The organism is Lactococcus formosensis (genome assembly GCF_037892375.1).
Lineage (GTDB): Bacteria > Bacillota > Bacilli > Lactobacillales > Streptococcaceae > Lactococcus > Lactococcus formosensis.
Genome location: NZ_CP141721.1, coordinates 1,557,128 through 1,614,798 on the forward strand (window position 1 = coordinate 1,557,128; position 57,671 = coordinate 1,614,798).

49 protein-coding genes (2 of these 49 running past the window's edge) are annotated in these 57,671 nt (G+C 38.9%); 40 read left to right on the forward strand and 9 right to left on the reverse strand.

Annotation, left to right across the window (positions count from 1 at the left end; translation table 11 throughout):
• The 10 genes from VNN39_RS07605 to VNN39_RS07650 form a co-directional block, all read left to right on the forward strand.
• On the forward strand, positions 1 to 16 hold the 3' portion of the coding sequence (locus VNN39_RS07605; RefSeq protein ID WP_339007007.1) for a sugar transferase. It extends 1,013 nt beyond the left edge of the window; the window shows 16 of its 1,029 coding nt (coding positions 1,014–1,029); the start codon falls outside the window, past its left edge; the stop codon is at positions 14 to 16.
• Positions 3 to 1,505: an accessory Sec system glycosyltransferase GtfA gene (gtfA, locus tag VNN39_RS07610; RefSeq protein ID WP_339007008.1), complete on the forward strand. Its 1,503-nt coding sequence runs from the start codon at positions 3 to 5 to the stop codon at positions 1,503 to 1,505. Before VNN39_RS07605 ends, gtfA begins: the two co-directional genes overlap by 14 nt.
• A complete protein-coding gene (gtfB, locus tag VNN39_RS07615) occupies positions 1,498 to 2,844 on the forward strand; it encodes an accessory Sec system glycosylation chaperone GtfB (protein WP_338997302.1) in 1,347 nt (448 codons plus the stop codon). Before gtfA ends, gtfB begins: the two co-directional genes overlap by 8 nt.
• Entirely contained in the window at positions 2,841 to 3,020 is a 180-nt protein-coding gene (locus tag VNN39_RS07620) for a hypothetical protein (protein ID WP_017370017.1), read from the forward strand. Before gtfB ends, VNN39_RS07620 begins: the two co-directional genes overlap by 4 nt.
• A 28-nt stretch (positions 3,021 to 3,048) precedes the next feature.
• Positions 3,049 to 4,296 carry an accessory Sec system protein translocase subunit SecY2 gene (gene secY2, locus VNN39_RS07625; protein WP_338997303.1) on the forward strand — a complete coding sequence of 416 codons (1,248 nt, stop codon included), beginning with the start codon at positions 3,049 to 3,051 and terminating at the stop codon, positions 4,294 to 4,296.
• Between the two features lie 21 nt (positions 4,297 to 4,317).
• Positions 4,318 to 5,892 (forward strand): accessory Sec system protein Asp1, encoded by a 1,575-nt coding sequence (gene asp1, locus VNN39_RS07630; protein ID WP_338997304.1) that lies wholly within the window; start codon positions 4,318 to 4,320, stop codon positions 5,890 to 5,892.
• Positions 5,885 to 7,438 (forward strand): accessory Sec system protein Asp2, encoded by a 1,554-nt coding sequence (gene asp2 / locus VNN39_RS07635; RefSeq protein ID WP_338997305.1) that lies wholly within the window; start codon positions 5,885 to 5,887, stop codon positions 7,436 to 7,438. Before asp1 ends, asp2 begins: the two co-directional genes overlap by 8 nt.
• Entirely contained in the window at positions 7,428 to 7,871 is a 444-nt protein-coding gene (asp3, locus tag VNN39_RS07640) for an accessory Sec system protein Asp3 (RefSeq protein ID WP_338997306.1), read from the forward strand. Before asp2 ends, asp3 begins: the two co-directional genes overlap by 11 nt.
• Positions 7,872 to 7,905: 34 nt before the next feature.
• The gene (locus tag VNN39_RS07645) at positions 7,906 to 17,985 is read left to right on the forward strand and encodes a KxYKxGKxW signal peptide domain-containing protein (RefSeq protein WP_338997307.1); all 10,080 of its coding nucleotides are present in this window, start codon (positions 7,906 to 7,908) and stop codon (positions 17,983 to 17,985) included.
• 179 nt (positions 17,986 to 18,164) lie between these two features.
• Complete coding sequence (locus VNN39_RS07650) at positions 18,165 to 18,644, forward strand: VTT domain-containing protein (protein ID WP_017370299.1); 480 nt, start codon at positions 18,165 to 18,167, stop codon at positions 18,642 to 18,644.
• A 74-nt stretch (positions 18,645 to 18,718) separates the two neighbouring features.
• On the opposite strand, the gene VNN39_RS07655 is transcribed toward VNN39_RS07650, so the two are convergent.
• The 3 genes from VNN39_RS07655 to VNN39_RS07665 all read right to left on the reverse strand — a co-directional run bounded on the left by VNN39_RS07655 (position 18,719) and on the right by VNN39_RS07665 (position 20,875).
• Positions 18,719 to 19,315: a lipoprotein BA_5634 family protein gene (locus VNN39_RS07655; protein ID WP_017370298.1), complete on the reverse strand. Its 597-nt coding sequence runs from the start codon at positions 19,313 to 19,315 to the stop codon at positions 18,719 to 18,721.
• Positions 19,316 to 19,429: 114 nt separating this feature from the next.
• A complete protein-coding gene (locus tag VNN39_RS07660; protein ID WP_339007010.1) occupies positions 19,430 to 20,233 on the reverse strand; it encodes a pyruvate, water dikinase regulatory protein in 804 nt (267 codons plus the stop codon).
• A gap of 9 nt (positions 20,234 to 20,242) precedes the next feature.
• A complete protein-coding gene (locus VNN39_RS07665; RefSeq protein WP_165712925.1) occupies positions 20,243 to 20,875 on the reverse strand; it encodes a helix-turn-helix transcriptional regulator in 633 nt (210 codons plus the stop codon).
• A gap of 199 nt (positions 20,876 to 21,074) precedes the next feature.
• Here VNN39_RS07665 and ppdK point away from each other — a divergent pair, with 199 nt between their 5' ends.
• Positions 21,075 to 23,693, forward strand: coding sequence for a pyruvate, phosphate dikinase (gene ppdK, locus VNN39_RS07670; protein WP_339007012.1), 2,619 nt, complete (start codon positions 21,075 to 21,077; stop codon positions 23,691 to 23,693).
• A gap of 42 nt (positions 23,694 to 23,735) precedes the next feature.
• Here the strand turns inward: ppdK and VNN39_RS07675 are convergent, their stop codons facing one another.
• The gene (locus tag VNN39_RS07675) at positions 23,736 to 24,134 is read right to left on the reverse strand and encodes a phosphate-starvation-inducible PsiE family protein (RefSeq protein ID WP_017370294.1); all 399 of its coding nucleotides are present in this window, start codon (positions 24,132 to 24,134) and stop codon (positions 23,736 to 23,738) included.
• Positions 24,135 to 24,430: 296 nt separating this feature from the next.
• Between VNN39_RS07675 and VNN39_RS07680 the strand changes: the two genes are divergently transcribed.
• Complete coding sequence (locus VNN39_RS07680) at positions 24,431 to 24,811, forward strand: VOC family protein (RefSeq protein WP_096368178.1); 381 nt, start codon at positions 24,431 to 24,433, stop codon at positions 24,809 to 24,811.
• Between the two features lie 69 nt (positions 24,812 to 24,880).
• On the opposite strand, the gene VNN39_RS07685 is transcribed toward VNN39_RS07680, so the two are convergent.
• Both VNN39_RS07685 and VNN39_RS07690 read right to left on the reverse strand, forming a co-directional pair.
• The gene (locus tag VNN39_RS07685; protein ID WP_338997309.1) at positions 24,881 to 25,714 is read right to left on the reverse strand and encodes an alpha/beta hydrolase; all 834 of its coding nucleotides are present in this window, start codon (positions 25,712 to 25,714) and stop codon (positions 24,881 to 24,883) included.
• Entirely contained in the window at positions 25,711 to 27,354 is a 1,644-nt protein-coding gene (locus tag VNN39_RS07690; protein ID WP_338997310.1) for a PucR family transcriptional regulator, read from the reverse strand. The genes VNN39_RS07685 and VNN39_RS07690 overlap by 4 nt, the downstream gene beginning before the upstream one ends.
• Before the next feature lie 126 nt (positions 27,355 to 27,480).
• Between VNN39_RS07690 and VNN39_RS07695 the strand changes: the two genes are divergently transcribed.
• From VNN39_RS07695 to arcC, 7 genes are read left to right on the forward strand one after another with little or no spacing between them, the layout of a single operon-like run.
• The gene (locus VNN39_RS07695) at positions 27,481 to 28,353 is read left to right on the forward strand and encodes a DUF2877 domain-containing protein (RefSeq protein ID WP_338997311.1); all 873 of its coding nucleotides are present in this window, start codon (positions 27,481 to 27,483) and stop codon (positions 28,351 to 28,353) included.
• A 1-nt stretch (position 28,354) separates the two neighbouring features.
• Positions 28,355 to 29,896: an acyl-CoA synthetase FdrA gene (fdrA, locus tag VNN39_RS07700; protein WP_338997312.1), complete on the forward strand. Its 1,542-nt coding sequence runs from the start codon at positions 28,355 to 28,357 to the stop codon at positions 29,894 to 29,896.
• A gap of 4 nt (positions 29,897 to 29,900) precedes the next feature.
• Complete coding sequence (locus tag VNN39_RS07705; protein ID WP_338997313.1) at positions 29,901 to 31,322, forward strand: DUF1116 domain-containing protein; 1,422 nt, start codon at positions 29,901 to 29,903, stop codon at positions 31,320 to 31,322.
• Positions 31,323 to 31,378: 56 nt separating this feature from the next.
• Positions 31,379 to 32,500, forward strand: a complete 1,122-nt coding sequence (locus VNN39_RS07710) for an ankyrin repeat domain-containing protein (protein ID WP_338997314.1) — start codon at positions 31,379 to 31,381, stop codon at positions 32,498 to 32,500.
• Positions 32,501 to 32,522: 22 nt separating this feature from the next.
• On the forward strand, positions 32,523 to 33,971 hold the full coding sequence (locus VNN39_RS07715; RefSeq protein WP_338997315.1) for a cytosine permease: 1,449 nt from the start codon (positions 32,523 to 32,525) through the stop codon (positions 33,969 to 33,971).
• 56 nt (positions 33,972 to 34,027) lie between these two features.
• The gene (locus tag VNN39_RS07720) at positions 34,028 to 34,426 is read left to right on the forward strand and encodes a nucleoside deaminase (protein ID WP_338997316.1); all 399 of its coding nucleotides are present in this window, start codon (positions 34,028 to 34,030) and stop codon (positions 34,424 to 34,426) included.
• A gap of 15 nt (positions 34,427 to 34,441) precedes the next feature.
• Entirely contained in the window at positions 34,442 to 35,371 is a 930-nt protein-coding gene (gene arcC / locus VNN39_RS07725) for a carbamate kinase (RefSeq protein ID WP_338997317.1), read from the forward strand.
• A gap of 76 nt (positions 35,372 to 35,447) precedes the next feature.
• Here arcC and VNN39_RS07730 read toward each other — a convergent pair whose 3' ends face one another.
• On the reverse strand, positions 35,448 to 35,624 hold the full coding sequence (locus tag VNN39_RS07730) for a hypothetical protein (protein ID WP_213433091.1): 177 nt from the start codon (positions 35,622 to 35,624) through the stop codon (positions 35,448 to 35,450).
• Complete coding sequence (locus tag VNN39_RS07735; RefSeq protein ID WP_338997318.1) at positions 35,614 to 37,065, reverse strand: Y-family DNA polymerase; 1,452 nt, start codon at positions 37,063 to 37,065, stop codon at positions 35,614 to 35,616. The genes VNN39_RS07730 and VNN39_RS07735 overlap by 11 nt, the downstream gene beginning before the upstream one ends.
• Positions 37,066 to 37,525: 460 nt before the next feature.
• Here VNN39_RS07735 and VNN39_RS07740 point away from each other — a divergent pair, with 460 nt between their 5' ends.
• Positions 37,526 to 38,665: an ArgE/DapE family deacylase gene (locus VNN39_RS07740; RefSeq protein WP_338997319.1), complete on the forward strand. Its 1,140-nt coding sequence runs from the start codon at positions 37,526 to 37,528 to the stop codon at positions 38,663 to 38,665.
• 106 nt (positions 38,666 to 38,771) lie between these two features.
• Here VNN39_RS07740 and VNN39_RS07745 read toward each other — a convergent pair whose 3' ends face one another.
• Positions 38,772 to 39,428, reverse strand: a complete 657-nt coding sequence (locus VNN39_RS07745; RefSeq protein ID WP_338997320.1) for an FMN-dependent NADH-azoreductase — start codon at positions 39,426 to 39,428, stop codon at positions 38,772 to 38,774.
• Positions 39,429 to 39,513: 85 nt separating this feature from the next.
• Between VNN39_RS07745 and VNN39_RS07750 the strand changes: the two genes are divergently transcribed.
• From VNN39_RS07750 to VNN39_RS07845, 20 genes are all read left to right on the forward strand, one after another.
• Positions 39,514 to 40,449: a helix-turn-helix transcriptional regulator gene (locus VNN39_RS07750; RefSeq protein ID WP_338997321.1), complete on the forward strand. Its 936-nt coding sequence runs from the start codon at positions 39,514 to 39,516 to the stop codon at positions 40,447 to 40,449.
• A gap of 244 nt (positions 40,450 to 40,693) precedes the next feature.
• Positions 40,694 to 40,996, forward strand: a complete 303-nt coding sequence (locus tag VNN39_RS07755; protein WP_338997322.1) for a hypothetical protein — start codon at positions 40,694 to 40,696, stop codon at positions 40,994 to 40,996.
• 367 nt (positions 40,997 to 41,363) lie between these two features.
• Positions 41,364 to 41,924: a hypothetical protein gene (locus VNN39_RS07760; protein WP_338997323.1), complete on the forward strand. Its 561-nt coding sequence runs from the start codon at positions 41,364 to 41,366 to the stop codon at positions 41,922 to 41,924.
• Between the two features lie 315 nt (positions 41,925 to 42,239).
• Positions 42,240 to 42,755 (forward strand): DinB family protein, encoded by a 516-nt coding sequence (locus VNN39_RS07765; RefSeq protein WP_338997324.1) that lies wholly within the window; start codon positions 42,240 to 42,242, stop codon positions 42,753 to 42,755.
• Positions 42,756 to 43,429: 674 nt separating this feature from the next.
• On the forward strand, positions 43,430 to 43,780 hold the full coding sequence (locus tag VNN39_RS07770) for a hypothetical protein (protein ID WP_338997325.1): 351 nt from the start codon (positions 43,430 to 43,432) through the stop codon (positions 43,778 to 43,780).
• 233 nt (positions 43,781 to 44,013) lie between these two features.
• On the forward strand, positions 44,014 to 44,139 hold the full coding sequence (locus VNN39_RS07775) for an adenine methyltransferase (RefSeq protein WP_165716378.1): 126 nt from the start codon (positions 44,014 to 44,016) through the stop codon (positions 44,137 to 44,139).
• A gap of 91 nt (positions 44,140 to 44,230) precedes the next feature.
• The gene (locus tag VNN39_RS07780) at positions 44,231 to 45,838 is read left to right on the forward strand and encodes a DUF6273 domain-containing protein (RefSeq protein WP_338997326.1); all 1,608 of its coding nucleotides are present in this window, start codon (positions 44,231 to 44,233) and stop codon (positions 45,836 to 45,838) included.
• 784 nt (positions 45,839 to 46,622) lie between these two features.
• Complete coding sequence (locus VNN39_RS07785; protein WP_017369276.1) at positions 46,623 to 47,051, forward strand: four helix bundle protein; 429 nt, start codon at positions 46,623 to 46,625, stop codon at positions 47,049 to 47,051.
• Positions 47,044 to 47,643 carry an HRDC domain-containing protein gene (locus VNN39_RS07790; RefSeq protein ID WP_165712743.1) on the forward strand — a complete coding sequence of 200 codons (600 nt, stop codon included), beginning with the start codon at positions 47,044 to 47,046 and terminating at the stop codon, positions 47,641 to 47,643. The genes VNN39_RS07785 and VNN39_RS07790 overlap by 8 nt, the downstream gene beginning before the upstream one ends.
• Positions 47,612 to 48,250 carry an RQC domain-containing protein gene (locus tag VNN39_RS07795; RefSeq protein WP_338997327.1) on the forward strand — a complete coding sequence of 213 codons (639 nt, stop codon included), beginning with the start codon at positions 47,612 to 47,614 and terminating at the stop codon, positions 48,248 to 48,250. Before VNN39_RS07790 ends, VNN39_RS07795 begins: the two co-directional genes overlap by 32 nt.
• Positions 48,210 to 49,310 carry an RNA-directed DNA polymerase gene (locus VNN39_RS07800; RefSeq protein WP_338997328.1) on the forward strand — a complete coding sequence of 367 codons (1,101 nt, stop codon included), beginning with the start codon at positions 48,210 to 48,212 and terminating at the stop codon, positions 49,308 to 49,310. Before VNN39_RS07795 ends, VNN39_RS07800 begins: the two co-directional genes overlap by 41 nt.
• A gap of 49 nt (positions 49,311 to 49,359) precedes the next feature.
• Entirely contained in the window at positions 49,360 to 50,064 is a 705-nt protein-coding gene (locus VNN39_RS07805; RefSeq protein ID WP_338997329.1) for a 16S rRNA pseudouridine(516) synthase, read from the forward strand.
• A gap of 75 nt (positions 50,065 to 50,139) precedes the next feature.
• Positions 50,140 to 50,628 (forward strand): glutathione peroxidase, encoded by a 489-nt coding sequence (locus tag VNN39_RS07810; RefSeq protein WP_017369281.1) that lies wholly within the window; start codon positions 50,140 to 50,142, stop codon positions 50,626 to 50,628.
• An 81-nt stretch (positions 50,629 to 50,709) separates the two neighbouring features.
• Positions 50,710 to 51,561 (forward strand): MurR/RpiR family transcriptional regulator, encoded by an 852-nt coding sequence (locus tag VNN39_RS07815; protein ID WP_017369282.1) that lies wholly within the window; start codon positions 50,710 to 50,712, stop codon positions 51,559 to 51,561.
• 104 nt (positions 51,562 to 51,665) lie between these two features.
• Positions 51,666 to 53,570, forward strand: a complete 1,905-nt coding sequence (gene abc-f, locus VNN39_RS07820) for a ribosomal protection-like ABC-F family protein (protein WP_339007014.1) — start codon at positions 51,666 to 51,668, stop codon at positions 53,568 to 53,570.
• Between the two features lie 223 nt (positions 53,571 to 53,793).
• A complete protein-coding gene (gene pyrE, locus VNN39_RS07825) occupies positions 53,794 to 54,423 on the forward strand; it encodes an orotate phosphoribosyltransferase (RefSeq protein WP_213496238.1) in 630 nt (209 codons plus the stop codon).
• Between the two features lie 38 nt (positions 54,424 to 54,461).
• Positions 54,462 to 55,727 (forward strand): dihydroorotase, encoded by a 1,266-nt coding sequence (locus VNN39_RS07830; RefSeq protein WP_213496240.1) that lies wholly within the window; start codon positions 54,462 to 54,464, stop codon positions 55,725 to 55,727.
• An 83-nt stretch (positions 55,728 to 55,810) separates the two neighbouring features.
• Complete coding sequence (locus VNN39_RS07835) at positions 55,811 to 56,236, forward strand: DUF3284 domain-containing protein (RefSeq protein WP_165714036.1); 426 nt, start codon at positions 55,811 to 55,813, stop codon at positions 56,234 to 56,236.
• A gap of 4 nt (positions 56,237 to 56,240) precedes the next feature.
• Positions 56,241 to 57,248, forward strand: coding sequence for a GNAT family N-acetyltransferase (locus VNN39_RS07840; protein WP_338997331.1), 1,008 nt, complete (start codon positions 56,241 to 56,243; stop codon positions 57,246 to 57,248).
• Positions 57,249 to 57,539: 291 nt separating this feature from the next.
• Positions 57,540 to 57,671, forward strand: partial view of a PTS sugar transporter subunit IIB gene (locus VNN39_RS07845; RefSeq protein WP_096368192.1) — the 5' portion only. 192 nt of this gene lie beyond the right edge of the window; the window shows 132 of its 324 coding nt (coding positions 1–132); the start codon lies at positions 57,540 to 57,542; its stop codon lies off the right edge, out of view.

A 57,671-nucleotide genomic window follows, 5' to 3' on the forward strand; every position in this document is an offset into this window, starting at 1 on the left:
AAATGACCATTTATAATTTTAATCTTGGTATTGGTTGGGCCAGTTCAGGTGTGGAGTATGCGCAAGCTTACCGCTCAAATATTTTTAAGAAGAATAAACAAGAGGCAAAATTTATTTTTACAGATATTTTCCATGAAAACTTGGAACCAATGACTAAAAATATTGGTTTTGAAGACCATGAAGTTATTTGGCTCTATCAATACTTCACAAATATTAAAATTAGCCCGACAACTTTTACACTTAAGCAGCTTGAAGAGAGCTTTGCAGACAAACCAGAACATGTAGAGAGAAATGAAAATTTAGTTTCATATACTTGGAAGAGTACACGGCTCACAGCTTTTATAGACAAAACAGGAGCAAGTGGGGCAGTTTATAAAACAGAAACAATCATCAATGGGAATTTAATCCAGAGGGATTATTATAACTATGTCAAAATATTTTCTGAATATTTTAAACCTGTCAACAATCAAGCGAATCTCTATCAACGCCGTTTCTTCAATGAAGATGGTTCCACGGCCTACGATGAGCTTCTTAATGGTAAACAAAGTTTGTATATTTTTGAGGACAGGACTATTTATTCTAAAGAAAATCTTTTGATTCATTTTGTTGAAAGTCTAGATTTAACCAAGAAAGATATTCTGATTATTGATCGTTCGACAGGAATGGGTCCAGAAATCATTAAAGCTAAGGGTGAAGCTAAAGTTGGTGTCGTTATTCATGCAGAACATTATAATGCGCCGTTAACGACAGAGAAGAAGATTCTTTGGAACAATTATTACGACTATCAGTTTGAGAATGCACGAAGTATTGACTTTTTCGTTACTGCCACAGAAATTCAGAAGCAAGTTTTGGAACAACAGTTTTTAAAATATGGAAAAGGTCCAATCACTGTTTACGCAATACCAGTAGGTAGCATTGATAAGCTTATGGTCAATAAAAAAAGGAAAGCCAATACCCTAATCACTGCTTCACGCTTAGCCAGCGAGAAACATTTGGACTGGCTTATACGGGCAACGGTGCAAGCACGGAAACAGATAAAAAATCTTAGCCTTGACATTTATGGACGCGGTGGTGATGAACCGATTTTAAGAAAGTTGATCGAGGAACTCGAAGCGAGTGATTATATACATTTAATGGGACAGCATAATTTAAAAAATATATATAAAAACTATACGACTTATGTTTCGACATCAACGAGTGAGGGTTTTGGACTTACATTATTAGAAGCAGTTGGTTCAGGTTTAGGAATGATTGGCTATGACGTTCCTTATGGCAATCAAACTTTTATTCAATCTGAAGTAAATGGCTTATTAGTGTCTTATAGTAAAAATGAAACACCTAAAAATATTTCAGCAATTGCAGAAGCAATTGTGAAACATCAAAAGCAAAGCCAGACAGCACTTGAAAAAGTTCGCGAGGCATCTTATCACATTGCTCAACCATTTCTAACCTCTCACATTCAAAAGAAATGGGCACAACTTGAAGCGGAGGTCACACATGCTTAATTTATTTGAAAACTATCGTGAGGAAGAGAAAGATTTAGAAAGTTCTCTTAAACAGGCTGGATATAAACATCAAACAATTGTTTTGAATGAAGATGGCTATCTTCCAGAGCATGTCACTTCACCTATCAGTTTTTTTACCGGAATGAAAGAAGATCATTCCTCCAAAAATGATTCACCTAAATTTTTTAATGAAATTTCCCTCCCTAATTATTGGGAAATCAAAGGGGATGGGCAAAAAGCAGAGATTTTTGAAGGTTATAAAAAAAGAGGGCACATCAATTATAGTCAAAGAAAAACGGACTATCGTGCGGTGAAGTCTGTAGAATGGCTGAACGACTCAGGAAGAGTTCGAGCGATTGATCTTTACAATCAATACGGAACATTATTTGCTAGAGAAAGTCACAGTGATGGGCAGCGGACTCTAACGACTTATTTTGATAAAAAACAAGCAGAAGTGATTTTGATAAACCATATCACTCAAACCATTCAACTCAATTATAAAAAGAAACAATATATTTTTGAAACTTATACTGACTTCATTATCTTTTATTTGGAAGAATCCAAAAGCAATACGCGTGAAATATTTTATAATTCACTCGGGCGTCCCTTTTTCATTACAGAAGCTTTAAAGTCTAAGAAACCAAATAAGGCATATAACCATACTTTGTTTTGGCAAGAAGAATCAGCTGAAATACCAGGAAATATGCGGATGATATTATCCGATAAAGCTACACCAACGAAACGTATTGTGATTCAAAACCGTGAAGAATACATTCGAATTCAGCAACAAATTAACGAGCAAACAAGTGTACAAATTGAGTATCTCGGCTATCTCTACAATTTGAGAGCACGTAAATCCATAAATAAATCTATTCTAATTCTTACCAACTCTGACCAAATTGCACAACTCAACCAGCTTCTAGATACTTTACCAAATTATCAGTTTAATATCGCAGCGAGAACGACAATGTCTCAGAAATTACATGCTTTTGAAAATTATTCAAATGTGCAATTGTATCCAACAGTGGATGACTCAGAGCTAGAAAAACTTATTTCAAAAAGTAGTTTTTACTTAGATATTAACCACGGAAATGAAGTTGAGCACATTATTCGTACAGCTTTTGAGAATAATCAACTTATCTTGGGATTCAATGAAACAATTCACAACAAACGCTATACAAGTGCAGAGAATATTTTCCACCAAAACGACTGGATGAATCTCGTCCAAAGAATCCGTGAAGTAAATAAGAATTTTAAAGCATATCGTAAAGCGTTGGGAAGTCAATTGTGGTCATCTGGGCAGTCGACAATTGATGATTATAAGGAAGTACTTAGATGAAAAATCAAGATCCCGTTTTAATAAAAATCCAAGAGAAACAAGCCAAAATCGAAGAGGAATCACGCTTAAGACCAAAACATCAGATAAAAAATCGAATTGTGATTGCGACCTCAATCCTTTTGTTATCTGGCATCCTCATTGGACTTCTGAGAATAATTCTCACACTTGTAAAATGATTATTTTAAAAAAAGGAAAACATAAAAGATGAGTTTAACAATTTATAAGCAAAAGGCCATTAAACGCCTTCTCTTTTCACTCATGATCGTGCTCATCTATATATTGGGGAGCAATATACTTATTCCTGGAATAGATGCTCAAGCTCTATCAGAACTTTCGCGTAAAACAGCTGGTCTATCTTTTGCAATGAGTATGACCGGACTTTCTATTGATCGACTGTCATTATTTTCATTAGGGCTAGGGCCGTGGATGTCAGCAATGATTTTTTGGAGAGTACTCACGGTCAGTAAAGTCTTTCATATTGAAAGCTTTACTCCCCAGCAAAATTATCGCATGAAATATATTTTTAGTATTTTGCTAGGTTTGGTTCAGAGTTTTAGTATTATAACGCAGGTTCGAATTTTGGGGGATGTCTATAAACCTATTGGTAATCTTTCTTTAGCTTTGATTCTCGTAGCTGGTTTAGCTGTCCTTATCTGGGTAGGCAATCTTAATACAGATTATGGTATAGGCGGACCCACTATCATTATTTTAGTAAGCATGCTTCGAAATTGGCCTGCCCGCTTTCTGGAGCCTTTCGTGAAGAATTATCACGGCATATTCACTCTTTTGGGTTGGCTTTTAGCTTCTATCCTTCTCTTACTGGTATCTTTCATGATTTTTAGATTTTATCAAGGAGAACGCCGATTGCCTTTGATGCATGTGATGTTGGATGATCGTTTTTCTGCACAATCTTACCTTCCTATTCCCACAAATCCAGCGGGAGGAATGCCTTTTATGTATGCTTTCAGTGTAGTCTTATTTCCGCAGTATATTCTATTCATGCTCAAAAGTTGGTATAAAAATAATCAGTTCCTAAATTTTCTTTACGAACAGGTGCAGTTGGACCATGTTTTAGGTGTTATTCTCCTTCTGATTAGTTTGGTCTTACTCACTTACGGTTTTGCCTATGTCAATATTGATTATAAAGAAATTGCAGACAATTTGAAAAAAAGTGGAGATTATTTTAATAACGTCTATCCAGGAAAAAATACAGAGCGCTATCTTTTTCATAACGTCTCTCGCATGGCAGGGATTTCAGCCGCACTAAACTGTCTGATAATCGGTTTACCAATGTTTGCTGCTCTTTATTGGCCTCATATCAGTGTTTGGGCTTATTTTGTTCCTACTTGGCTCATACTTATGATTTTGATGCGAGAAATAACAGTTCAGTTTTCAAGATACTACCATCGAAATGATTATGGTGCTTTTATACCGGAAGTTGAAGGATTATAAAAATAGAAGGAGAAAAAAACGATGATTTATTTTGTACCAGCCTGGAATAAAAAAATACAGTCAGGTATGTCTACAGATGATCTGATGGGACAGATACAGTCTTTCATGTCTTCTGATGTTGACTATAAAATTCTTATTAGTGATTATATGCCTGAACTCCGTTACTTTCTTCACCGCTATGATTTGTTAGAAAGCAATTATGTAAGCATTTTTGATGAGTTACAAACAATTGAAGATGTACAACAAAAAAAATTAGCATTAAAGGATTTAAATTTTCCTGACACGGTCACTTTTTCTTATACGCCGTTTAATATTTTAGCTTATCAGCAAGAAGCGCTTATTGGTCAGATTACTTTGGGAGAAGCTTCTTATATTTCTGAGGTAGAGTATATCAGCGGAGGAGAGAGAACTTTAATTGAAATCTATGATGACCGTGGGTTTATTTCTAGTCGAGATATTTATAAAAATGGAGACTTTCACTATAAGGAATATTTAAATCAACAAGGCCATTGGATTATTCGCACATACAAAGATAAAACATGTGAGATAAATGAAGAATATTCAGGCAGACTGAAGCAAAGATACTATAAAAACTTAGAAGAAATAAAACTTGAGAAATTAGAGAGTTACTATGAACACCTCGATGCAGAAGACTCAATCGTTGTGTCATTGACAGAAAAAAACTTACACTATCTTCAAAAAAGTAAAAATCTGCAGAACATGACACTTTCACTATTTGGCAATCGTTTAAGTAGCACGTCGAGCAATCTAGAAGAATTAGGAAAAATAGCTGCACAGTGCTTTACTGTGATTGTGGATTCGAATCAGAATATGCAGAAATTAAAAGTATTTACTGAAGAAAGCAAAATCCATCGCATTAGTCCTTACGACACGCGATTCGAATTAAGCAGAAGTCATGAGTTGAAAGAAGAAGTTATTTATTTTGATAGCCGAGACATGACAGAAGAAGCAATCGGACAGTCCATAGAGATACTTTTTTCTTATTTAGTTGATGTCTTTGATAATTGCGAAGTTGAAAGAAGTTTTCGAATCATTATACGTATGGCATCGTATCCCTTAATTTCGGCTTTTTCAGCAAAAATACGTTCTCTTTTTATTGAAAAATTTCCCGAAGAAATGCCGCTTGTAGAAGAACTGCTCCCTATGTTAACAGGAGAAAATTCTATCGATGCAACACTTTTGAAAAAGACCAACCCTGAAGTAAAAGGGGTAATGCAATTATGGAAAAGTTTTGACCTTAAGATAATAAACAGTGATTATGAGCTTTTTAAAATTATCAGTGAAACACGTTTAATTATTGACTTAAGAGAAGAGCCTGATCTTTTTACTCAGATTGCAGGTATAAGTGCAGGTATTCCTCAGATAAATCAAGTGGAAACAGAGTATGTGCAAGCTTATAAAAATGGTTTAGTGCTTGCGGACTGGACGGAGCTTTACCAAGGTCTAAGTTATTATCTAGATCAATTAAAACACTGGCAAGAAGCACGTATGTTTGCCGTCCAACAAATAAAAAAATATTCAGGAGTTGCTCTTAGAGAGAAAATAAGCCAAATTTTAGGAGGAATAAATGAATAAAAAGATACACGTTTTACAAATCGGTCAAAAAAACTGGCAAGAGTACATATCCTTGCAGGACAGAGAAAAACTAGAGTGGTCCTATTTTGATATGTGGGCAGGAACAGATGATGAGGTTCTTGCAATCATGAAAAAGAGGAAGGGACGAACATTTGATGCTGTGATATGTACAGACGAAATAAACTGGCCACAAGTAGCAAAGTTTTCAAAAGTTATTGAAGCTTATAGTCTGATTATTAATCAAGATTATGAAGAAGAGATTCCCCATGATTTAGCCTTAAAAAAATGTCCTTTATTTATGAATACAGAAGATAAAAAAGAAGAAGTGATAACAACTGTCTCCCAAAATTTCTTTTCCGGACAAATGGGTTCGAAACTTCATGTGAACACTCTAATAGTAAACGATGGTTTTAGAGGAGAGATTGAAATATATGGGCAGGATTACTTACAATTGTCAGGAGACTTTTCTCCCTTTTCTCAAAATGCCTTAGTAACATGGCAGCACAATATTGGTATGTATGGCCGTTCTAAAAAAATATGGTTGGAATTTGAATGCCAAGGCAGTACAGAGATTTCCTTCACGCTCCTTAAAATACTTGAGGGAAGCAGCCAAGTCATTGAAAGACGAGTTTACACACAAGAAGAGATAAAAAGAGGAATAGAAGTTCCCTATGAGAGAAATATCGGTTATTTAAGTTTATCGCTAACAGCTACAGGATCTGGTACTTTAAAAGTTGGACCTTTACACTTTAGAGATTCTCGCCAACACTATGGAGAGTACATTCTTGGTGGTAGAAAAATTGTGGATGAAAGAAACCAAGAACTTTTTTACTACTTTCATCCAGGTGATTTAAAACCACCACTTAATATCTACTTCTCAGGCTATCGATCGGCTGAAGGTTTCGAAGGTTTCTTTATGATGAAGAAGCTAGGGACACCGTTTTTGCTGATTACTGATCCACGGTTGGAAGGTGGAAGTTTTTATATGGGAAGTATGGAACTTGAAAGGCAGCTGATTGAGATTATCCAGAGGTATTTACAAGAACTTCATTTTACAAGTGATCAACTCATCTTATCAGGACTTTCAATGGGGACTTACGGGGCTCTTTATTATGCAAGTGAACTGTCGCCTGGTTATGTTATCGTGGGTAAACCTTTAGTGAATATTGGTGACATAGCTTCTAATGAAGAGCTTGTCAGACCAGGAGGATTTCCCACTTCTTTAGATATTTTACGCTCGTTGTCAGGGAGTCTCTCAGAGGAGGGTGTTGAGATTTTGAATCAACGCTTTTGGGCTTCCTTTGAGAAATCAGATTTTTCAAATACACGTTTTATCATTTCCTATATGAAAAATGATGACTACGATAAAAATGCGTACCCCAATATTATCACAGCCTTATCTGACAAGGATTCAGCAGTCATAGGTAAAGGGATACCAGGACGCCATAATGACAATTCACAGGCGATTAATCAGTGGTTTATTAATCAATACAATCGAATTTTAGTGGAAACTTACGGTCGAGAGAGGAAACAAGATGGATTTTGATATAAACTGGGAAACTTCGCAAATAAATTTTTATAAACATGGTGCAAAAATTGCATACCGCTCTGACCGTACAGTTTACTTTACGAATAATTTTTTTCCTTCGGGGGCAACTATTGTGAAGTGGACATCCAATTCTCTCTACCAAGGGGAGCGCACGTTGCTACAACTTCCCCTTTTAAAGCGTGGAAAGCACTATGAATTAATAACTGACTTTACTTGTGAACCTCAAGACTCAGTTTTAATAAAAATGGAATTCTACGAGCGCTCAGGAAAATTAATGGAGACATGTGTTTTTGAAGGTAAAGGAGGTGATGTTACATATCCAATGGGTGCATATTTTTACTCTATTTCTCTTATTAATATGGGGATGCGTGAGCTTGTTTTTAAAAAAATAAAGATAATTCATGCAAGTAAAGGTACAGAAACAGTATAAAAGTATTGACAAATTAAAAGAAAGAAAAAGGTTAATGAATAAGAAAAAGGGACTTATAAAACAAGTAACACGTTTTAAAATGCATAAGTCGGGAAAATTTTGGGTAATCTCCAGTTTAACGCACTTTAGCTGGTTAAATTTATCCAAAAAATCCGCACAGCAAGTTAAAGCAGAAATTAAAGAAACTTCTTACCAACTATTATACGGTGAAGAAGATGAAGCAACACATAAAACAAGATTTGGTTCGGGCCTAAAGGCTTTAACTGGACTTGTAGCAGGTCTTGGATTAGGTGCAGGGATTTCACAAGGGCAAACCTATGCTGAAACGACACAACCATCAGTGGAGAAGCAGAGCGGAAAAGAAACATTAGCTCAAAAAGATAGTGTCGCAATTAAGTTAGAAACGAGTGAATCTGAAACGAATGCTATCTCTGCATCAGAGTCACAGTCACAATCACATTCACTCTCAACATCTGAATCAAATTCTGAACTTGCATCGGAAGCACAAGTACTACAAAATCCAGTTCAAAGAGCTGCTTATGATGACGGACAAGTCACTGAAAACCAGATTTATGACGTTAATTATAAAGGTTATTACTATCAGTCTAGTAAGGGGACTGATCCTTCAAAATATGACGGTTTGATGAAGGTTCAGATGAATAAAGATAATGTGACTGTACAATTTGATCCCAACAAACCACTTCCGAAAAGTGTTGCGGTTAAATTAAAATCTGAAGCTGATCCTTCTGTTCCACAACAAAATGTATTGAATTTAACTCTCGGAAAAACGGTAAGGGATTATACGACTCAAATTTCTTATGATGGAGATTTGAGCACTTATTGGACGAACTATATTAAGAAACACCCAGAGTGGGCAGATACAAATCCGGCCATTCAAATTGTGGTAAATGATGGACACTGGATTGCGAATGAAAATGGATGGACGACAGTTAGCCGCTATGAAATTCCTGTAATCAGTGACTCAGCTTCTACATCAGAGAGCGTGAGTGGTTCTGAATCTATCTCCCAATCAGAAATTGTGAGTGACTCAGATTCAAAGAGTGATTCAAAAAGTTTATCCGATTCTAGCTTTGAATCACAATCTGATTCGGAATCAAATTCAAAATCGGAATCAGTATCTGAATCTTTATCAGAAACCCTTTCTGAGTCAAGCTCAGAATCAATTTCTGACTCACAGTCGATTTCTAGTTCAGAATCTTTATCAGAAACCCTTTCTGAGTCAAGCTCAGAATCAATTTCTGACTCACAGTCGATTTCTAGTTCAGAATCTTTATCAGAAACTCTTTCTGAGTCAAGCTCAGAATCAACATCAGACTCACAGTCAATTTCTAGTTCCGAATCAATTTCTGAATCAGAAGTTATAAGTGAATCGGAGAGTGTTTCAAACTCTTTGAGTGATTCTCTTTCAGCATCGATGAGTGAGTCAGAAAGTCTTTCAAATTCATTAAGCGGCTCTCAATCTGTATCCATAAGTGAGTCTAATCGAAATTCAAACAGCGAATCTGTTTCTGTCTCTTTAAGTGGCTCAGTAGAAGATTCGGAGAGTGATTCTGCGAGTCATTCACTATCAGTAAGTGAATCTAATCGAAATTCCATCAGTGATTCTGCAAGTGTTTCGAGTTCCGCAAGCGACTCAAGCCGCATCTCTAATTCGGAATCTTCTTCACTTTCAACGTCTATGAGTGATTCTCTATCAGAATCAACATCAATTTCCGATTCTCAAAGTGTTTCCTTATCTGATTCGATTCGTGATTCAAATTCAAATTCAAGCAGTAGCTCAGAATCCCTCTCAGACTCGATTCGAGATTCTTTATCAGATTCTGTTTCAGCTTCAGGCTCAGTAAGTGATTCAGCTTCAGTTTCAACTTCTATATCTACATCACAAAGCACATCACTTTCGGATTCAAAACGTGAGTCAATATCAGAATCTGCATCAGATTCATTGGCATCAAATTCAGAGACGAATTCGGCTAGTGAGTCAGCATCAGAGTCTGGTTCAACTTCAGCGTCACAGTCAATTTCTGATTCTATTTCCTCGTCAGAGTCGGGCAAAGGTTCAATTTCTGATTCAGTTTCAGAAAGTCTTTCTGTAAGCGAATCTATTTCAACATCAGATTCAGATCGTGCCTCTGAAAGTGAGTCAGTATCAGATTCTCACTCACTTTCAGTTTCAGAATCAATATCTGATTCTGTATCTTCATCAGAATCAGGACAAGGTTCAATATCTGATTCAGCTTCAGAAAGTACATCGGTAAGTGAATCACTCTCAAATTCTGAGTCAGAACGTCAGTCTTCATCAGAGTCAAGTTCTGAATCAAACTCGACATCCGTGTCCAACTCAGTAAGTGATTCAGAATCGATTTCAAGCTCTCTTTCACATTCAGAACCTATTGTGTCTGGATCAGAATCTGATTCTTCGAGCCAGTCAACTTCAAGCTCAGAATCGACTCGCGATTCACAGAGCGAATCTTCAAGTCTTTCTGATTCAATTAGTGCATCATTATCAGACTCAATCAGTGAATCTGCTTCGAATTCATCCTCACATTCAGAATCAACGCGAGACTCAAACTCCGATTCAGTGAGCGAATCTGTCTCTACGTCTGATTCTAATCGTGAGTCAGCCAGTGAGTCAAGCTCAGAATCAGGCTCTATTAGTCTATCGATTTCAGAATCAAGTTCAGAGTCTACTTCAATAAGTAGCTCAACTTCCGAATCAACGCGTGAGTCCGAATCAGAATCTTCAAGCACGTCACATTCACTTTCGGTTTCAGAGCGTGAATCAAGCTCCGATTCAGCAAGTGACTCAAGTAAAAATTCAAGTAGCGATTCATCTTCTGATAGTAGCTCGTTCTCAGAGTCAAGTCGTGAGTCAAGTTCAGAATCCAGCAGTCTCTCAACTTCGCTCTCAGATTCAAATCGTGAATCACTCTCCGATTCAGTATCTGATTCTCGGTCACTTAGTGAATCGACTTCCGTCTCAGACTCAGCATCTAATTCTCATAAAGATTCGCAGTCAGATTCAAATCGTGAATCAACATCTGACTCAAACAGTCATTCGGCATCAGTTTCAGATTCAAATCGTGAGTCAAGCTCCGAATCAAGTTCAGAATCACAGTCACAAAGTGAAGAAGTATCACAGTCAGAATCATTGTCAGCTTCAGTTAGCGAATCACTTTCTGACTCCAACCGTAATTCTATATCGGACTCAATAAGCGAATCAGCTTCAATTTCAGCTTCGGAACGTCCATCAATTTCTGAGTCTGTATCAGAATCGCTTTCGACAAGTACCTCAACAAGTGATTCAATTTCAACTTCGGTATCAGTTTCAAGCTCTGAAAGTACATCACTTTCAGAGTCAAGTCGTGATTCCTCTTCTGATTCAGCCTCAGACTCACTTAATTCTAATTCGAATACAAATTCGGCATCAGAATCAAGCTCCGAATCAGCTTCAATTTCGACGTCTACCTCAGTATCTGATTCTGTTTCGTCTTCAGAATCTGGACGGAATTCAAGTTCCGACTCAAGCTCAGAGAGCAGCTCAATTTCAGATTCTGCCTCAATATCTGATTCAGGGAGAAATTCACAAAGTGATTCTGAGTCGGTCTCAAGTTCTACCTCAGAATCTGTTTCAGCTTCGATTTCTGACTCAAGCTCAGATTCAGGACGCAATTCACACTCCGAGTCAAGCTCCGAAAGCAGTTCAGTCTCAGAATCAATTTCTCAATCAGATTCAGAACGTGCTTCAACAAGTGATTCTAGCTCTGACTCAAGCTCCAATTCGACTTCAGTTTCAGCTTCCGAGTCACTCTCGGCTTCTGAATCGGGGCGTGAGTCAAGCTCGACTTCAGCTTCAGAAAGTATTTCATCAAGCGACTCATCCTCACTTTCAGAATCAGGCAATAATTCATCTTCTGAATCTAACTCTGTATCTGGATCAACTTCAACGTCACAATCAGTAAGCGAATCTGAATCAGCTTCAAGTTCAAACTCTAATTCTGACTCTTTAGAATCAGGTTCTGAGTCGGATTCTCTCAGTGCTTCAAGTTCACTGTCTGATTCAAACCGTGAATCTATCAGTGAATCTGCATCACATTCATCCTCGATAAGCGAATCACACTCAATCTCTGTCAGTGAGTCACTCAGTGATTCCCTTTCAACTTCAGAATCAACAGAAGAATCAGTCTCTGACTCTACATCAAACTCCGTTTCACTCTCAGGTTCGGAAAAAGAATCCACAAGTGATTCAGCTAGCCTTTCAACATCTACAAGCGAGTCTGTATCACAATCAATAAGTGAATCAAGTTCGATTTCATCTTCATTATCAGAGTCGAGTCGTGATTCTCGTTCAGAAAGCCAATCTGCCTCTGATTCACAATCAGTATCAAGTCGTGAATCAACAAGCGATTCAAGCAGTGACTCTCTTTCAACAAGTGATTCCCTTTCAACCTCAGTAAGCACATCTGTTTCGGAATCAATTTCTCATTCAACTTCAAGTCGAGAATCAAGTTCAGAATCAGCTAGTCTTTCAACTTCACTGTCTGCTTCGGAACGTGACTCTTCAAGTGATTCAGCGAGTGAGTCAAGCAAAGTTTCAAGTTCAGAATCCGCTTCGGAAAGTCATTCACTGTCAGAATCTGGACGCCATTCAAACTCAGAATCTGCTTCAGTTTCTAGCTCTATGAGTGACTCTGCTTCATTATCTGACTCAGTTTCCGTTTCAATCAGTGCTTCAACGTCAAACTCAAGTAGAGAATCAAATAGTGACTCCGCCTCAGCTTCCGTTTCATCATCTGAGTCAAGTCGTGAATCACTTTCAGATTCGAACTCATCTTCAACATCTGTAAGCGGCTCTATATCTGATTCATCGTCAGTTTCTGGTTCAACTTCAGATTCTCTTTCAACTTCTGAATGGGTGTCTATGAGTGATTCAAACTCAGTTTCTAGCTCTTTGTCTGAGTCGAGTCGTGAATCACTTTCAGAATCAAGTTCTCTCTCAACTTCAGTGAGTGACTCTATATCTGAATCAAGTAAAAACTCAGCTTCAGAAAGTACTTCACGTTCAGAATCAACGAGGGACTCTTTATCAGAGTCTGCATCAAACTCACTTGATTCTAATTCTGATCAAAACTCAGCGAGCGAGTCAAGTTCCGCTTCAGGTTCTCTTTCAGCTTCCGTTTCAAGCTCAGAGTCAAGCTCAAGTTCAGAATCAAGTAAAGGTTCAAGTTCAGAATCAGTTTCAGAAAGTCTTTCAAATAGCGTTTCAGAATCACTTTCAAACTCAGCACAAGAGTCAAGCAGTGAATCAGTTTCAGAGTCACTTTCCGTTTCAGAATCACTTTCAGGCTCTGTTTCTAACTCTGTTTCAAATTCAAACCTTAATTCTGACTCAGAGTCGGCTTCAAACAGTACTTCATTGAGTGAATCAAGTTCAAGCTCAGAATCTGAGCTGGTTTCTACCAGTGATTCCGCGTCAGGATCAACCTCTATATCAGAATCACAGTCAGTTTCAAACTCAAGCTCAAGTTCAGAATCAAGTAAAGCTTCAAGTTCAGACTCTGCTTCAGAAAGTAACTCTGTCAGCACCTCGCTTTCTGTTTCAGATTCAGAACGTAATTCTGATTCAGAGTCAATTTCAGATTCGGTTTCAAGCTCTATATCTCAATCTGAGAGCCAGTCTGTCTCTGTATCAACTTCAGATTCAAACTCTGAGCCTATTGAATCTGGTTCAGACTCCGATTCGCTTAGTGCTTCAAGCTCGCTTTCAGAATCAAGTCGCGATTCCTCAAGTGAATCTTCAAGCCTTTCAGCATCGTTGAGTACATCACTTTCGACATCAGGAAGCCTTTCAGATTCAACCTCTGCCTCAAGTTCAGATTCGAGTCGTGAGTCATTGTCAGAATCTTCAAGTCTTTCAGTTTCGACTTCAGAATCAAGTCGTAATTCAGAAAGTGACTCAGCATCCCTATCTACTTCAACAAGTAGTTCACTTTCGACATCAATGAGTGATTCAAACTCAATCTCAGATTCGTTGTCGGGTTCAATAAGTCTATCTCTATCAGTATCGGACTCCTCAAGTCACTCAATCTCAGACTCTCTGTCAGATTCTACTCGTGATTCAATAAGCGAGTCCGTGAGTGGCTCGACATCAGTAAGCAACTCTACTTCGAATTCTTTGAGTGACTCAATCTCAGAATCTGTTTCCGCTTCCAACTCAAGCCGTGATTCAATTTCAGATTCTGCTAGTCTTTCAACATCTGTCTCAGCCTCAACGCGTGACTCGGTAAGTGATTCGGCAAGTGAGTCAAGTAAACTCTCAAGTAGCGAATCGGCTTCTGAGAGTACCTCGCTTTCTGTCTCAGGTCGTGATTCGGTGTCAGAATCTATTTCTGAAAGTAACTCTCTCTCAGAATCGACTCGTGATTCTCAATCTCTGTCAAATTCAACATCAAGCTCGATGAGTGCTTCACAATCCGAGTCAAGAAGTAGTTCTAGTTCTGAGAGCAGTTCCCTTTCAGAATCAAGTCGTGATTCAATCAGTGATTCAGTATCTGTTTCACAGTCATTGTCTAATTCATCACGTGAATCCCATTCAGAGAGTCTTTCAACATCAAGCTCTATCAGTGAATCGCTTTCTGATTCGCGTAATGATTCAAGCTCAGAAAGCACTTCAAGCTCTGACTCAACACGTGATTCAATCTCAGACTCAAGTTCAGATTCTCTGACCTCTAACTCTGATACAAACTCTATGAGTGAATCCAGCTCAACCTCAGGTTCTCACTCAACTTCAATTTCGAGCTCAGAGTCTAGCTCAAGCTCAGAGTCTGGAAAAACTTCAAGTTCAGAATCGGTATCTGAAAGCAGTTCAAATAGTCACTCAGACTCACAGTCTGTATCTAGCCGTGATTCAGAAAGTGAGTCAAGCTCGGTTTCTGCATCTCACTCAGACTCACAGTCTGTTTCTGAGTCAGTTTCAATTTCGGACTCAGGACGCATTTCAAGTTCGGAATCTGTGTCTGAAAGTGTTTCAAACAGCTTATCTGGATCACAGTCAGATTCATCACGTCAATCCGATTCTGACTCCTCATCTGAGTCTAGCTCAACCTCACTTTCTCAGTCTGTGAGTGAGTCAACATCAGTGTCACAATCATTGTCTCATTCTGAACCTCTTGAGTCAGGATCAGAATCTGATTCATTGAGCATTTCAACGTCTATGTCAGATTCGAATCGGACTTCAAATAGTGAATCAAGTAGTACGTCAGCATCAGTAAGTTATTCACAATCACAGTCTAATAGCATTTCAGCATCAGAGTCTGTTTCAACATCAAACTCTTCTCGTGAATCTGTTTCTGACTCAGTGAGTGCTTCAAGCAGTACGTCAGCTTCAGAGCGCGATTCAAACAGTGTTTCAACGAGTGCATCTGTTTCTGTAAGTGAATCTGTGTCTGAATCAATAAGTGATTCGACATCAGTTTCAACATCAGTTTCAGCTTCAAGTCGCGACTCTCTCTCTGATTCAGCAAGTGCTTCAACATCAACGTCAGCCTCAGAACGAGATTCAGATAGTCTTTCTGCAAGTGAATCAAGCAAACTTTCAAGCAGCGAATCAGCTTCTGAAAGTACTTCACTTTCTATTTCAAGTCGTGAATCAGCTTCAGATTCAAGTTCAGAGAGTAGCTCAAGCTCAGATTCTAGCCGTCAATCAGCGTCTGAGTCTGCATCGCTTTCCGCATCAATGAGTCTCTCGACATCAAGTTCAGTCTCTGAGTCAAGTTCAGAAAGTCGTTCGCTTTCAGACTCATCACGTGAGTCTGTGAGTGCATCAGAATCAATTTCTGAATCGCTCTCTTATTCAAGTCGTGAATCAACTTCTGAAAGTCTCTCAACATCAAGTTCCGCAAGTGAATCTCTTTCAGGATCGAGCAATGCTTCAAGCTCTGAAAGTACTTCACTTTCAACGTCAACACTTGATTCAAGCAGTGAGTCGACATCACATTCAGCTTCAGGTTCACAGTCAGATTCATTATCTGCCTCACTTTCAGCTTCAGAATCTATAAGTGGTTCACAATCACTTTCAGGTTCACAAAGTGAATCTAGCAGCCAATCAGGCTCTGTGTCTGAATCTGTAAATCATTCGCAAAGTGATTCAGTCTCTGTTTCTTTATCAACATCAAGCTCAGAGCAAGACTCCCTTTCTGATTCGGTATCAACATCGGTGTCAATCAGTGATTCACTTTCGACATCTTTATCAACATCAGGTTCAGAGAGCCTATCTGCATCAAATTCGAACCGTAACTCTACTTCAGAGTCAGCTTCAGAATCATTAGCTTCAAATTCTAATACTAACTCTGCAAGTAACTCAGCTTCAGATTCTGCCTCACATTCAGTATCAACATCAGCCTCTGAGTCACTCTCTATTTCGGGTTCAGAGCAAGCTTCAAGCTCGGACTCAGTATCTGAAAGTGTGTCTGTGAGTGTGTCTGTGTCCACCTCAGCATCGGAAAGAGACTCCTTAAGTGAATCTGTCTCAGAATCGTTATCTGTTTCAAGTTCATCTTCAATCTCAGAATCGGTATCTTCATCGGATTCAAGTAGAACTTCAAGTTCAGAATCAGCTTCAGATAGTTCGTCAGTAAGTGAGTCAATCGTTCACTCAACTTCAGAACGTGATTCTTTGAGTGAGTCAATCTCAACTTCAGTGTCAACCTCAGCTTCCTTATCTGTCTCAGATTCGGCATCAACTTCAGAATCAGGGAAGGCATCAAGTTCAGAGTCTTCATCTGAAAGTGGCTCAAATAGTACGTCGGGATCAATTTCTGACTCACAACGTGAATCACTCAGTGATTCAATTTCAGATTCTATCTCTCTGTCTGGTTCGACATCAATTTCAGAATCAACCTCAGCATCAATTTCAGGAGAGCACTCAAGTTCAGATTCTTCATCTGAAAGCAGTTCGAATAGTTTATCTGTATCTCAGTCAGATTCTGATCGAGGTTCAGAGTCAACATCAAGCTCAACTTCAACATCAAGTTCAGCTTCTCAGTCTGTGAGTGAATCAACCTCAGTGTCACATTCACTTTCGCAGTCTGAACCAGTAGAATCAGGTTCAGCTTCAGATTCGTTAAGTGATTCGACATCAGTCTCTGATTCAAACCGAAACTCTCTCAGTGATTCAGTAAGTCAGTCCGTTTCAACAAGTGATTCCGCATCATCTTCCTTGAGTGATTCAGTCTCTGTTTCAGATTCAGTGTCTGCCTCAGAACGTGAGTCAGTATCTGAGTCAGCCAGCCTTTCGACATCTATTTCAGCGTCAGAGCGAGATTCTCTCAGTGATTCATTGAGTCAGTCTGGTTCGACAAGTGATTCCTTATCGGTTTCTACAAGTGCTTCAGCCTCTGTTTCAGATTCAGTGTCTGTTTCAGGGCGTGAGTCAGTATCTGAGTCAGCCAGCCTTTCGACATCTATTTCAGCATCGGAACGAGATTCTCTCAGCGATTCATTGAGTCAATCTGGTTCGACAAGTACTTCGCTGTCGGTATCCACAAGTGATTCAGTCTCTGTTTCATCATCAAGCTCTGAATCAACCCGTGATTCCGTCAGTGAGTCAGCCAGCCTTTCGACATCTATTTCAGCATCAGGACGAGATTCTCTCAGCGATTCAGTGAGTCAATCTGGTTCGACAAGTGATTCGCTGTCGGTATCCGTAAGTGATTCAGTCTCTGTATCATCATCAAATTCTGAATCAACCCGTGACTCCATAAGTGATTCAGCAAGTGATTCAACTTCGATATCAACTTCAAATAGAGAGTCTGTTTCAGAATCAGCATCAGAAAGTGGCTCAACATCGCTATCACTCAGTGATTCAGCCTCACTTTCAACTTCATCATCCATGTCTGAATCAGCATCTGTATCAACAAGTGAATCAATTTCAGTATCATTAAGTGCTTCTGAATCAACATCTTTAGCATCAAGAAATTCAGAACATATGAATACATTGCCACATACTGGCGATAAGGATTCTATTGGCTTAGGTATGTTAGGCTTAGGATTAATAGGTGCCGCAGCTCTAGGTAAGAAGAAAAAGAAAAAGGCTTAAGAACAAATAAAAAAATATTTAGAAAGGAATAAAATAAAGTAAAAAAGCAAGTACTAAGGTATTTGCTTTTTAGTTTATATTTGATGTAAAACAAAAGAATTTGACTTTTTAATATATTATGTTTCAATAGTAGAGAGCTTTATAATTTAGCTTATGTAAAATAAGAGGAGTAAAAACAGATGGTTGAAAAGATGCTAAATTGGGTGGCAAGTTTGCCACTCTGGCAAGCCACCTTGTTCTTGTTTATTGTTGTTTTCTTTAGGGCACAGATGACCTTTGGACTAGGGAAACTCATTCATATGGGAATATTGAAGACAAAATGGGGTAAAAAAGCAGAGAAATCCGAAGAAAATCGAGCGGGAATGCTCGCTCTGCAAAAATATGGATGGCCAGTTATTCCATTGAGTTTCTTGACAGTCGGCTTTCAAACTGTAGTGCAGCTTGCTGCTGGTATGTTAGACTGGAAATGGAGTAAGTACACACTTGTAGCTTTGCCAGGTTATTTAGCTTGGGGCTTTGTGTATGCTGCAGGAGGACTAACTTTATTCCGCTCGATTGCTAACGGCTCAGTTGGTTTATTGATTCTCTTTGTTATTATTGTGCTGTTACTTTGGAGTGTTGGGACATTTTTAGTGAAAAAGCTTAAACCTAACGCATAACACAAGAAATTTGTTCATATTTTATTTTTAATTTAATATGGATTTTCAATATAAAAACACAACTTCGGTTGTGTTTATTTTTGTTCAAAATTAAAAATTTGTGCTTTGTCGGCTTTATACTTTGTTAAGGCATGTGCAGCGTCTCGTTTTTCTTCAATCATGCTGACATATCTAGCAGGAGCTTGGAACTTGTTGAAGTCTTCTTTGTCAAGAACGAGTGTTTTTTTCGTTATGCTTGATTCACCTAAGACAACATATTCCGTTGTAGCAGCAGTAAAACTTTGTCCTTTTTCATCTTCGATATTTTTTACTTGTGTATCAGCGGTCCATAAAGCAGGAGTTTTCGAAAGTGAGGTAACATGTTTGAAATTGAATTCATCCCCTTTTTTGCTGACTGCGTTGACAGCTTTTGCCTGAATCAATTTTTCAGCAGATGTCGCATCTAATACCAAAGTATCCGTTTCAGCGACATATTTTCCTTCAGTAGTGATGTTATTTTTTATGTAAGATTGGTTGTCTTTTAAGCTTTGATCGAGTTCTTTTTTGTCTGAACTATAAAGAATGATGCCGTGAACGGGCTGGTGGAATAAAGAGATAACTTTACTAACGGCAAAGTAGCCTCCTGCGATAAACAAGATGAGTGCTGGAATAATCCAAAGTTTCTTTGTCAATGTAGTGTTGTCCTTTTCTAAAGTTTTTTTATTTCTTTATTTATTTTATCAAGGAATTATGATTCAAAAACTTACTCTTCTGTAAGATAAAAAATAAAAGCACAAATGTGCTTTTTATTTTTGGATAAGATTTTCAATAAGCATTGAGCTTTCTTCAATCGAACGTTTACTAACATCGATTGTTTCTATGCCCAACTGATCAAAGAGTGTGTCTGCATATGACAGTTCTTCAAGAATACGCTTTTCATCAGAATACATGGATTTTGTTTTAAGACCGAGCGTCTGTTCCCGGTAGCTTCGTATATTACTTAAACTTTCAGAAGTACTGGTTAAGCCAATAATTTTACGTGGATCTACTTTATAAAGTTCTTTAGCCACTTCGACCTCTGGAATAATCGGGAGATTTGCTACCTTGTAACCTTTGTTGGCCAAATACATACTCAAGGGTGTTTTTGAAGTTCTAGAGACACCAAGCAGCACAATATCGGCATTTAAAAAACCTTTTGGATCTTTTCCGTCATCGTATTTTACTGCAAATTCGATAGCAGCGACACGATTAAAATAGGCTTGATTTAACCGATGCACACTGCCGGACTCTTGTGTAGGTTGCTCACCTGAACGTTTTTCAATAAGTTGCATGAGTGGCGACATAAAGTCCACATAGGCCAAATCATGTGTATCTGAAAATTTTTGGACACAATCTACTAAAGCCTTATCAACGAGAGTGATAGCGACAAGGGCATTTTCTTTTTTGGCATCATTCAAAATTTCTAATAGTGAATCTTTATCATTGGTAAAAGGATAAAGTTGAACATCTGATAAATCAACAGTCGGAAATTGTGCCACAACAGCAGAAATAATTTTTTTGGCTGTTTTACCGACAGAGTCAGTAATGAGATAAATTTTTATATTTTGCATTTTGTCCCCTTAATCTTCACCTTGCATTTCGTTTCCTGTTTGGATGAAAGCTTTCATGATGTGTTTGATAGATATTTTACCGATTATTTTTTTCGAACCTGTCGTTTCTAGCACGGGTAGGCTATCGACTTCGTATCGGGAAAGAATATTTCCAGCTTCAAGTAAAGTCTTATCGGCAGTTATGGTATGAATATTGGGCATACGTGTCATTATTACGGCAACAGGTGTTTTTTCCAAATTATTGCCACTTATAGCGAAGCGGAGAAGGTCTTTACGAGAAAGGAGTCCAGCTAAATCGCCGTTTTCATTTTTGACATAGATGCTGCCGATATCATAGAGAAAAAGGCTTGTTGCAGCATCATAAACGGACATATCTTGTTCAACAATCAAGGGCGAAGTCATAAAGTCTGCCACTTTTTTTGAGTAGCAGCTTTCAATATAAAGCGGTTGCATTTTTTGCCCTGTATAAAAATAGCCAACCTTGGGCTTTGCATCAAGTAGACCTGTCATCGTAAGAATAGACAAGTCATTCCTTAAGGTTGCACGGCTTAAGCCTAAAGTTTGAGCAATTTTTTCACCACTTATAGGCTGTTCCGCTTTTACGATATTAATGATTTCGGTTTGTCTTGTTGTCAGTTTCAAAAGTTACTCCTTAATAAATAGGACATACTATATATTATATGTGTTTTATCCTTAAAAATCAATAAATAAAAAGGCTTTTTGTATATGTGAAGAAATATCATTAAAAAGAATGCGATTACAAAATCCTTGACAATATATGTGACATACTATATAATGTGTTTGTCCAATAAATAGTATGTCACATATAAAGGAGACGCGAATGTCACAAGCAAAAAAACGTGTTTATAACTTTACAGAAGGTTCAAAAGAACAAAAGGATCTCTTAGGAGGAAAAGGAGCAAATCTTGCAGAGATGACTGGGATTGGTTTACCAGTACCCAAAGGATTTACCATTACTACAGAAGCTTGCTTAGAGTATCTGGATTCGAAAAAATTATTGCCTGAGTTGGTTAAGGAAATAGAAGAGCATATTGCTAGGCTAGAAAACGAAACGGGAAAGAAATTTGCAGATGAAGAAAATCCGCTTTTAGTTTCGGTCAGAAGTGGCTCAAAATTTTCAATGCCGGGCATGATGGATACTATTTTGAATTTAGGTTTGAATCATCAAAGCGTTGAAATCTTTGCCCGCAAGACCGAGAATCCTGTGTTTGCGTATGATTGTTACCGTCGTTTAATCCAAATGTTCGGCGATGTGGTTAAAGGGGTTGATAAAAATATTTTTGAGGAAGCACTAACGTTATATAAAGCGGCCCAAAGTTACAGTTCTGATATTGAGATGAAAGCGGAAGATTGGAAGGAGATTGTTCAACAATTTACCACAATCTATCTGAAGGAAGTGGGGGAAAACTTCCCCCAAGATCCATCCGAACAACTTTATGCGGCTGTAGAAGCGGTGTTTACTTCTTGGAATAATCCTCGTGCTGTAACTTATCGTCGTATCCATGAAATCTCCGATAAACTTGGAACAGCCGTTAATATCCAAGAAATGGTTTTTGGTAATACAGGAGGGAACAGTGGCACAGGTGTTGCATTTACACGCAATCCTGCAACAGGGGAAGCAGGTGTTTTTGGAGAATTTTTGCTAAATGCTCAAGGAGAAGATGTTGTTGCAGGGATTCGGACACCACGTCCAATACAAGAGTTGAAACAAGATCAACCTGCGATTTATATGCAATTTGAGAAAATATGTCATCAGTTGGAAGCTCATTATCAAGATATGCAAGATATCGAGTTCACCATAGAAGAGGGAAAACTCTTCATTCTTCAAACACGTAATGGCAAACGAACAGCAAAGGCTGCCTTTAAAATTGCAACGCAAATGGCAGAAGATGGCGTAATAAGTAAGGAGGAGAGTCTGAAACGCTTAACACCTTCAATGATTACCCAGCTGCTTCATCCTGTGTTTGATGAACAAATGTTGGCGGAGAGTAAATCTGTGGCAAAGGGTTTACCTGCAAGTCCTGGTGCAGCATCTGGCAGAGTCTATTTCCATGCGCAAGATGCGCAAAAAGCGCATGCAGCTGGGCAAAAAGTTATCCTTCTTAGAACAGAAACTTCACCAGAAGATATTGAAGGCATGGTTGTGAGTGAGGCTATTGTCACTTCTCGTGGAGGAATGACCTCTCATGCTGCTGTCGTAGCACGAGGAATGGGGGTGTGCTGCGTGGTTGGATGCGAACAATTAACGATTAATGAAAAGCTCAAACAAGCATACGATGGTACACAGACCATAAAAGAAGGGGATTTACTCTCAGTAGATGGTACAACAGGAAAAATCTACCGCGGGGAAATTAAACTCGATAAGACGCAAGATTTGGAGCTTTTAGTAAAAGTACTCAGATGGGCCTCTCAAATAGGCAATATGCAGGTAAGAGCAAATGCTGAAACTGTAGAAGATATCAGAGCTGCATTGGAGTTTGGTGCAAGCGGTATTGGTTTGGCACGTACAGAACATATGTTCTTTGGGAAAGAGCGGATTTTGGAAATGCGTAAAATGTTCCTCTCTGAGGATAAAGTGCAGCGCAAGCAATCGCTTGAAACACTCAAAGCATTCCAGAAAAAGGATTTTGCCGAAATTTTGAGTCTGACGGAAGGAATGCCATGTACGATTCGCCTTTTAGATCCACCGCTTCACGAGTTTATGCCTAAAACTAAGGAAGAATATGAGCAAGTGGCTGAAGCGTGTGGACAAACGGTTGACTTTATTATGCAAAGAGGAAAAGACCTTGAAGAGTTCAATCCGATGCTGGGACATCGTGGTTGTCGTTTAGCCATCACCTATCCCGAAATATATGAAATGCAGGTTGAAGCAATAATGGAAGCTGCTTTGGAACTCGTTAAAACAGGAAAGCAAGTCAAACCAGAGATTATGATTCCTTTAGTTGCTGAAGAAAAAGAATTGACCTATCTTAAAAAGGCATTGGAAGACAAAATCCAACTTGTCTTTGAGAAACACCAGATGAAAATTGCCTATAAAATCGGTGCAATGCTTGAAATTCCAAGAGCTTGTTTGACGGCAGATCAGCTGGCGACATCAGCACAGTTCTTTAGCTTTGGTACCAATGACCTGACACAATTAACGTATGGTTTTTCTCGTGATGATTCGGTCAAATTTTTACCAGACTATATTGATAAGGGTATTTTAGAAGATGATCCCTTTCAACATTTGGATCAAAAAGGGGTAGGAAGTTTGATGCAAACGGCGATAGCGCTTGTCAAACCACAACATAAAGATATAAGTTTTGGGGTATGTGGCGAAGTTGGTGGCGATCCAGACTCCGTTTCTTTCCTTCAAAAAATCGGATTGGATTATGTTTCGTGCTCACCATATCGTGTTCCAGCGGTTCTGCTTACTGTTGCACAGATGAGTATCGAGTAAGAGGATGTAAAAAAACCTTCGGCAAGAAGCGAAGGTTTTTTATTATTTTAAATCGCCCCAACGGTTTAAAAGAACTGTTCCAATGATGAGGACTAAAATTGCCGAACATTGGAGGAACAGACTAAGTTGAGAGGTTTCGTGATTTGAAATCAAAAGTCGGACGATAGAAGCAACTGCTATATAGATATATTTCTTGATTGTTGGGTGATCATTATCGGAGAGATAGTGAATGATCAACTCTAAGAATTCCAAGAAGAGGAAAAAGGTTAGGATGCGGTCAATGATGTCGTAGAAACTGTAATCAATAAACCCAGTAGTGAATGAGGAGAGAAGTACCCAGATCTCTTTAAACATAAGAAAGGCAATGACCAGCCCGAGTAAACTTAAACAGACTTTTATAATGACATTAAAAGTTTTTGATAAAAAATTAAATTGAGTCAAATGAGAACCTCCGTGATTAGTCGTGTAATTTTATAATTCTAGTATAGCACAGGGACATAGGCTTTGAGGAGGAATTAGACTTGGAAAAATGAATTGAATATTTGAAAATAAGGAAAGTCTTATTAAAAAGATACGTTTTCTTATCACATTATCTCAATGTATAAATTATCCCTATCGGAATTCCAGAGTTTCTAAATTGTTTTTTGCCTTAGACTGTGGGATAATCAATGTAAAAGAAGAAGGTGCGTTTTAGAGCAAGTCACCATCTGTTTACTTTATAGAAAAGAGAAAATACTATGATTAATCTTTGTAATATGCTTTATGTTTCGGATGTCCCAACGCACGCAGAATTTTGGGCGAAAGTTGGTTTGAAAGAACTTCGTCGCCAAGGTTCAGGATTGCAAGAAACGGTGATTTTCGCAGTGGATGCGGATGCTCCTAGCGCTCGCATTCAGTTATGGAATCTTGACTTTATTCGTCAAAATTCACCAGAAGTAGCGGATATGAAAGGCTCTATGCTCTTTACTGTGGATGACTTAGAGGAATGGCATGCGCGTGTCTCTAAAGCAACGAACACAGCAAGCGCAATCAATGATTTCCAAGGTATGGTAAATTTTAATTTCCAAGATCCTGATGGAAATTATTATGCATTTGCGAAGTCTGAATTACCAGAGTGATGGAAAGTTGCACATCTTCACGGCAAATAATCGTAAAAAACTGCTGAAAATTTCGGCAGTTTTTTTGTACTATAAATTATCTAACCATAATAGAAGCTTACGGTAGCTCTCTTGGCTTGCCCCTCCCTTTACTTCACGGTCAAAGTCGTGTGGCAGATTGTCAAAAGTAAGTAGATTGCTTTTAGGAATGAGCCGAGACATGAGCTGTGAAAATGAATAAGGAACGTCTTCATCAGACCTGCTGGCTGCGAGGAAGGTTGGAGGTAAGTTTTTTAAATCATGGGCTGTTAAGCTGTAAGTATCTAATTGTTTAGGAACATCGGTTAAATTTTTAATCCAGGTGCCAGATTGGCGAAAGAAAACATAAAGAAGATAGCGCTGGAGATCTGTTTTAACCATAGGTTTTTTTTGAATTGATTTTGAAACTAGTGTTTCAGAGAGGGACGGATATTTTTGGAAGTTGTGGCTAGGAAGTAAAAATTCATTGTGAAAAAGAGAATGATAACCATAAAAGGCGATGACGGCATTAACTTTAATTCGCTTAGCCCATTGTAAAGCAAGATAGGCACCAGAGCTTCGACCAAAGAGTATTTTTTCATTACTTTGGAGATGAAGAATGTGCATATGATTTTCTTCGAACCATTGAAAAAAGTGTGAAATACTCAAGAAAATCTGATCAAGTTTAGCTTCAGGTGCTAAAACATAATCGATAGAAATAAAAGGATAACCAGATTGGGTAAAGGAGTGGATGTATGACTCTGGCAAGTCATCACGATGTCCAAAGATAAGTCCTCCGCCATGAAAATAAATAATAGCGGGCTTATTGGAATTTGCGAGATTGCTTTCATAAAAAGAGAGCGTAAGAGGAAGGTCCTTGAATGTACTATATATAATTTTTTTCATAGTATTTCGTAATCTCTTAGGAGCTTTAAAGATAAGCTTAAAGGCAGCTGAACGCTAGGATCAGCAAGTTTCAAACCTAAGATACTTTCTATTTTTTCAAGTCGATAAAGTAAAGTGTTGCGGTGAATATAGAGCTGTCTTGAAGCGGTGGCGATGTTTTGATGATACTGTAAAAAAACATCTAACGTCTGAACCAAGTTGCTGTTTGTATCTTGGTCATATTCTATCAGATTAGAAAGATAATGAGAGACAAATTCTTGCGCATGATCCTTGCCAATATGTTGGTGAAGAAAAGTTTCAAAATAATAATCGGCAGAAAAATATATAGGGTCGGGAGAAGTTCCTTGGTAATGTAGCAGTTGGTTTGCTTCTTTGTAACTTTGGTTGAGTCGCTCGATTGTTTGAGTCGAGCCAACAAAAAGATGGAGAGAATAGATCGTACTCATGGATTGTGATAAATAAGTGAAAAAGTCTTGAAAGATCGTCCTTTGTTTATTTTTACGTTCTTCTTTAGTGTTATTGAATAAGCCAATAAAGAGCTCGCCTTGTCTAAAAATATGGATTGAACAGGAAGAAAGTAATTCATAATTTTTACTTATCATCAAAATACGTTTTAAAATAACGTCTTCCTCGTGTTTTCGTTGCAAGGGGCTACTGTTTGACTCAGTAGTATTCTCTACTTTGAGAATAAATACCGAATAGGGCACTTCAAAATTGAAGTCAATTTCATAGGAGTGAAGTTCTTCAATTGAACCTTGTCCGAAAATAAGCTCACGGTAAAAATTTCGTGAAAGGCGATTGGTAATGTGCATTTTTTCCATACGATGGACGATTTTTAAGGCTGTTGCGATGGAAGCTTGCTCAAGTAAAGCATAGTCGTTGCCTGCTAAGAAATGATTTTTTTGGAGAAGCACAATATAGCCGTAATTCACTTGATTAAAGTAGAGGGGCATAATGACACCACTTTGATGATCAGGGAAATTTACTTGGATTGGATGATTCAAAATACTCATATTAATAGGTAAAACACTGAGTGAAGCTGTGTCAAAGTAAGCAACCTTGTTATGTAGTGCCACGTAAGGGGCGAATTCAGAAGAGTATTTTTCAGAAACTAAGCCCCAATCACTTCCAGTAATAATGAGTGGGTTATCAAAAAGTTCCTCTAAACTCCTAATAAGTTTCTCAAAACTGGTTCCCTCAAGCTCAGCGCGCATAAAGGTCGAGTTGGCATCTAAAACATTCTGATAAACCTTTAAGGAGGATTCAGAGAGTAAGTTCATTACTGAGGTCATAATTTTTGAAAAGGAGATACCATATGGAATTTCAATCAAGGGTAGATTGTATTGATTGCACAGTTTAATTAATTCTTCAGGTAAAGGAGTCAAGTAAAGCTGGGGTTTGATGCAAACTGCGGCAATATTGAGATGATGAAAATTAGTGATAAATTTTTCCAATGCATCAGGAGTTTCACTGAAAAGGTAGCCGGAAGTAAGGATTAATTCTCCAGGTGATAACCACTCAGAAGCTCGAGGATTATCAAGGATATTGACACCAGTTATGGCATTTTTAGCGCCATTTTTTCCTGCCAACATTTTGAACTCTTGAGTGAAAGGTAGTTTAAGGAATTCAGAAATATTCATGAGCTTCTCCGTTTCTATTGGTTATATTGTACAAAAACTATTGTAGAATTTCAATTAAACCATACATAGGAAACCCCTTACAAAGGAAGTATAATAAACTTATAAATCGGAAGGGAGGCTTTAGGAGTGAAACAGACAAGCATTGGTAAGGTTGATTTTGATACATTCAAAAGGGTTCATAGTCAAGAGTTTCAGGGGGTTATTCATAGTATATTTGACCATACCATTAATGTTGTATTAAATAAACAAATTCCTAATATGCTTACTCTGGGGGGCCGTCGCGTACGTGGCTCGCCGAATAGTGTTTTTCTCGAGAATTTTCAAGAGCTAAAATCGCATATTTTTCGCGGGCAAAAAGTTAATTTGGCACAAGGTAAGTTGTTCATTGACCCTCAGTTAGAGATAAAATTTCGAATTGATACAGTGGGAACTTCTGAAAAACATAATACTTTACCTTCAAACTTAAGTCAAAAAATAGAGAAGCTGAATATTCTTGAACTGAAAAGTAATCCTTATACAAATAATCCGGCTTATCGTCCTTTCCTTACCCCTCTCCTTTGTGAAATTCAGTCTCTCAAACAAGCCTTAATCGGCGGGGAACACATAAGGATAAGAAAAAATGGACAACGTTTAATCGGTCTAGGTGTAGGTTTAACACCTTCGGGAGATGATGTGCTTACGGGATTATTTTTAACCCTCAACTCTTTACCTAAATGTAAAGAAAGAGTTGTTGAAGATATTTTAGGAAAAAAGGGCTCACAGTTGTCGCATACAAATCTAATCAGCCAACACCAGCTGTATTTTGCGGCTTTGGGTGAGGGGAAGGCAAATGTACTTTCATTTATCGAGGAGAGCGACCCAGAGTTGATTGAGGAACGCGCACAGTCTGTTTTAGAAATAGGTTCGACATCAGGTTTTGACACTCTACTCGGTATAAAGCTTGCCATGGAGTTTATGAGAGCAGAAGAAATTGAAAAAATAGAAATGGAGAAGAATTAACATGAGATTAGTTACAAAAATCATGAGTAACCGGTATATCGACTCAGTGTCCCTTATGGCACTTTCGACCAAAGCTAATCAAATCGAGGAAATTGATCAGATTATTATTGCGATGGCAACAGATATGAATAAAGAAGTTATGGCTAATGTTGGACTGCTTGATGAAACGATTGCTAAAGCAGCATCGAGTGATTTAGTCATTACGATGAAAATTCAAGACTCCGCTCATGAGTCAGAGATTTTTGAAAAAATTGATACAATTCTTGAGCATAAAGAAAAAATAGAAAGTAAAGATACACCACGCACTTATCATATGATAAAAGAGGCAAAAGAAGACATGGAAGAAGCAAATCTTGCCTTGATATCAGTTAATGGTCATTATGCGACGCGAGAAGCACTTCAAGCTCTGAATGCAGGTCTGAATGTGATGATGTTCTCAGATAATGTTTCTGTTGAAGATGAAATCATGCTCAAGGATTTGGCGCTAGAAAAAGATTTGTTGATGATGGGCCCAGACTGTGGAACAGCAATCATTAATAATATTGGTTTAGGTTTTGCAAATAAAGTACGTCGAGGAAATATTGGTATTGTTGGTGCCTCTGGAACGGGAGCGCAGGAAGTGTCTGTTCGTATTCATGAATTTGGTGGGGGTATCTCCCAAATGCTCGGAACAGGTGGACGTGATTTAAATCCAGAAATTAACGGACGAATGATGCTTTCAGGTATTGATATGCTGGCAAAAGATTCTGAAACAGATGTTATTGTCTTGATATCAAAACCGACTACTCCAGAGGTGACGGAAAAAGTGATTTCACGAGTTAAATCCATCGATAAACCAGTTGTGATTTGGTTCGTTGGTCAGATGGTACAATCATCTGAAGGAAATGTCCATTTTGAAAATATGTCAAAAAATGCTGCACTGAAAGCTGTGGAGCTTGCAGGTATTGATCGGAGTCTTCTTGATCTCCACCCACTCAATCTTCCTTTGATTAAAGAGGTCAAGGAAGAGCTGAAACCAGAGCAAAAGTATATTCGTGGACTATTTTCAGGCGGAACTTTAGCATCTGAAGCGTATTTCATTACGAAAGAAAAATATGTTCAAGTTTTCAGTAATACAGCTAAAACAAAAGAAAATCAAATAAAAAACTTGAGCGTCTCCGAAGGACATACTTTTATCGACTTTGGTGCGGATGAATATACGGATGGAAAACCACATCCAATGATTGATCCAAGCACACGTCTGGAACGCTTCAGAAAAGAAGCACAAGATCCAGAAGTGGCAGTAATTTTACTGGATTTCGTACTGGGCTATGGTGCAAACGAAGATCCAGTCGGTGCTTTTACAGAAGAAATTATCAAAGCAAAAGCAGCAGCAAATGAAGCTGGACGCCATCTTGAAGTAATAGGTTATATTTTAGGGACGGGTCTTGATGAGCAAAATTATCAAGAACAACTTGATAAACTAGTGGCAACTGGAGCAACTTATGCAAGTAGTATGCAAAATGCTGCCTTACTAGCACGAGAAATGGTTGAAAAGGAGTAATCATATGAATAATTTATTTACTAGCGATTTGAAAGTTATTAATGTCGGACTCGAAAAATTTGCAGCAGATATCCATAATCAAGGTGCAGAAAGTATTCAACTCGAGTGGGCTCCTCCAGGTCTAGGAAATGCTGATGTGATTAAAGCACTTACTCTACTTGAGAAGCCAGAAAATATTGCCAAAATCGAAGAAGCTAATAAAAATGTACTTGAGATTATTACTTCATCAAGTATTTATCTTACTGGCTATGCGCCTGCACTAGAAGTTGTCCCAGGCATGAAGAAAAATATGATTCTTCATGCAGGACCAAGAATAAGCTGGGACAAGATGAATGGTCCCATGCGTGGTGCAGTTCTTGGTGCAGTGATTTTTGAAGGCTTTGCAAACAATCTTGAAGAAGCTAAAAAATTTGTTGAAGCAGGAAATATTGAATTTAGCCCCTGTCATGAACACAATGCAGTAGGCTCAATGGCAGGTGTGACTTCAGCTTCAATGTATGTCCATATCGTCGAAAATAAAACCTACGGAAATACTGCCTACACCAACTTATCAGAGCAGCTTTCTAAAATCTTACGGATGGGAGCCAATGATGAATCCGTGATTCATCGACTTGTCTGGATGAGAGATGTTTTTGGACCGATGCTTGCAGAAGCAATGACGTATATTGAAGGGGGGATTGACCTTCGCTTAATGGCTGCAGAAGCGGTGCACATGGGTGATGAGCTTCATAATCGGAACGTGGCAGGAACAACCTTGCTCATTCAAGCTTTAACGCCTGGTATTATTCAGACCCACTTTACAACAGCACAAAAAAAAGAAGTTTTTGACTTTGTCGCAAGTTCGGATTATTTTTCCGGACCGACATGGATGGCTTTTTGTAAAGCAGCGTTGGATGCAGCTGTCGGTATGGAAGAGTACAGCTCAATCGTAACAACAATGGCCCGTAATGGTACAGAATTTGGTATTCGCTTGGCGAGTATGGAGCCAACGGACTGGTTCGTTGGCCCTTCGCAAAAGGTGATTGGACCGATGTTTGCGGGATATACAGAGGCTGATTCTGGATTAGACATTGGGGATTCAGCTATTACTGAAACCTTTGGCTTAGGCGGGTTTGCGATGGCAGCTGCCCCAGCAATTGTTGCTCTTGTCGGCGGTACGGTTACTGATGCTTTAAACTATAGCATGGAGATGGAAAGTATCACAACGGGTCAAAATCCCAACATCACGATAGCTCCCCTAAACTTCAGGGGACTGGCGACAGGTATTGATATTATGAAGGTTGTGCAGAGTAATGTACTGCCAGTGATTAATACAGCAATCGCCCATAAAGATGCGGGAATTGGGATGATTGGTGCTGGGATCACTTACCCCCCTTATGAAGCCTTCCAAAAAGCAATTGTCGCTTTTAGCCAAAAATTCAACTAGAAAGTAGAAGGCAAAGTTAATCTGAGATTGAAAGATGACTTTGCTTGGTCAAAATGATGGAAAAAACACTTTTTGAAGTTTTAAACATGAGCAATCACGAAGAACTTTTGAGCGAGTTGGAGAATAGGGAAAGTCCTGACTTGACAGTTGTTAATGAATCAGGACAAAGTCCGCTACATCTGGCAGTCTTAGCTAACCAAGTGGATGTTGCAGCAATTTTATTGTCCAGAGGATTTGATCCGAGTCAAAAGGATAAGAATCATCTCTCTCCTTTTATCGCAGCGGCAGCAAATGGTTTTACCGAGCTCTTTGAGTTACTGCTGGAATATCAGCCAGATGTAACGCATTTCAATCGCTTTGGCGGAACAGCTTTACTGCCATCAAGTGAAAAAGGCTTTCTAAGTATCGTTCAACTGGCACTCGATGCAGGAGTTCCAGTAAATCACGTGAATAAGCTAGGATGGTCAGCTCTGCTTGAAGCTATAATTCTTGGTAATGATGGTTTTCTCTATCGTGATATCGTTGAGGAGCTTATGGTAGCTGGAGCAGATATTGATATCGTAGACTTCTCAGGATACTCTGCAGTGGATTATGCGAAACAAAAGAAGAGTGAACTAATTCTTACTGTCCTTGAAAATAAGCAGGATGAGAGTGATTTTATCATGATTAAGCATTTAATTCGTCAAGGCAAGAGTACTGCGGCTATTCAACGGCTTTTAAAGCTACCTGTTTCGCCTGAGCAAAGCTATTATCTGGGCGTTGCTTATGAAAACTTGAAGAACTATGAAGCGGCACAGTATTATTATGAAAAGGGTCGGAAACAGACGGTAGAATTTGCTTATTACCTCGCAAATTTGGCAAAGAAAATGGGTGATACTGAAAAAGCTCTGGCTTATTTTGATAAAGGGGCGCAATACCTAGAATCTCGAGACTTCTTTCTTTATCATAAATCTAATTTTTTAAGAGAACTCGGTCGACATGAGGAAGCTGTAGAAGTCATGAACTCACTTCTGTCAGAAGAACCTGATCGCGTGGATTATATGTTCCACAAAGCCAATAGCTTACGAGCACTTGGTAAATTTCAGGAAGCGTATGAAACGATGCTTCTGGCAAAAAGGACCCAACCGGAAAATCCCTTGTTTGCTCAACAAGCGAAATTAATCGAGGACGAAATGTAAAATATAAAAGGAGTAATGTCAAATGATGGAAATAAGTGCTACAGCAACTGCTGTAAAAAATGAGCAAGCAATTGATTTTAGTTCAGTTTCTGAAGAATTGCGGCCAAAGTCGCAAGAGGAGCGTGATTGGGGCATTCGACAATTTACAACCTTATGGATGGGTCCTGTTCATAACATTCTCTCTTACATGACAGTTGCGGGTTTCTTCTTGTTAGGCTTGAATTCTAAGCAGGTATTTGCAGCGGTAATGGTTTCTGCTGTTATTGTCTCGTTTTTCTATGTGGTAAACGGTGTTGCCTCAGCTAAATATGGAATACCTTTTACGATGGTGTTACGTTCAGTATTTGGGACGAAAGGGTCAATCTTTCCTGCTTTAGCGCGTGGCTTGATAGCAGGAGTAGTATTTACTGGTACACAAACTACAGTAACTGCTGGAGCAATGGATGTTATTTTTAACCGAATTTTCCCAGGATATACATCCATTGGAGGTGGAGCTAGAATATTTGGTTTGCCAGTGTATACTGCTCTTAGTCTTGTCCTTGTATGGCTTGTAACGGTTTTACTCTTTATGGGAGGGAACAGCGTCATTGATAAACTTGGAACTTATGCCTCACCAGTGGTTTATCTTTTCATCATTGGGGCAGCTGTTTGGGCAATTACAATTGCAGGTGGTTTTAACAATGTTATGAACTACGCACCTGAACATCATCAATTTAATACTCTTTTATTTATTACTTGTGTGAGCGCTCTAGTATCTAACTGGGCAGGTCCTATCGTAAATACAGGAGATTTCACATCACGCGCTCAATCAATGAAAGCAATGGCAATCGGTCTCCCTTTAGGATTCATCCTGTCCTATGTACTGTTTGCTATTACTTGTGTCAGCCTATTTGCAGGAACAGCAATCGCTTTTCCTGAGTTCAAAAATTTTGACATCGTCCAGTCGATCAATCAAATGGACAGTACTCTAGCAGTGATTGTCTTGATTATGGCACTCAATATTGGGGCTGTGGCTTTTGTTGTCTTTGGTAATCTCTTCCCAGCTGGACTCCAGCTAACCTCTCTAGCACCAAAAATCTTTACAGTAAAACGAGGTGGGCTGCTTACAGCTGTTGTTGGTATTCTTATCATGCCATGGAATATTATTAATCACCTGTTCCTCTTTTATAGCTTTATCGGCTCAATGTTTGGTCCAATCACTGGGATTATGCTTTCGGACTTTTTTATCAACAAACGAGGTGTGATGAATTTAAAAGAGATTTATGCCGAGTCTGATAGCATACAGAGTGTCAATTATAATAAACGTGCCATGTGGGTTTTAGCGGTAAGTTTTGTACTTTCAATGATTGGTGCTTTTGTCCCTCAGATTGGTCTTTTAAAAGCTATGGATGATTTTGCCTTCTTTACAGGTTTAATTTCATCATTTGTCATTTACACAGCGGTTACTCTATGGAGCGCTCGCAAAAAATAAGAGGTAAAACTATGAATAAATATTTTGAATTAGCGACAGCGGCTACTATCAAAGGGATGCGGCGCAGAGAAGGTGGACCATTTGGTGCAACTATTGTCCGCGAAGGGCAAGTGATCGCAGCCGTAGGAAATACGATGGTACGTGACACAGATCCCTCGGCACATGCGGAAATGGTAGCAGTACGTGAAGCCTGTCAAAAACTGGGCACAATGGATCTCTCTGACTGTGAGATATATGCAACATGTGAACCCTGTCCTATGTGTGTGGGCGTTATGATGTGGGCCAATGTGAAAAAAGTTTATTATAGCAGTAAAGGGAAGAAGCTGCGCTACACGGTTTTTCCGACATGCATCTTCGTCGCTATCTTGAAGGAACAGCCCCTGAGCTATTTAATATGGAATATGTGGGAGAACGTACAGACTGTAACCAGCTCTGGCAAATTTTTAAAGATATAGAAGGAGAAGCGAACCATGATTGAGAAGAAAAAAAGAGTTGTTATAGCTTTAGGTGGCAATGCAATCTTGAAACCAGGTCAAAAAGGGACTTTCGATGAACAAAAAGAAAATATAGAGATTAGTGTGGATAGCTTTGGTGCAATTATTGAAGCAGGTTATGAGCTGGCTATTGTACATGGTAATGGCCCACAAGTGGGGCAAATCCTACAACGTAATGAACTGTGTGCCCAGGAAATCCCAGCTCAACCTTTTTCTAGTGCAAGTGCACAATCACAAGGTTATATTGGATATATGATTCAGGAATCAATAAAAAGCCGTTATCCAGATCTTGATGTTGCTACTATTTTGACGATGACGGAAGTGGATGCTGCAGATCCTGCTTTTGAAAAGCCGACAAAACCTATTGGTCTATTTTACTCTCGAGCAGAAGCTGAAAAGATGGAAGAAGAAGGGTTTGTTATGGGCGAAGATGCTGGCCGGGGTTATCGCCGATTGGTCCCATCTCCTCAACCACAAACTATTGTAGAGAGTAACAGTGTGAAAAAACTTTTGGATACCCAAACTGTGGTCATTTCCTGTGGCGGAGGTGGAATTCCTGTAGTGAAAAAAGAAGGTATGTATGTAGGACAGGATGCTGTTATTGATAAAGATGCAGCAGCCCTCAAATTGGCGGAAAATATTGATGCGGATGTCTTGATGATTTTGACTGACGTACCTAATGTTTTCGTGAATTATGGGAAAGAGAACCAAACTAAACTGGAGGAAATTAAAGTAGCGGAACTGGAAAAATTCTACAAAGAAGGACATTTTGCAGCAGGTAGCATGGGTCCAAAAGTTAAAGCTTGTATTGACTTTGCCCAACAGGGAAAACAGGCAATAATATCTTCCTTGGAAAATGGCGTAGCCGCATTAGAGGGAAAGATGGGCACACGTGTTACACGTTGATACTTTTTACGAAGTTGAAACAAAAAAGAAGCCTTATCAGCTTCTTTTTTGTTTATTGTTATATCTTTACAGTAAATTAATCCGTATATTCTATTATCTTCGATGTATTCCTTGCTTCTAATTCCTCTTTTTCTCTTAATTTTCGCTGTGCTTCAGACAATTCTCCTGTGGCGAAAGCGCCCCATTTCATCATCCCTCTATCTTGATAGTTACGGATGGATTCGTAAGGGCTATATGAGCGATCAACTGTCATTCTTCTCTCCTCCTGCGGCAGCGTGGCCGCCAATCATTTTATTTCTTTCTAAAACTCTAGAGCCAGCTGTCAAAATGCTGGCTTTTTGAATGGCTGTAAAGTCAAATTTATCACGTATTTCATCGATGGCATTTTGCAGAGCTTCCTGTTTTTGATGAGCGATGATCTTAGGCTCATGAGAGAGCATTGTCTCAAAAAGATTAAGCTGTTTGATATTTTCACTGGATAAATCAAAACCACCAATACCGATTTCTCTCACAACCTCATCACGATATTTTTTTCTAAAGAGCCGCAAAAATTCGGCTTGTATATCCGTCGTACTCTGAGTAGGTTCGATTTTACTGGATATTTTTATCGAGGAAGAGTATTCTTTGTAAGAAGGTTTGACGTAGAGAAAGAGACCGCCTGCTAGTTTTTTCCCCTTACGAAGTCGAATAGCAAGATGTTCAGCCATTTCTTTAATTACGAGTTCAATTTCATCTTGTTGTACATAATCGCGCGGCAAAATCTGATTGTTACTGTAGCTTTCTGATTTTTTATGGTGCTTCTCACGGACATTGGTTTCATCAATACCATGTGCATGAAAAAATTGTTGCAGTCCAACAACGCCCATTTTTCGTTTAATCCGATCAGGGTTCGCATGAGCCAGATCCTTGATAGAATATATTCCTAACTTGTTGAATCTTTTCTCTGTCCGTCTCCCAATCCCCCAAAAGTCAGTCATCTTCGAAAGTGTCCAAACTTTTTCAGGGACATCTTCGTAACGGATGAGCGCCCGCATAGTTGTACTGTGCTTGGCATAATTGTCCATGGCGAGTTTGGCAAGCAAAGGATTGTCCCCCATTCCTACAGTTACATACAAACCCATCTGATCAAGGACTTTTTTCTGTAAATCTCGCGCTAACAAATCCATCTGTTCATATTTATCTTTGACTTTAGGGTAGAACAGGTTCAGAGATTCTGTAACATCAAGGAAGGATTCGTCAATAGAATAGGAGTGGATTTCTTCAGAAGAAGTGTAATTAGCGAGGAGTTGCTGCATCTCGATATTCTTATCGATATAAAGTGCCATCTGCGGTGGGACGATATGTGTGCGTTTAGCCCAGCTTTCAATAAAAGCGACATGTTGCATGGAGGGTTCTGTACGTTGCCCATAAATGTCAGTATGCTTGGCATACCAACGCCGATAGTTAAATTTCCTATTTTCCAGTAAAAAAGGTAAATCTGCAGCACGACTGACGTTGGATTTACCAAAAACCTCTTTAAATTTAGGACTAGAAGCTAAGATGAGGCCATAAGAATGATCTGAACGACTCATGACGCAAAGAGAGGTTTCTAAAGGGTGAAGTCCTCGCTCGACGCATTCGATAGAAGCATAATTGGATTTTACATCCTCAAAAAAGATTGCGCGCCGCGGCTCACGTGTATAGTCAATAAACATTTAATATCCTTTAGTAAATATTGGTTTATTCAATATTATATACCTAAAAGAGGCGTAAAACAACTGAAAATATCCATAAAATCAATATTTAGTCGTTGGGTAATCCCAATGACATTGTATAAAAAAGTTGTAATGAAAAAGACCCCACACTGGAGGAAGGGAGGGTGATTATTGCTATAGGAACTTCGCCTATTATTGCAAAATCTCTGCATGCTTGTCTTAGGAGCACGTGACTTGTTATAGGTAAAAGACGTGACATTACTCATCAATACTATAGTAGAAGGGTAGGAGGAGGTATCTGCACGTCTCAAAGGACAACGACAAAATCCTGCTCACTATGTAAAAAATATTTTGAAGGAATAAAAAGTATAAATATTGGAAAGAGAAAATAACAAAGAGTACAATAATTAATAGAGATTAGATTAATAATGCAAATGAATTAAAAATTAGGAGGGATTTCATGGAAAAAGAAGAAAAAGTTAAAATTTTACAAGATTTGATAAAAATCAAATCGATTAACGGTAATGAAGAAGAAGTCGCTATTTATTTACAAAACTTATTGAAGAATCACGGAATTGACTCTAAATTAATTAAATATGCTGAAGGTCGTAGCAGTTTAGTAGCCGAAATCAAGAAAGGCTCAAGTCATCGAGTTTTAGGACTGACGGGACATATGGACGTAGTCGATATTGGTAATGAAGAACTTTGGACATATCCACCTTTTTCTGCGACTATTGATGGTGATAAATTATATGGACGTGGTTCAACAGACATGAAATCTGGGCTTGCAGCTATCACGATTGCAATGATTGAATTAAAAGAAGCCGATGTTAATTTTGATGGTACAGTCCGTTTGCTAGCTACAGTAGGTGAAGAAGTCGGAGAACTTGGCGGTCGTCAGCTCACAGAACTCGGCTATGCGGATGATTTATCCGGCTTGATTATCGCTGAACCTACCAACTATAATTTGGTCTACACGCATATGGGTTCGATTAACTATTCTGTCGTCTCGGAAGGTAAGGCTGCGCATAGCTCGCAACCTCAAGAAGGCTTTAATGCAATTAACCACCTGAATGAATTCATTACTGCTATTAACGCTGAAATGGCCCAAATTGCTGAAGAATATCCTGATTCAGAACTTGGTACCACTATTCATAATATCACTGTTATCCGAGGGGGAGATCAAGTGAATGCTATCCCTGGGGAAGCCAGACTTGAAGGAAATATCCGAAGTGTGCCAACCTATGATAATGATAAAATTAAAGCTAAACTTCAAGAAGTAGTTGATAAAGTGAATGTCGACTATGATTATAAGCTTACATTAGCCATTGACGAAGATAAAATTTCGGTGCAGTCTGATAAAAACTCAACCTTGATTCAAACTATCCAAAGCGAGTTTGAAACACCTTTGCCAGTGATTGGAATTGCAGGAACCACAGATGCTGCAGAGTTTGTTAAAGCCAAAAATAAATTTGACTTTGTTGTCTTTGGTCCAGGAGTGAGCACCCTTCCTTACCAAATCAATGAATACGTTGAAATTTCAAATTACTTAGATATGATAGGTACTTACCAAAATATTGCTAAAAAATATTTAGGTTAAGGTGGCTTTTAAGTATAAAAAAACCAAGCAACAGCTTGTTTTTTTATTTTCATCTCCTGAGAAGACAAAGCCACGATTTCTTTACTAAATATTGGTCCATAAAATACTATTGATAAAAAGAACTAAATTTTTGCTCTAAATCAGTAAAAGCGGTGTTTAAAATTCTGTCTTTATCCTGGGTTGCAGTACCCTCTGCCCGTACTAACTGAAAGTCATCAAAACCCATCATTTCTTGGAAAATGGTTTGCATATAGTGTGGTGCAATATCGACAGATTTATATATACTATCTGCTGTATAGACCGAGCCACTGGCGAAAAGCATGAGCATCTTATAGTTGTCTCTCAGCAAGCCTTCTGAAACTTTTCCTTGCTCATCTGGCTCAGCAAGATAACGGAAGGTTTCGCGAGCGATCATCAGATTATCAATATAGTCCTTCATACGTGAGGTAATGTTGAAGTTATGTAAAGGTGTGGACACAACAACCCGCTGGTCAGCTTTGAACTGCTCTAATAAAAACTGGCTGCGCTCAGCAATTTTACTTTCAGTTGAGCTTAGTTCTTTACCGGTTGCTTGTTTCTCCCAAACACTCCAAAGTGATGTGGCTTCAATACGTGGAATATCTTCCTCATAAAGGTTCATAATGGTTAAGTCTTTTTCTGGGTAGTGTGTGTGGTAAAGCTCTATAAATTTATCTTGAAGCTGTACAGAAAAGTGCTCATGATTTGTAAAGCCTGGATGCGAGTTGATCACTAAAGTTTTCATAAATAAAATCCTCTTTCTTTTGATATACTTAGTATACATTGAAATAGTGCCAAAATAAGTCACTATTAAAACGGAGAAAAATAAAATGGAAAAATCAGTACGTCTGAACCAAGAACTCATCTACCTCAGCGACAAACACGAGTTTCAACTCAAAGACCTCATGAGAGAATTTGATATTTCGAAACGGACAGCTTTACGTGATGTTGAAGCCTTGGGGCAAATGGGACTGGCCTATTACTCCGAAACAGGGAAATACGGTGGCTATAAAATCATCAATCAAAGATTATTACCCCCTGTTCACTTTAATAGTGATGAGATTCATTCGATATTCTTTGCTCTATCTGCGCTGCAACAGCTAACCAGCACCCCTTTTGAAAAATCTTATGAACAAATCCAGCAAAAATTGTCTGTTCTTTTACCTCAAGCACAGCAAAAAGAAATCGACAAGCTCTTGAAAGTTGTTCATTATTATAGTGTGCCACCGATTAATCCGCCAAAAGCTTTAGCCTTGATTTTGCAGTCGATTTTGGAAAGTAAGGTTGTTTCGCTGGTTTATACCCAGTATGAAAGGGCGGAGCTTCATTTACAATTTAATGAAATCTTTTATCGTGATGGGATTTGGTTTTCGAGTGCTTATGATATTTTTGCAGAGCAATGGGGCACTTATCGTTGTGATTATATGGTTGATGTTGCTTTAGAAGAGCATCTTAAACGTACTTATACGTTGACAGAACTCAATGACTTCCAAAAAACATATGAAAGTGAGTTTCACAATATTCCCTTTCGCTGCCGTTTGACTAAGTTTGGTAAGGAGTCCTTTTTAAAACATCGTTATCCTAATATGGAACTGGAAGAAATAGATGGTATTTTTTATATGACAGGCGGTTATCACGAGACAGAGTTAAACTATATGGTGCATTATTTAACGTCCTTTGGAAAACATTTAGTAGTAGAAGAGCCGCTACAGTTGAAAAAAGCTTACGTGAAGCACTTGAAGGATATGCTTTCATTGATGGAATGATTTTTATATTGAAGCCGATAAAAAGAAGAGTGTATTAGGACCCTTCACAACTTGGAATTCTTTTATGTGCGGTAGACAATCACCTAATTCTTATCATTAGCTTGATTATCTTAGCTGTCCTGTCTGCAACCTACTATCTCATTTATCTACACGATACCCAGTCGTATTTACTAGAGTGCTAGCAAATCATGTGGTCTTCTTGATGAAAAGTGATAAAATAATAAAAAACAAAGGAGACATAAAAATGGGACTTTTTGATTTTGCGAAAAACTTGGACTTGGGAAGCTTGACCGACCAAGCACAAGAGCTTTTAGGGGGAGATGTGGTAGAAACACTTTCTAATGTAGTCGGTGGTGATTTGTCAGAAGTAAGCAACACATTGACGGAAAATGTTCCAGCAGACTTCGCAGATCAGGCAGGAAATCTGGTAGACGGCGCGCGTGAAAATGCAAGTGGCCTTTTAGATGGTGCCTCTGAGCAGTTACCTGAGCTTGGGGAACAAGTGGGTGGAGCAGTAGAAAGTTTTAAAGACTTGCTTGGTCTGTAAAAAATATATGTGCTGATTGAAACAAGAGAGGAAGAAAATGCCGTGGAATACAGAGTAAAATGCTAACCTTTTTGTTTGCAGTTCAATACGATTGCTTTACTTATTAGAAAAACTCTCCAAGATGGAGAGTTTTTTTCACCCAAGCAAAGTCTGTTAACTCGGTAAATATTTTGAATCCAATAAGAAAAACATTACAATAGACTATATAAATGCAATCAGTATATTCTTTAGATAAGAATAGTGCTGAAGTTTCACTAGCGATTTACAGACCTAGAAGCACAAGCATTGGCGGTACTACAAACTCTATGAGATTCCAGTTTTGCAATTTAGAGATTTTAAAAAATAAAATGACATGTGGAGGAATAGCGTGAAAAATTTTTTGAAATTATCAGCTCTTGTTTTAATTGCTGGAGGAGTCGTTGCAGTTCTATTGATCAAAATAATGTCAATAACATTGGAAGAAGGTCAACAGACATCTCTATTTGAACATGAAAAAGTAGTGCAGTCTTCAAGAAAACAAGAAAATAAGACTTCAGAGCCTAAACACACTTATAAAAAGCAAGAAGTTATTCCAACAGCACTTTCTATCGAACATGATGTGTCTCCTACACGAGAAGATTTACAGCGTTATCTGTGGTGGTCAGAAGGGAGTCAACAAAATGTACGATTTACTGATCAAGTGAGGCAGGCTTTCCAGAGCGGAGGCGCGGAAAATAAAGCAGTTATTATTTCTGAGTTTCCCTATCAAGTAACAGACAACATCTTGTATTATGATTATTCGCAGTTTGAAAATCCAATGCATATCGATGAGCATCCGAGCATGGTGATGTGTTGGGAAGGAAATAAACTCATCCTCTCACCAAATGATAACCAAGGATATAAAGAAGAACGTAGTGAGATTTTGATTCCAATAGAAAAAATAAATTAGAAAAAGAATTATCATAGAAGAACGGATACGCTGTTCTATTTGAAATAATAAGCTTGAAGAACTTCAAATAAATATTGATGAATAGGGAAGCCTTTTTGAGGCTCTGGCAGAAGAAAAAATGCTCGAACTGCTTAGAGCTCTACGCATTAGTTATTAAAAAATTTTGTGTACTCTTAAGCACCCGGAGGTACAGCATCTCCCTAATCAGCTTTCGTCTAATGAAGAAGATGCAGAGAAGGTTGCGGATGACTTGGAGAAAGTATGAAAGACTCCTAAAAATAATGGAGTAGCAAATGAATAGAACGGAGTATTCAGATGATTAAAAAAAGTTTATTGTCCCAACTTGAGCTTGCTTGGTCTTTGCTGGATTATCATTTGAGCGATATCTCGGTAGAGGAGATGTCTTTTGAGGTGACCCAACCGAGCGTCTCAACTCAAGGATTTCCAGAAACAGAAGGCTATGATATTGGTATGCCTACCATTGCCTGGATCTTATGGCATATGGATTTTTGGTGGTCAATGGCACTTAATCATAACTTTGGCGATGGTCATTTGAAGGTCGAGGATATTTCTTGGCCAAATGATGTAAATTCAGCTTATGCACACCTGACGAACCTTAAAAATCAATGGAGTACGTGCTTATTGGAAATGTCAGAAGCAGACTTTGCCCAGCCAAAATCAAAGCAATGGCCACTTCAGGACAACCCTTTTTATGAGATTGCAGGTTGGCTAAACATGGAGTTGATGAAAAACGCTGCAGAAATAGGAAGTATACGTTTTGCTTATGGCGCTCAGAAAGAACAAAGAGTGGGAAGTATGGAACGTGACTGAAGCAATGGCAAGAGTTAGTCCTCTTCGAACTTTTCAATTACGAGTATTCATTTTTTTCTTTCTCATAAAGTTATTCTTCTTGAAGATTATATTTTATACAAGATTAAAGTATAAGGAGTTCGATGACAACAGAGTTATGCGCTACTTTTTTTTAATTCAGCCAAATAGACTAGAGATTCAGAAGGGAGGGTTTCAAAAATTTCAGATAAAAAACCAGAAAAATTTTATGTATTTGTCGTATTTATAATCTCACTTTGTTTGGTTATGTTGCTTGTGCTGATTAATTTAATCTTGCTTTTCACACCCTATCAAGCACTACGACGAATACTTGGTATAATGACGGTTGTGTCTTTTATTGTATATTCTATAGTTTCTTATATCCTACAGAAAACAGATGTTTCTCAAAGAGAAAGTGCAAATACAAATAATAGATGTCTCAAAAAAGTAGATTCAGAAATTAAAATTAACGTTGATTCTATCTGTGGAAAAATACTTTGGATCATTATAACTGTCGCGATGTCACTTTTATACTTAGGATTTACTTTTTATATGTCATAGAAGTATCAGACTTGTGGATTTATGTTATAATCCAAGCAGGGAATCTCACAGCTTACATCCAAACTAATATGATAAATTTTTTGTGCTACAGTAAAAGTGAGAAAGGAAGTATTCTGATGACTGATAATGAAATAAAAAAAGTGAGAACCAGCTCTAAAATCGGAGGTGTTTTATCCGTATTATGTATGTTTTTAATGCTGAGTCTGGCCTTTAGTGGCAACCTTCAAGGAGCGGGGTTCTTTCTAGCAATTGAGGCTATCTGTGTCTTTGTAACCATAAGATCCAGTTATATATTTTATAAAAAAGCCTATAGTGATGATACAACTACATTTAAAGTGCCTAAGATTTATAGGTGTGGAAAAACAATTAACCCCAATCATCCTAGGGGTCTTCAGACTTGGAAAGGTATTTTTGGATTTATTATTATTGGTTTTTTTCTAGAAATTATATTATTTATGATGGTATAGATGTATTAAAAAATGACAGAGAATAAAATTTAAAAAAGGGAATCGGCTTTACGATTTCCTTTTTTCTATTTTAAGAAAATAGCATTTTCAGTAATGAAGCTTACTCTATAGAGTACTCAATGTGCTGATGCCTGATATTATTTTGAAAATCATAAGAAAAACATTACAATAATATTATATAGATGTTATTATCGTTGCTTAATGATAACAAAATACTTGAAGGGGTAAAGCAGATGACTTATAATCGGTCAGCACAGCACAGCACAGCACAGCACAGCACAGCACAGCACAGCACAGCACAGCACAGCACAGCACAGCACAGCACAGCACAGCACAGCACAGCACAGCACCAGCGGTAGACATCCGCCTATTTTTACTTGCACCCAAACGCTCAGGACCCTTGGAGCGTTTTTTGGCATTTACAATAATCAATAGAAATGAGGAAAACCTATGACACCAGATAAAAAACGGAAACTGCGGAATATCGCTATCCTATCTCTGCTCGGCTTAATCGGAGGTACTTTCGCCTTCACAGCCTTTAACCAACAAGCCATTAACGACCGGGAAAATGAAGTCCAAGTCAATGTCGGAGGCCGTATCCATGACTACTATAACCGTGACACAGAAAACAAGGATGTCTTCGTGGAAAACTATGGCGAGCGTCCCATCATGGCACGTATCCGCCTGTCGGAGTATTTAGAAACCCAACGAACAGGAGCTTCAAACCCTACACCACTGGTTGATGGTACAGAAAGAGAAAACTTAGACACGTGGACCACTTACATTCCAAGCGCAAGTAACATCAGAACGCGTACAGGATCGGGTGCTGCCTTTAACCGATACTCCAACCTAAGATTTGGCCGTGCAGGAGAAGCGCCATGGTATCTCCCAACCTTTAACCATAACAACTTAGACCTCAGTACTGCTGCAGCAGGGGATGCCCGTGACCTGGCAGATGGTTCAGATGACGTGACCCATCCCGGAGATGGAACAGATGGCTATTGGGAAGAAGGTGTGACTTATACCAATGGCTCAGGACCAACGAACACTGTTTGGCATGGTGGTACAGATGGAGCGACACGTGAAACAGCTCAAAACTTGCAAGAGCAACATGCGCCAATAACAATGACCGAGTGGTTCAACTTACCCAATAATCAAAAAATTGGTAACTTCTGGGTAATGGATCAAGAAACAGGCTGGGCTTACTGGGCGTCAATGCTAGAGCCAGAAGAAGCAACCTCTTATCTCCTAGATGCAGCTGAGATGACCTCTGCTATCGAAGATACAGTCTTCAATGGAACTTATTATTACGGTATTCATGTGGACAGTCAGCTCATCAGTCCGGATAACAGTGAGGAGTTTACCAATGATGGGGAAAACCACGACTCTAACCTCGATTATTTCCTTGAAGGGGTGCAGAATAATGCCGTCGATGATGACTTTGGTAATCCCGCTTATGATGAAAACAGTGCACCATCAGAATTTACTTTCCACCTTATGAATCCTGGCCGTATCTTTACGATGGCAAATGAACAGTACCGTTATCTTGAAGATATGGGTAACGGTAACCACTTAATTATCCGTAATGATTCTATCCGTAGTCGTTCTTGGAATCAGCTTGATGAAACATTGAGTACTTGGTACGGCGAGCTTGATTCTGCAGTCCAAGCTATGGTTCAGCCTGTGGCAAATGAATTTACGACCGGAGAAGTTGCGGATGGAGATGTTACCTTTACAGAGGGTACAAGATGGATGCCAAACAACTTAGAGGGAGATGTTGCGTCAGATATTACTCAAATTGTTTCGGGAGGGACACGTCGTGCCTTTGCTCTATCTCTTGCGGATGTTGCACGTTTATCTGGTGAAGGCTTAGGCTTCCCTAATCATGCGCAACGCGGTAGCTCTGGCGCTCTTCTAGGCTGGTGGTGGCTACGTACTCGTGCGCCTGGCACGCATGCTTGGAATGTGAATACCTTTGGCCACTTGACTGGCAATGCTGCTCGCACGCTTAGCAATACCCATGGAGGAGTCCGTCCTGCCTTAATCCTTCATCAATAATCCTAGCGCGTAAGCGCTTGGGCCAGGAGCGAAGCGACACCGCCCTTAGGTGGCTTGTCCGCCGCGTTTTTCCTTAGTAAGGGCGCGGTAGCGCCCCGCACGGAAAAGATTTGCCCAATGGACTTATGGCATAAAAAGATGATCTAGGGAACAGACTATAAAACGTACTCCTGCGCCTGGCACGAATGCTTGGAATGTGAATACCAATGGCAACTTGAATGGCAATAATGATCGCACGAATAGCAATACCAATGGAGGAGTCCGTCCTGACTTGAGACAGGATATGAAAGACAGATTTGTCACTTGAACTCCTGATTCTATTGCCTTAAGGCGATGGACGGTGTAAGTAAGTGATGCTCCAATCTAGAGAAACTTGAAGAGGAGAAAACAAGTCCAGCATATCTTTGGCCTGATATAACGTGAAGTACTGCTTACGTTATCCGTGCCATATTTTAAGGGAGTCTGTGTACGTGTAGTACGATATGACACTATCCTCATTGTGCCTGAAGGCACTAATGAGGAACGCCAATCCTTATATAGATTGGCTGAGTATCTCATTAGTTGAGAGTCAAAATCCCTTGTGATCGTTCAGAAAACTGAGCACACAGAAAATGCGTGATGACGGAAAGTTGTTGGCATGAGCAGTACATACGACCATTTGTCCTTCAAAACGGTCAGGAGCGGACCTTTGCGTTTTTCAGTAAACGCGCACACGCTGTAAAAAATGAGACGTCTCTCGAATAGAGAGGCTGTCTTTTTTTGAGAAAAGGAAACAGAGAAATAGATGAAAAATATCGCAAAACCAAAAGGATTTGAGCTGGCTGCGCAAGCCAAACTACTCTTAAGAGAAGTGCTCAAGCTAACGTCCAAAGGACCTAAAAAATACCGCTTTTCCCTCTTTCAAAAGATGGAAACTCTTGCTCTAGATATACTGCAAGACATCTACGAAGCCAATAACTCTTATGTGGCAGGCTCAGATGCGGGGAGGATTCTCACTCAACGGATAAACTTGCATGTAGATGCTCTCGCTAAAGTCAATATCTTAGGGACATTGGCAGATGTGGCTGTCGAGTATGGTGGGATTTCTAAGGGAGAGTTTGCCAATCTGACCAAACTCATCTCAAGTGTAGGACGTATGTTAGGGGCTTGGCACAAGTCCGACCGTCTACGTTATGAAGACTTTATTCAAGAAAAAGAGGTAACACATGTCTGATCTAAACCAAAAAGCAAAACTTATCTTAGAAGGTATCATTGAGGCCAGAAGTTTTCAAAATGTAGAAAACCTCGCTCGCTTTTTACACGGTTCAAAATCAAAGAAAATTATCCAACACCAACTCAATCTTAGCGCTTCTTACGGGCGCTTGCTCTCTGAGGATATAAGCTATAAGGAGACTTTGAATTTAATACAGCAACTTATAAAGGCTGACTTAATATATGAAAATCATTTTTCCAATTTGACTGTACTCTCTGTTTCCAAAACAGGATTGGATTTTCTGTATGGCTTAAAGCCCTATATCAAGATTAAAGAAGGCTCAGAAGAAAAAGTTAAAAAAGACAGTAACCTCATGTTAGAGCTACGCAATTATCGTACTTTTAAAGCAAAAGAACTTGATAGGCCACCTTATATGATTTTTGATAATAAGGTGCTGAGTCAGCTGGACAGTATAAGGCCCAAAACAAAGGAAGCATTTCTAAAGATTAACGGTATTGGTCCCAGCAAATGGGAAGCTTTTGGGCAAGATATTTTAGATATGATTATTAGAGAGGGGACTTATGCAGGAGCGGGACTGGATACAGGAGTTTGAGGTCTTCGACCTTTTTGACTTTAACAACTATCAAGCAGATGCCCAAGTGGTTTTCAAAGCTTTAGCCGAATGTGACCGTGCGCTTTCTTTGAGTCTCTTGATTGCTCTTCTTCAAGGACGAAAGACAGCGACCATATTGACTTTTGACTTACAGCGCAACAGTAGTTTTGGCTCGCTGGCTAAGCTGAACAAGATGGAGATAAAAAACCTCATCTATCTGCTTATGAATCGAGGGTTACTCAAAATGCGCCGTCTATCGGGTGGTCGTTTTGCTTTTGGTCTATCAGGTGATGGCTTAGCGCACTTGCTCAACCCTAAGCCGCTCTTGGCACAACCGCCCGAGTTCAGTCGGGCAGATATATTACGATTTGAGCAGGAGCTTACCCTCTTTGAACAGCTTCGTGTCTGGCGTAGCCATGCGACCAGACGATTAAGGGAGCGCTATCTGGGACTACAAGTTTTTGAGGTTGCTACTAATTTTATCCTCAAGCGTATTGCTCATGAGCGTCCGCACACCATGGAGGATTTAGGCGACTATGGGCTATCTGAGGAAGTCTTGAAAAATTATGGTAAAGAAATTTTGGAGCTTATCCATGAAGCGGATTGATTATGATGAGATATGTAGGTTAGAGTACCTCTATGATGCTTTTCATGATAATGTCAAAGGCAAGCGGCATAAGTCTGTGGTAAATCAGTTTGAATATGAGCTGGCGGATAATCTACAAGAGATGTATGACGCGCTTAAAAATAGAACTTATCAGCATCAGCCTTATTATAGCTTTGAAGTCCACGAACCCAAGCGCAGGGAAATTTTTGCAGCGCAATACTCGGATAGAGTAGTGAACCGCTGGATTACTGATCATGCCGTTTTTCCTGTTTTATCACGTCATTATATTTATGACAATGCAGCTTGTCAAATAGACAAAGGGGTCCATTTTGGGCGTGGACGGCTCAAATATCATTTCTATAAGTTTTACAAAGCTTCAGGAAATAAAGGGTATGTCCTCAAATGCGACATTGCCCAGTTTTTCCCCTCGATCAATCAAGTGCTTTTAAAAGAAAAACTAGCAAGAGAACCTTTTGATAGTACAACTTTAGCTCTGCTCTATAATATGATTGACTCCTTTGATAATCTGGGTGGAAGAGGATTGCCTCTCGGAAATTATTCTAGCCAACATTTTGCCCTTTATTATTTGTCCTTTTTAGACCGTTTTATCAAAGAAAGTCTAGGCTTTAAGCACTATGTCCGCTACATGGATGACTTTCTTATCCTTCATGAGGATAAGATGAAGCTGAGTGAAGCCCTTGAGCAGATAAGAACTTTTCTCGCTGAAGAACTCGATTTGTCATTAAATGGTAAAACCAGCATTGTCGCTATGCGTGAGGGTGTTGAGTATCTAGGCTATCGATTTTATCTGACTGTGACAGGAAAACTTGTGCAAAAGCTGAAACCTCAAGCTAAAGTTCGCTTGAAAAAACATATTAAAAAACGCAAACGAGATTTTTATAACGGCACGATTGATTTTGAAAAACTAGAGAATATCTTAGCTTCACATGAGGGACACTTGAAGTCAGGACAAACTTATCATTTTGAGAAAAAGCTTTTTGGAGAAGAAGTATTTGAAACCCTTTATGAAATAAGCGACCAGAGTAGGACTTCTGAATAAAAAATATAGCACTACAGAATAAATATTATTTCTGTTAAAATAGACAAATATGAGACTAGATCACTACCTGTTCCTCAATGGATGGAAGGACAAGAAAGAACGCAAACGCTTGATACGGACCAGAAAGATTATAATTGATGGAGAAGTAGAGTATAACCTAAGTCGCAATGTCGATCCTCAGATGCATGAAGTTATTGTCAATCAGCAACAGCTCACAACATTTGGACATCATTATTTTATGATGAATAAGCCAGCTGGTGTACTTTCAGCCAATAAAGACGAGCACCTGCCCACTTATCGTGACCTTGTGGAAGAAAAGAATGCTGCACTCTATCCTGTGGGACGGCTTGACTTTTTAACGACAGGATTATTATTCATCACGGACAATGGGCCGCTGGGCATCGATATGCTTAAGCCACAGCAACATGTTTCTAAAACATATTTCGTAGAGACATGGGAAGCACTTGAAGAAAGTGATAGAGCTGCCTTTGCGGCAGGCCTTGAATTTATCGGAGGCGTACGTACGCAGCCAGCGCAACTCGAAATTTTAGATGCGCATCATGCTAAGGTTACTATCCAAGAAGGCAAGTATCATCAGGTCAAGAAGATGTTCTTAGCTTTAGGTAAAAAAGTTGAGCAACTGCAACGTGTAAGTTTCGGACCGCTGGTCTTAGATGAAGGCTTGCAACCAGGCGCTTATCGCCCTCTCACCCAGCAAGAAATCTTGAGTCTGAAGACTTATATGAGAAAGTAAGATTCTTTGACAGTCTGATAGGGCAAGTGTTATAATCATTATCACTTAGAGCCGATGAAGAAAGGAAGTGTCACTATGCCTATTTATGATTTTACAGTGAAGGGAAAACAAGGAGATGATATCTCTTTATCCGACTATAAAGGAAAAGTGCTACTTGTAGTGAATACTGCGACCAGATGTGGTTTTACTCCACAGTATGATGGGCTCCAAAAACTTTATGATGAATATAAAGAGTTAGGGTTTGAAATTCTCGATTTTCCTTGTAATCAATTTAAAGAGCAAGCGCCTGGCACAGCTGATGAAATCGATCAGTTTTGTACATTGAACTATGGAACAACTTTCCCACGCTTTCAAAAGATTGATGTTAATGGCGCGGATGAAAGCCCGCTCTATACATGGTTAAAAGAAGAAAAAGGAAGCCCGCTTGGAAAAAAAATTAAGTGGAATTTCACGAAGTTCTTGATTAACGCTCAGGGAGAAGTTGTCGCACGTTATGCTCCAGCAACAGAACCTGAAAAAATTGCCAAAGATATTAAAAAAGAGCTTGAAAAAGTAGAAAAGTAGGAGCATATGCCTCCTGTTTTTTCTTTTGGTATCATCATAAAGAAGCTCATATTTATAGCTGGTTTATGCTATAATTGAGTCATGAATATTCTGCTCGAAATCCAAACGAAATTAAGAGAACTTTCCCCTAACGAGTCCAAAGTTGGGAAGTATGTTCTCGCTTTTCCTGAGGCTGTTATCAACCTAAGCACCCAAGACATTGCTAAAAATAGTCAAGTTTCACCAGCTACAGTTATTCGCTTTGTCAAATCCATCGGACTTGAAGGTGTTCCCCAACTTAAGCAGCAACTTTCTGTCTGGAAGGCAAGTTCCCAATCAGATACAGATTTTCAAGAATTACGTCCTAATGAAGAGATTGATTCGATAAAATCGAAATTAAAAACGCGTATTAATCATATGACGGAGCTTGTTAATGGGCATTTAAACAATGAGAGGCTTGCCAAAACAGTTGATCTGATTGGTGAAGCAGATTTAATCTTTATTTTCGGGATTGGGGCCTCTTTTCTTGTGGCTCAAGACCTGGCTCAAAAATTGAACCGTATTGGCAAAATCAGTATTTGTGCGGACAATACACACACGATGGCTGTCAATTTAACCAATAATAGTCAAAAGAAACTCTTTATCGCTGTCAGTGACCGAGGGGAATCCCGTGAAGTTTTAGCTATGCTTGATTTGGCTCAAGCTGAAAAGATTGAAACCATTGCGATTACCGGTATCGAAAACTCAAGTCTTGCTAAACGTGCCGAATATCCGCTTATATCCCTATCAGGTGAGAATTTTGAGTTTAGGCATGCGGCTACGGTTTCAATGCTGGCACAATTGTATCTCATCGATTTGCTCTTTTATGCCTATGTCAGCAAAAACTTTGATGATGCACGCGAATCAGTGATTCGTTCTTTAGATATCGTTCGTCATCTGGAAAAAAATTATTGATGTGAAGTTATACATAAAAACAGTAAAAATCTTGGCGTTTTCGTTGTGAAGCGCGATTTTTACTGTTTTCTTTACCTTAAAGTTTTTTATGTTAAAATAGAAGAATGATTTTACTACAAGGGAATGGGATAGCACGCACTTTTGGTGGCGATGTTTTATTCGAAAATATAAATTTTAATCTTCAGGACCACTCACGCATGGCTTTAGTCGGACGCAATGGTGCGGGGAAATCGACTTTATTGAAGATTATTGCAGGCGTTGAAGAACCTTCAGCAGGATCGATTTCTAAGGTCAAGGACTTGCATTTAAACTATTTGGCTCAAGATACAGGACTTTCTTCAGAGTTAACCATTTTTGAAGAAATGTTGACAGTCTTTGAAAAACTCCGTCAAACAGAGCGACAATTGCGCCAGATGGAATTACAGATGTCGGAGTTAACGGGTGATGACTTAGAGAGTTTGATGCACCGTTACGATGCTTTGTCTGAAGAATTCCGTCAAGCCAACGGTTTTACCTATGAAGCAGAGATCAAGTCGGTACTTAATGGTTTTCGTTTCGATGAGAAGATGTGGGACCGTGCTATTTCTTCCTTATCTGGTGGACAAAAGACAAGGTTGGCTTTGGCAAAAATGCTTTTGGAAAAGCCTGATTTGTTGATTTTGGATGAGCCAACCAACCATTTGGACATTGAAACATTGGCATGGTTAGAAACTTACTTGAAAAACTATTCAGGAAGTCTTTTGATTGTCAGTCACGACCGTTACTTCTTAGATAAAGTTGTGACAGAGACCTTGGAGATTTCACGAGGCAAGCTGACACGCTTTGCAGGAAATTACAGTAAATATATTGAACTTAAAGCAGAGATGCTAGCCACTGAACAAAAGAACTATGATAAGCAACAAAAAGAAATTGAAAAATTAGAAGATTTCGTTGCTCGAAATATGGTTCGTGCCTCCACAACAAAACGCGCCCAATCACGACAGAAGAAGTTGGAAAAGATGGAACGTATTGAAGCACCGACCGGAAGTGAAGCGGCTGCACATATGACCTTTTCCCCAGCTAAAAAGTCGGGCAACATCGTTCTTACAGTTGAAGATGCAGCAGTGGGATACGATAAAGTCCTCGCTGAACCTATCAATATCGATACACGCAAACATGATGCCATTGCTATTGTTGGACCAAACGGGATCGGGAAAACAACATTGATTAAGTCAATTATTGGTCAAATTCCTCTTCTTAAGGGTCAGGTGAAGCTGGGAGCGAATGTCGACTTAGGATACTATGATCAAGAACAAGGGGCGCTGACACCTTCTAACAGTGTTCTTGACGAGATTTGGAATGAGCATCGTCTCTTACCAGAAGTAGAAATACGTAATCTTTTAGGGGCTTTCCTTTTCAGCGGGGAAGATGTGAAAAAGACTGTTTCGATGTTATCGGGAGGAGAAAAAGCACGTCTTCTTTTGGCGAAGCTCGCTATGCAACATGATAATTTTCTTGTATTGGATGAACCTACCAACCACTTGGATATCGACAGCCGCGAGGTTTTGGAGAATAGCTTGATCGACTTCGATGGTACTTTACTCTTTGTCAGTCATGACCGTTACTTTATCAACCGTGTTGCGACCAAAGTCCTCGAAATATCACCTCAAGGAAGTAAACTTTACCTGGGCGATTACGACTACTATTTAGAGAAAAAACGCCAAGAAGAAGAGACACAGCAAGAAGTTGTTTTGGAAGAACAACCAGAAAGTTCGGGCCAGATGGACTATGCGCAACAAAAAGAAGCACAGAAAATCCGTCGCAAGTTAGAACGTGAAGTCAATGCTGCGGAAGAAAAACTTGCTGAACTAGAACAACAAAGCGAAGAAATTTCCCAAGCTATGTTAGACATAACAGATGACTTTGTTAAACTAGGTAAACTCCAAGCAGCACTCGACGAACTGGATGAACAAAAAGAAGAAACAGAGATGAACTTACTGGAAGCAATGGAAAGCTTAGAAAGTTTATGATTGCAAACTTACAGTAAATCTGTTAGACTATATAACAAGAAACCTTTAAATTAGCACGAGAGGCTAGCAAGGAAACCGTATAATTGTCTACTTATATAGTATTTAGGTGTATTCTAAATATTATTGGCATATTTTTTTACGCACTTGCAGCTTTCTGCAAGTGTTTTTTTGTGCAAAACAGCGTGCTATTGATATTAACTTAAAGGACTAGAAAGAGGATAACATGTCATTATCAAAAACTATCGCTTCTGATTTACTCGAAATAAAAGCTGTAAGCCTATCGCCGAGTGCACCATTCACATGGGCAAGTGGGATTCAATCTCCTATTTACACAGACAACCGTGTGACCTTGGCTTATCCTGAAGTACGTACTCGTATTGAGCAGGCTTTTGCGGATTTGGTCAAGGCAGAGTTTCCTGAGGTCGAAGTGATTGCAGGTACAGCAACAGCAGGTATTCCTCATGGTGCAATTATTGCTGACTATCTTCAATTGCCTTTTGCCTATATCCGTAGTAAACCAAAAGACCACGGTGCAGGAAACCAAATCGAAGGACGCGTCTCTAAAGGGCAAAAAATGGTATTGGTTGAGGACCTTATCTCAACGGGAGGTTCAGTACTAGAAGCAGTGGCTGCTGCACAACGTGAAGGGATTGAAGTTCTCGGTGTGATTGCCATCTTTACTTACCAGCTAGAAAAAGCAGCGATAAAGTTTGAAGAAGCACAAGTGCCGTTGCACACATTAACAAATTATTCTGAACTTATCCAAATCGCTCAGGAAACAGGCTATGTAACAGAAGCTGAACTTGAAATGCTTAAAAAATTCAAAGATAATCAAGAAACATGGAATAAATAACATAATAAACATTATGTAAAATATAAAAAGGGGAACAGATGATACTCATAAAAAACGGCCGTGTAATCGATCCTGAGTCCGGTTTTGATCAAGTTGCTGATGTGCTAGTTAAAGATAAGAAGATTATTCGTATTGCCCAAGATTTGGAAGAAGAAGATGCAGATGTTATTGATGCCAGCAACATGATTGTTGCTCCAGGTCTCATCGATATTCATGTGCATTTTCGTGAACCAGGTCAAACGCATAAAGAGACGATACACACGGGTGCTTTGTCTGCAGCGCGTGGTGGCTTTACGACAGTAGTAATGATGGCAAATACTAAACCGATTTTATCGAGTCCTGAAGTACTTGTAGAGACACTGAAACTTGCAGATGAAGAGAAAATTCATATTAAGTCCATTGCCTCCATTACCAAAGATTTTGACGGGAAACATTTGACGGATTTTGATGCTTTGTTGAAGGCTGGTGCAGTTGGCTTTTCGGATGATGGTATTCCACTGAGTGATTCAGGAGTTTTACATGACGCTTTGAAGAAAGCCAAGGAAACGGACAGCCTGCTCTCTATTCATGAGGAAGATCCCAACTTAGTGGATACGCTTGGAATCAATGAAGGCGAAGTGGCACACCAATGTGGTCTAACAGGAGCGACAAAGGTGGCTGAGTACAGTATGATTGCACGCGATGCAATGTTGGCTTTGGATACTCAAGCGCGTTTACATATTCAACATTTGTCTGCAGGTGAAAGTGTAGACGTAGTTCGTTTTGCGCAAAAGATGGGCGCAAAAGTCAGTGCTGAAGTTACACCACAACATTTTTCACTGACAGAGCAAGCTGTTCTAGAGATTGGTACAAATGCCAAGCTCAATCCTCCACTGCGTCAGACAAAAGATATTGCGAAAATTTTGGAAGGCTTGAAAGACAATACTATTAGTGTCATTGCGACTGATCATGCGCCACATACACATGAAGAAAAAAATGTTGCTTTGGCTGAAGCACCGAGCGGCATGATTGGTTTGGAAACTTCTTTGCAACTGGGTCTTACACATTTGGTTACTCCTGGGCATCTTGAACTGGGTCAACTGTTGGAGAAAATGACTATTAATCCAGCTAAATTATACGGTTTCGATGCAGGATATTTAGCGGAAGGTGGCCCGGCTGACATTACGATTTTTGATGCTCATAATACTTATAAAGTGGATGAAAACTTTGATTCCAAAGCAAGCAACTCACCATTTATCGACCAAGAACTTGTGGGACAAGTCAAATATACGCTTTGTTCAGGAGAAATTGTTTACCGCCCATAAAAATCTTGCAAGAGCTTACATAAATTGTTAAAATGATTTTAATGTTTAATAAATTTTATTCTAAGCAATAGGAGAAATCACATATGAAAATCAGTAAAACAATTAATGCTCCTGTCGAGTTTGTCTACAATCAGATTCTGGATTCATCACTTTATGATATCGAAAAAAATACAGGTCGTAGACCTGATATCAAGTCTCTCAATGGCTTTGAATACTCAAAAACTTTTGGCAAAAATCAACATGGAACCATCACGATTGATGAGGTAGTGAAAGCCAATAAGTACGCTTTTACCACTAAAACAGTTCGCAATACTTTTAATACACGTTGGAGTTTTCTTCCTGTTGATGATAAGAAAACAGAGATAACCATTGAAGAAAGTCGTACTTCAAGCGGAATGATTCAAAAATTGAATGATATGTTTGTCGGAACGCTTCTGGGACACTGGAAAAAACGTCAGATGGTTGCTATTTTGAATCACATTGAACAAGTTTATAGTGGTGGGAAGTGAGCAGATGGAAAAGAAACAACAAGCCCTTTTAGATCTCGCAACTTATGCTTTTAATAAGCCAAGAAGCAAGGCACGAGAAGAAGCATTTGATAAACTTTTAAGTTTCTCAAAACCTTACAGTTACTGGGAAAATGATGAGTTATCCTCTATGATTATCGATACCTCTTTTCGGGTCTACTGGAAGGATGCAAAGCTCAAGATGTCGGGGATTGGTTATGTTGCCTCTTATCCAGAATTTAGAGGAAACGGCAGCATTCGTAAACTCATGACCGATATTTTAGAAGACAACTATGAAGCTGGAACGGCCTTAAGCTATCTGGCACCCTTTTCTTATCAGTTTTATGGTCAATTTGGTTATCATTACGCTTTTGACCAAAAAGCTTATACGATACCTGCACAAGAGTTTCCCAAAGGTAAAAAAACAGCTGGGCAAGTGCAGCGCCGTACTGTAAATGAAGAGCTTTTTGAAGATATGGCTGAGGTCCATGAGCAAGTTTATAACCAAGGTTCACTGGTCCGTCCGCAACATGTTTGGGAATACTACTTCAAATATAAAGCACAGCCCTTCTTTGCGACTTATGAGGAAAACGGTAAAATTTTAGGCTACTTAATTTATGAGTTTTCGGATACGGCCTTTGTGATTCGTGAATGTATTACGTTGAGTCAAACAGCTCAAGATGCACTTTATCGTTTTGTATCAAGTCATGCAGCAAGTTTTAAAGTTATCAAGTGGACAGCACCATCAAATGTATATCTTGAACATGATCTGGCTGAACCGTCTCGTATACAGCTACAGCTGCAACCGTATATGCAAGCACGTATTGTCAATCTGCAGGCCTTTTTGAAAGTGAACGGTCAACCTGAATTTACTGCACGCATTGTTGATGATATTTTGCCTCAAAATAATATCTGTGTTGGCCCCGAAGCAGAAGAACCAGAAGAAATGACCATTGGTGAATTTACTGCACGCGTGTTACGGGAGAGTGGCGCAATCCTCCGCGAATATTTTTAAAAGAACCATAAAAAAACACCAAATCTTATGAAAAATGTTAAGGTTTGGTTTTTTTATTAATTAAAACTAAAAAAACAGACTATTTTTGTTTCTAAATTTGTAACATGTTTCAGAAATCGACTTAATAATTAAAGATTTTATTAGTTTCCAGAAGACAAAAGCGGTAAAAATAAGGGTTTTATTAAAAAATATTTGTTTTTTCGCTTAACATTGTTCGCACAAATTATATTTGAAATCGCTTTCTGAAACCGCTATACTATTGGTATAGATAAAAAGAAGGAGAGCAGAGAAATGGCAGATAAAGTTATTGCATTAGCCTGTGCAGCAGGTATGTCAACTTCATTACTCGTAACAAAAATGCAGCAAGCTGCACAAGAAGCAGGAAAAGATTATGAAATCTACGCAAAGTCTGTAGCTGAAATT

What these genes read in the sequence shown, in the direction of transcription:
- fdrA (WP_338997312.1), top strand. Translation starts at nt 28,355, where the DNA reads ATGAGATTAGTTACAAAAATCATGAGTAACCGGTATATCGACTCAGTG.
- VNN39_RS07765 (WP_338997324.1), top strand. Translation starts at nt 42,240, where the DNA reads ATGATTAAAAAAAGTTTATTGTCCCAACTTGAGCTTGCTTGGTCTTTG.
- VNN39_RS07795 (WP_338997327.1), top strand. Translation starts at nt 47,612, where the DNA reads ATGCAGGAGCGGGACTGGATACAGGAGTTTGAGGTCTTCGACCTTTTT.
- VNN39_RS07745 (WP_338997320.1), bottom strand. Translation starts at nt 39,428, where the DNA reads ATGAAAACTTTAGTGATCAACTCGCATCCAGGCTTTACAAATCATGAG.
- VNN39_RS07785 (WP_017369276.1), top strand. Translation starts at nt 46,623, where the DNA reads ATGAAAAATATCGCAAAACCAAAAGGATTTGAGCTGGCTGCGCAAGCC.
- VNN39_RS07680 (WP_096368178.1), top strand. Translation starts at nt 24,431, where the DNA reads ATGATTAATCTTTGTAATATGCTTTATGTTTCGGATGTCCCAACGCAC.
- abc-f (WP_339007014.1), top strand. Translation starts at nt 51,666, where the DNA reads ATGATTTTACTACAAGGGAATGGGATAGCACGCACTTTTGGTGGCGAT.
- VNN39_RS07685 (WP_338997309.1), bottom strand. Translation starts at nt 25,714, where the DNA reads ATGAAAAAAATTATATATAGTACATTCAAGGACCTTCCTCTTACGCTC.
- VNN39_RS07720 (WP_338997316.1), top strand. Translation starts at nt 34,028, where the DNA reads ATGCGGCGCAGAGAAGGTGGACCATTTGGTGCAACTATTGTCCGCGAA.
- VNN39_RS07690 (WP_338997310.1), bottom strand. Translation starts at nt 27,354, where the DNA reads ATGAATATTTCTGAATTCCTTAAACTACCTTTCACTCAAGAGTTCAAA.
- arcC (WP_338997317.1), top strand. Translation starts at nt 34,442, where the DNA reads ATGATTGAGAAGAAAAAAAGAGTTGTTATAGCTTTAGGTGGCAATGCA.
- VNN39_RS07780 (WP_338997326.1), top strand. Translation starts at nt 44,231, where the DNA reads ATGACACCAGATAAAAAACGGAAACTGCGGAATATCGCTATCCTATCT.
- VNN39_RS07645 (WP_338997307.1), top strand. Translation starts at nt 7,906, where the DNA reads ATGAATAAGAAAAAGGGACTTATAAAACAAGTAACACGTTTTAAAATG.
- secY2 (WP_338997303.1), top strand. Translation starts at nt 3,049, where the DNA reads ATGAGTTTAACAATTTATAAGCAAAAGGCCATTAAACGCCTTCTCTTT.
- pyrE (WP_213496238.1), top strand. Translation starts at nt 53,794, where the DNA reads ATGTCATTATCAAAAACTATCGCTTCTGATTTACTCGAAATAAAAGCT.
- asp1 (WP_338997304.1), top strand. Translation starts at nt 4,318, where the DNA reads ATGATTTATTTTGTACCAGCCTGGAATAAAAAAATACAGTCAGGTATG.
- VNN39_RS07740 (WP_338997319.1), top strand. Translation starts at nt 37,526, where the DNA reads ATGGAAAAAGAAGAAAAAGTTAAAATTTTACAAGATTTGATAAAAATC.
- VNN39_RS07620 (WP_017370017.1), top strand. Translation starts at nt 2,841, where the DNA reads ATGAAAAATCAAGATCCCGTTTTAATAAAAATCCAAGAGAAACAAGCC.
- VNN39_RS07755 (WP_338997322.1), top strand. Translation starts at nt 40,694, where the DNA reads ATGGGACTTTTTGATTTTGCGAAAAACTTGGACTTGGGAAGCTTGACC.
- VNN39_RS07775 (WP_165716378.1), top strand. Translation starts at nt 44,014, where the DNA reads ATGACTTATAATCGGTCAGCACAGCACAGCACAGCACAGCACAGCACA.
- VNN39_RS07705 (WP_338997313.1), top strand. Translation starts at nt 29,901, where the DNA reads ATGAATAATTTATTTACTAGCGATTTGAAAGTTATTAATGTCGGACTC.
- gtfA (WP_339007008.1), top strand. Translation starts at nt 3, where the DNA reads ATGACCATTTATAATTTTAATCTTGGTATTGGTTGGGCCAGTTCAGGT.
- VNN39_RS07805 (WP_338997329.1), top strand. Translation starts at nt 49,360, where the DNA reads ATGAGACTAGATCACTACCTGTTCCTCAATGGATGGAAGGACAAGAAA.
- VNN39_RS07650 (WP_017370299.1), top strand. Translation starts at nt 18,165, where the DNA reads ATGGTTGAAAAGATGCTAAATTGGGTGGCAAGTTTGCCACTCTGGCAA.
- VNN39_RS07830 (WP_213496240.1), top strand. Translation starts at nt 54,462, where the DNA reads ATGATACTCATAAAAAACGGCCGTGTAATCGATCCTGAGTCCGGTTTT.
- VNN39_RS07750 (WP_338997321.1), top strand. Translation starts at nt 39,514, where the DNA reads ATGGAAAAATCAGTACGTCTGAACCAAGAACTCATCTACCTCAGCGAC.
- VNN39_RS07810 (WP_017369281.1), top strand. Translation starts at nt 50,140, where the DNA reads ATGCCTATTTATGATTTTACAGTGAAGGGAAAACAAGGAGATGATATC.
- VNN39_RS07835 (WP_165714036.1), top strand. Translation starts at nt 55,811, where the DNA reads ATGAAAATCAGTAAAACAATTAATGCTCCTGTCGAGTTTGTCTACAAT.
- VNN39_RS07815 (WP_017369282.1), top strand. Translation starts at nt 50,710, where the DNA reads ATGAATATTCTGCTCGAAATCCAAACGAAATTAAGAGAACTTTCCCCT.
- VNN39_RS07730 (WP_213433091.1), bottom strand. Translation starts at nt 35,624, where the DNA reads ATGACAGTTGATCGCTCATATAGCCCTTACGAATCCATCCGTAACTAT.
- VNN39_RS07800 (WP_338997328.1), top strand. Translation starts at nt 48,210, where the DNA reads ATGGTAAAGAAATTTTGGAGCTTATCCATGAAGCGGATTGATTATGAT.
- asp2 (WP_338997305.1), top strand. Translation starts at nt 5,885, where the DNA reads ATGAATAAAAAGATACACGTTTTACAAATCGGTCAAAAAAACTGGCAA.
- VNN39_RS07735 (WP_338997318.1), bottom strand. Translation starts at nt 37,065, where the DNA reads ATGTTTATTGACTATACACGTGAGCCGCGGCGCGCAATCTTTTTTGAG.
- VNN39_RS07790 (WP_165712743.1), top strand. Translation starts at nt 47,044, where the DNA reads ATGTCTGATCTAAACCAAAAAGCAAAACTTATCTTAGAAGGTATCATT.
- VNN39_RS07770 (WP_338997325.1), top strand. Translation starts at nt 43,430, where the DNA reads ATGACTGATAATGAAATAAAAAAAGTGAGAACCAGCTCTAAAATCGGA.
- ppdK (WP_339007012.1), top strand. Translation starts at nt 21,075, where the DNA reads ATGTCACAAGCAAAAAAACGTGTTTATAACTTTACAGAAGGTTCAAAA.
- VNN39_RS07660 (WP_339007010.1), bottom strand. Translation starts at nt 20,233, where the DNA reads ATGCAAAATATAAAAATTTATCTCATTACTGACTCTGTCGGTAAAACA.
- VNN39_RS07710 (WP_338997314.1), top strand. Translation starts at nt 31,379, where the DNA reads ATGGAAAAAACACTTTTTGAAGTTTTAAACATGAGCAATCACGAAGAA.
- gtfB (WP_338997302.1), top strand. Translation starts at nt 1,498, where the DNA reads ATGCTTAATTTATTTGAAAACTATCGTGAGGAAGAGAAAGATTTAGAA.
- VNN39_RS07715 (WP_338997315.1), top strand. Translation starts at nt 32,523, where the DNA reads ATGATGGAAATAAGTGCTACAGCAACTGCTGTAAAAAATGAGCAAGCA.
- asp3 (WP_338997306.1), top strand. Translation starts at nt 7,428, where the DNA reads ATGGATTTTGATATAAACTGGGAAACTTCGCAAATAAATTTTTATAAA.
- VNN39_RS07840 (WP_338997331.1), top strand. Translation starts at nt 56,241, where the DNA reads ATGGAAAAGAAACAACAAGCCCTTTTAGATCTCGCAACTTATGCTTTT.